51 protein-coding genes, 1 pseudogene and 1 riboswitch (2 of these 53 only partly in view) are annotated in these 57,671 nt (G+C 27.6%); of the genes and pseudogenes, 9 read left to right on the top strand and 43 right to left on the bottom strand.

Translation table 11 applies throughout. The annotated features are described in order from the left end of the window. The 10 genes from ACTG46_RS08935 to ACTG46_RS08890 all read right to left on the bottom strand — a co-directional run. Positions 1-762: the 5' portion of an HAD hydrolase family protein gene (locus tag ACTG46_RS08935; RefSeq protein WP_054270124.1), read on the bottom strand. It extends 30 nt beyond the left edge of the window; 762 of the gene's 792 nt are visible here — the first part of the coding sequence; it begins with the start codon at positions 760-762; its stop codon lies beyond the left edge, outside the window. A gap of 27 nt (positions 763-789) precedes the next feature. Next, positions 790-1,878: a cysteine protease StiP family protein gene (locus tag ACTG46_RS08930; protein ID WP_054270123.1), complete on the bottom strand. Its 1,089-nt coding sequence runs from the start codon at positions 1,876-1,878 to the stop codon at positions 790-792. A 53-nt stretch (positions 1,879-1,931) separates the two neighbouring features. Further along, complete coding sequence (locus ACTG46_RS08925) at positions 1,932-3,170, bottom strand: phosphoribosyltransferase family protein (RefSeq protein WP_054270122.1); 1,239 nt, start codon at positions 3,168-3,170, stop codon at positions 1,932-1,934. After that, positions 3,148-4,224, bottom strand: coding sequence for an HpcH/HpaI aldolase/citrate lyase family protein (locus ACTG46_RS08920; RefSeq protein WP_054276585.1), 1,077 nt, complete (start codon positions 4,222-4,224; stop codon positions 3,148-3,150). The genes ACTG46_RS08925 and ACTG46_RS08920 overlap by 23 nt, the downstream gene beginning before the upstream one ends. 60 nt (positions 4,225-4,284) lie before the next feature. Then, positions 4,285-5,421, bottom strand: coding sequence for a toxic anion resistance protein (locus ACTG46_RS08915; RefSeq protein ID WP_054270120.1), 1,137 nt, complete (start codon positions 5,419-5,421; stop codon positions 4,285-4,287). Further along, complete coding sequence (locus tag ACTG46_RS08910; protein ID WP_167640178.1) at positions 5,422-6,984, bottom strand: YceG family protein; 1,563 nt, start codon at positions 6,982-6,984, stop codon at positions 5,422-5,424. An 86-nt stretch (positions 6,985-7,070) separates the two neighbouring features. Continuing rightward, positions 7,071-9,830, bottom strand: a complete 2,760-nt coding sequence (locus ACTG46_RS08905) for a calcium-translocating P-type ATPase, PMCA-type (protein ID WP_074179803.1) — start codon at positions 9,828-9,830, stop codon at positions 7,071-7,073. Continuing rightward, positions 9,820-10,449 (bottom strand): TerD family protein, encoded by a 630-nt coding sequence (locus ACTG46_RS08900; protein WP_054270118.1) that lies wholly within the window; start codon positions 10,447-10,449, stop codon positions 9,820-9,822. The genes ACTG46_RS08905 and ACTG46_RS08900 overlap by 11 nt, the downstream gene beginning before the upstream one ends. 84 nt (positions 10,450-10,533) lie before the next feature. After that, the gene (locus ACTG46_RS08895; RefSeq protein WP_054270117.1) at positions 10,534-11,112 is read right to left on the bottom strand and encodes a TerD family protein; all 579 of its coding nucleotides are present in this window, start codon (positions 11,110-11,112) and stop codon (positions 10,534-10,536) included. 37 nt (positions 11,113-11,149) lie between these two features. Continuing rightward, complete coding sequence (locus ACTG46_RS08890) at positions 11,150-11,728, bottom strand: TerD family protein (protein ID WP_003420269.1); 579 nt, start codon at positions 11,726-11,728, stop codon at positions 11,150-11,152. Between the two features lie 330 nt (positions 11,729-12,058). On the opposite strand from ACTG46_RS08890, the gene ACTG46_RS08885 reads away from it, so the two are divergent. After that, a complete protein-coding gene (locus ACTG46_RS08885; protein ID WP_479923962.1) occupies positions 12,059-13,495 on the top strand; it encodes a trypsin-like peptidase domain-containing protein in 1,437 nt (478 codons plus the stop codon). 118 nt (positions 13,496-13,613) lie between these two features. Here ACTG46_RS08885 and asnB read toward each other — a convergent pair whose 3' ends face one another. Continuing rightward, complete coding sequence (gene asnB / locus ACTG46_RS08880) at positions 13,614-15,497, bottom strand: asparagine synthase (glutamine-hydrolyzing) (RefSeq protein ID WP_479923961.1); 1,884 nt, start codon at positions 15,495-15,497, stop codon at positions 13,614-13,616. A gap of 172 nt (positions 15,498-15,669) precedes the next feature. On the opposite strand from asnB, the gene ACTG46_RS08875 reads away from it, so the two are divergent. Together ACTG46_RS08875 and ACTG46_RS08870 are read left to right on the top strand one after the other, a co-directional pair. After that, positions 15,670-16,374 (top strand): superoxide dismutase, encoded by a 705-nt coding sequence (locus tag ACTG46_RS08875; RefSeq protein WP_054270114.1) that lies wholly within the window; start codon positions 15,670-15,672, stop codon positions 16,372-16,374. Between the two features lie 112 nt (positions 16,375-16,486). After that, positions 16,487-17,023, top strand: coding sequence for a metal-dependent hydrolase (locus ACTG46_RS08870; protein ID WP_054270113.1), 537 nt, complete (start codon positions 16,487-16,489; stop codon positions 17,021-17,023). Positions 17,024-17,157: 134 nt separating this feature from the next. Here ACTG46_RS08870 and ACTG46_RS08865 read toward each other — a convergent pair whose 3' ends face one another. From ACTG46_RS08865 to ACTG46_RS08805, 13 genes are all read right to left on the bottom strand, one after another. Further along, positions 17,158-17,778 (bottom strand): TVP38/TMEM64 family protein, encoded by a 621-nt coding sequence (locus ACTG46_RS08865; protein ID WP_054276579.1) that lies wholly within the window; start codon positions 17,776-17,778, stop codon positions 17,158-17,160. 209 nt (positions 17,779-17,987) lie between these two features. Beyond that, positions 17,988-20,519, bottom strand: coding sequence for an FAD-dependent oxidoreductase (locus ACTG46_RS08860; RefSeq protein ID WP_479923960.1), 2,532 nt, complete (start codon positions 20,517-20,519; stop codon positions 17,988-17,990). Between the two features lie 107 nt (positions 20,520-20,626). Then, positions 20,627-21,244, bottom strand: coding sequence for a PepSY domain-containing protein (locus tag ACTG46_RS08855; RefSeq protein ID WP_479923959.1), 618 nt, complete (start codon positions 21,242-21,244; stop codon positions 20,627-20,629). Positions 21,245-21,533: 289 nt separating this feature from the next. Further along, complete coding sequence (locus ACTG46_RS08850) at positions 21,534-22,979, bottom strand: cell wall-binding repeat-containing protein (protein ID WP_407812208.1); 1,446 nt, start codon at positions 22,977-22,979, stop codon at positions 21,534-21,536. 286 nt (positions 22,980-23,265) lie between these two features. Continuing rightward, complete coding sequence (locus ACTG46_RS08845; RefSeq protein ID WP_074179809.1) at positions 23,266-24,150, bottom strand: mechanosensitive ion channel family protein; 885 nt, start codon at positions 24,148-24,150, stop codon at positions 23,266-23,268. Between the two features lie 199 nt (positions 24,151-24,349). Then, positions 24,350-24,610, bottom strand: a complete 261-nt coding sequence (locus tag ACTG46_RS08840) for a hypothetical protein (protein WP_479923958.1) — start codon at positions 24,608-24,610, stop codon at positions 24,350-24,352. Positions 24,611-24,636: 26 nt separating this feature from the next. Continuing rightward, positions 24,637-25,599 carry an MFS transporter gene (locus tag ACTG46_RS08835; protein ID WP_479923957.1) on the bottom strand — a complete coding sequence of 321 codons (963 nt, stop codon included), beginning with the start codon at positions 25,597-25,599 and terminating at the stop codon, positions 24,637-24,639. A gap of 248 nt (positions 25,600-25,847) precedes the next feature. Beyond that, the gene (locus ACTG46_RS08830) at positions 25,848-26,612 is read right to left on the bottom strand and encodes an ABC transporter permease (RefSeq protein ID WP_479923956.1); all 765 of its coding nucleotides are present in this window, start codon (positions 26,610-26,612) and stop codon (positions 25,848-25,850) included. Next, complete coding sequence (locus tag ACTG46_RS08825; RefSeq protein WP_054270106.1) at positions 26,606-27,331, bottom strand: ABC transporter ATP-binding protein; 726 nt, start codon at positions 27,329-27,331, stop codon at positions 26,606-26,608. The genes ACTG46_RS08830 and ACTG46_RS08825 overlap by 7 nt, the downstream gene beginning before the upstream one ends. Before the next feature lies 1 nt (position 27,332). Then, a complete protein-coding gene (locus tag ACTG46_RS08820) occupies positions 27,333-27,701 on the bottom strand; it encodes a GntR family transcriptional regulator (protein WP_054270105.1) in 369 nt (122 codons plus the stop codon). Between the two features lie 301 nt (positions 27,702-28,002). Then, entirely contained in the window at positions 28,003-29,544 is a 1,542-nt protein-coding gene (locus tag ACTG46_RS08815) for a putative bifunctional diguanylate cyclase/phosphodiesterase (protein WP_054270104.1), read from the bottom strand. A gap of 700 nt (positions 29,545-30,244) precedes the next feature. After that, positions 30,245-32,311, bottom strand: a complete 2,067-nt coding sequence (locus ACTG46_RS08810) for an ABC transporter permease subunit/CPBP intramembrane protease (protein WP_054276572.1) — start codon at positions 32,309-32,311, stop codon at positions 30,245-30,247. Beyond that, complete coding sequence (locus tag ACTG46_RS08805; RefSeq protein WP_479923955.1) at positions 32,312-33,106, bottom strand: ABC transporter ATP-binding protein; 795 nt, start codon at positions 33,104-33,106, stop codon at positions 32,312-32,314. A 250-nt stretch (positions 33,107-33,356) separates the two neighbouring features. Here ACTG46_RS08805 and ACTG46_RS08800 point away from each other — a divergent pair, with 250 nt between their 5' ends. Then, positions 33,357-34,307, top strand: coding sequence for a CotA family spore coat protein (locus tag ACTG46_RS08800; RefSeq protein ID WP_479923954.1), 951 nt, complete (start codon positions 33,357-33,359; stop codon positions 34,305-34,307). Between the two features lie 137 nt (positions 34,308-34,444). Here ACTG46_RS08800 and ACTG46_RS08795 read toward each other — a convergent pair whose 3' ends face one another. The 8 genes and pseudogenes from ACTG46_RS08795 to ACTG46_RS08760 form a co-directional block, all read right to left on the bottom strand. Continuing rightward, on the bottom strand, positions 34,445-35,569 hold the full coding sequence (locus tag ACTG46_RS08795; protein WP_141668765.1) for a metal-dependent hydrolase family protein: 1,125 nt from the start codon (positions 35,567-35,569) through the stop codon (positions 34,445-34,447). 144 nt (positions 35,570-35,713) lie between these two features. Further along, positions 35,714-36,822 (bottom strand): annotated as a pseudogene (gene tnpB / locus ACTG46_RS08790) (IS200/IS605 family element RNA-guided endonuclease TnpB). Positions 36,823-37,756: 934 nt separating this feature from the next. Beyond that, complete coding sequence (locus ACTG46_RS08785; protein ID WP_479923953.1) at positions 37,757-39,025, bottom strand: hypothetical protein; 1,269 nt, start codon at positions 39,023-39,025, stop codon at positions 37,757-37,759. Positions 39,026-39,035: 10 nt separating this feature from the next. Continuing rightward, a complete protein-coding gene (locus ACTG46_RS08780; protein ID WP_479923952.1) occupies positions 39,036-39,848 on the bottom strand; it encodes a hypothetical protein in 813 nt (270 codons plus the stop codon). 8 nt (positions 39,849-39,856) lie between these two features. After that, positions 39,857-41,074: a hypothetical protein gene (locus tag ACTG46_RS08775; protein WP_479923951.1), complete on the bottom strand. Its 1,218-nt coding sequence runs from the start codon at positions 41,072-41,074 to the stop codon at positions 39,857-39,859. Positions 41,075-41,084: 10 nt separating this feature from the next. Further along, positions 41,085-41,909 carry a hypothetical protein gene (locus ACTG46_RS08770; protein WP_054270093.1) on the bottom strand — a complete coding sequence of 275 codons (825 nt, stop codon included), beginning with the start codon at positions 41,907-41,909 and terminating at the stop codon, positions 41,085-41,087. After that, positions 41,902-42,618, bottom strand: a complete 717-nt coding sequence (locus ACTG46_RS08765) for an ABC transporter ATP-binding protein (protein WP_054270092.1) — start codon at positions 42,616-42,618, stop codon at positions 41,902-41,904. The genes ACTG46_RS08770 and ACTG46_RS08765 overlap by 8 nt, the downstream gene beginning before the upstream one ends. A gap of 72 nt (positions 42,619-42,690) precedes the next feature. After that, positions 42,691-43,047: a GntR family transcriptional regulator gene (locus ACTG46_RS08760; RefSeq protein ID WP_054270091.1), complete on the bottom strand. Its 357-nt coding sequence runs from the start codon at positions 43,045-43,047 to the stop codon at positions 42,691-42,693. Between the two features lie 357 nt (positions 43,048-43,404). Between ACTG46_RS08760 and ACTG46_RS08755 the strand changes: the two genes are divergently transcribed. From ACTG46_RS08755 to ACTG46_RS08745, 3 genes are read left to right on the top strand one after another with little or no spacing between them, the layout of a single operon-like run. Further along, a complete protein-coding gene (locus ACTG46_RS08755; RefSeq protein ID WP_054270090.1) occupies positions 43,405-43,863 on the top strand; it encodes a GyrI-like domain-containing protein in 459 nt (152 codons plus the stop codon). A gap of 3 nt (positions 43,864-43,866) precedes the next feature. After that, positions 43,867-44,829 (top strand): ABC transporter ATP-binding protein, encoded by a 963-nt coding sequence (locus ACTG46_RS08750; protein WP_479923950.1) that lies wholly within the window; start codon positions 43,867-43,869, stop codon positions 44,827-44,829. Then, positions 44,823-45,572, top strand: a complete 750-nt coding sequence (locus ACTG46_RS08745; protein ID WP_479923949.1) for an ABC transporter permease — start codon at positions 44,823-44,825, stop codon at positions 45,570-45,572. The genes ACTG46_RS08750 and ACTG46_RS08745 overlap by 7 nt, the downstream gene beginning before the upstream one ends. Before the next feature lie 56 nt (positions 45,573-45,628). Here ACTG46_RS08745 and ACTG46_RS08740 read toward each other — a convergent pair whose 3' ends face one another. From ACTG46_RS08740 to ACTG46_RS08720, 5 genes are all read right to left on the bottom strand, one after another. Further along, a complete protein-coding gene (locus ACTG46_RS08740) occupies positions 45,629-45,931 on the bottom strand; it encodes a PTS sugar transporter subunit IIB (protein WP_074179039.1) in 303 nt (100 codons plus the stop codon). Positions 45,932-46,068: 137 nt separating this feature from the next. Then, complete coding sequence (gene thiE / locus ACTG46_RS08735; protein ID WP_054270086.1) at positions 46,069-46,701, bottom strand: thiamine phosphate synthase; 633 nt, start codon at positions 46,699-46,701, stop codon at positions 46,069-46,071. A 21-nt stretch (positions 46,702-46,722) separates the two neighbouring features. Further along, a complete protein-coding gene (gene thiM, locus ACTG46_RS08730; protein ID WP_479923948.1) occupies positions 46,723-47,514 on the bottom strand; it encodes a hydroxyethylthiazole kinase in 792 nt (263 codons plus the stop codon). Positions 47,515-47,537: 23 nt separating this feature from the next. Then, on the bottom strand, positions 47,538-48,332 hold the full coding sequence (thiD, locus tag ACTG46_RS08725) for a bifunctional hydroxymethylpyrimidine kinase/phosphomethylpyrimidine kinase (protein ID WP_479923947.1): 795 nt from the start codon (positions 48,330-48,332) through the stop codon (positions 47,538-47,540). A 101-nt stretch (positions 48,333-48,433) separates the two neighbouring features. Then, positions 48,434-48,526, bottom strand: a riboswitch (TPP riboswitch). A gap of 86 nt (positions 48,527-48,612) precedes the next feature. Next, positions 48,613-48,924: a GIY-YIG nuclease family protein gene (locus tag ACTG46_RS08720; protein ID WP_479923946.1), complete on the bottom strand. Its 312-nt coding sequence runs from the start codon at positions 48,922-48,924 to the stop codon at positions 48,613-48,615. A 293-nt stretch (positions 48,925-49,217) separates the two neighbouring features. On the opposite strand from ACTG46_RS08720, the gene ACTG46_RS08715 reads away from it, so the two are divergent. Both ACTG46_RS08715 and ACTG46_RS08710 read left to right on the top strand, forming a co-directional pair. After that, positions 49,218-50,462: an anthrax toxin lethal factor-related metalloendopeptidase gene (locus ACTG46_RS08715; protein WP_243193027.1), complete on the top strand. Its 1,245-nt coding sequence runs from the start codon at positions 49,218-49,220 to the stop codon at positions 50,460-50,462. Between the two features lie 197 nt (positions 50,463-50,659). Next, a complete protein-coding gene (locus ACTG46_RS08710) occupies positions 50,660-51,529 on the top strand; it encodes a methionyl aminopeptidase (RefSeq protein ID WP_479923945.1) in 870 nt (289 codons plus the stop codon). A 53-nt stretch (positions 51,530-51,582) separates the two neighbouring features. Here the strand turns inward: ACTG46_RS08710 and ACTG46_RS08705 are convergent, their stop codons facing one another. From ACTG46_RS08705 to kdpA, 6 genes are all read right to left on the bottom strand, one after another. After that, entirely contained in the window at positions 51,583-51,771 is a 189-nt protein-coding gene (locus ACTG46_RS08705; RefSeq protein WP_021384372.1) for a ferredoxin, read from the bottom strand. A 159-nt stretch (positions 51,772-51,930) separates the two neighbouring features. Next, on the bottom strand, positions 51,931-52,521 hold the full coding sequence (gene epsC, locus ACTG46_RS08700; RefSeq protein ID WP_074179035.1) for a serine O-acetyltransferase EpsC: 591 nt from the start codon (positions 52,519-52,521) through the stop codon (positions 51,931-51,933). Between the two features lie 26 nt (positions 52,522-52,547). Continuing rightward, the gene (gene cysK / locus ACTG46_RS08695) at positions 52,548-53,456 is read right to left on the bottom strand and encodes a cysteine synthase A (RefSeq protein ID WP_479923944.1); all 909 of its coding nucleotides are present in this window, start codon (positions 53,454-53,456) and stop codon (positions 52,548-52,550) included. A 237-nt stretch (positions 53,457-53,693) separates the two neighbouring features. Then, positions 53,694-54,320, bottom strand: a complete 627-nt coding sequence (locus ACTG46_RS08690; protein ID WP_479923943.1) for a K(+)-transporting ATPase subunit C — start codon at positions 54,318-54,320, stop codon at positions 53,694-53,696. An 18-nt stretch (positions 54,321-54,338) separates the two neighbouring features. Continuing rightward, positions 54,339-56,396, bottom strand: a complete 2,058-nt coding sequence (gene kdpB / locus ACTG46_RS08685; RefSeq protein WP_479923942.1) for a potassium-transporting ATPase subunit KdpB — start codon at positions 56,394-56,396, stop codon at positions 54,339-54,341. 24 nt (positions 56,397-56,420) lie between these two features. Beyond that, positions 56,421-57,671, bottom strand: the 3' portion of a protein-coding gene (kdpA, locus tag ACTG46_RS08680; RefSeq protein ID WP_479923941.1) for a potassium-transporting ATPase subunit KdpA. 426 nt of this gene lie beyond the right edge of the window; only the last 1,251 of its 1,677 coding nucleotides appear in the window; the start codon falls outside the window, past its right edge; its stop codon occupies positions 56,421-56,423.

Raw genomic sequence — 57,671 nt, 5'->3', positions numbered from 1 at the left:
AATATTAGATAGTATCTCTTCTGTTCCACTCATTCCATTAAAAGTACTCGATATAAATGAACTTTCTGTTTCATTTTTATTTATATCACCATGCTTTAATACATATGCTTTATTTGAAATATTGAGCATACCATAATCCATAACAGAATCTCCTATTGCATAAAAAGACTCTATTTTTAATTCCTTAGTCAAATACTTTATAGCATTTTCTTTTGAGATTTCTTTTGGTATAAAATAGATTTTTCTACCACTAACATAGAATTTCCAATTTTTTGATTCCAATATATCTAGATACTCCCTAATTGAATCCAAACTAAATTTTGCAAAATCAACAACTATATAAAAAAATGTATCTTCTGCAACTTTAAAGTTGGTTATTCCTTCTACATTCAGATAATCTTTAAATTTTACAATCATACTTTCAATGGGTTCATAGTTAGACTTTAATTTATCTATTTCTTTACTCCACGATTTTAATATTTCATTATTTTTAAGTATAATTGCTCCATTTGAAGTTATACTAAATGGAAAATGAATCCCATATTTATTAAATTCTATACGCTTAAATTGCTCTACTGTTCTAGTAGTTGTAGGTATAAACATACCATAATATTGTATTTGCTTTATTAAATTTATAGTATCTAAAGATATATAAGATATTTCTTTTTCTCTATAAATTTCTATATTAGTATATTTCTTATCAGTGTCTAAAAATTTATCAGAGTAAATAATACTCCTGTCTAAGTCTGAAAAAACAATCATTCAGTATTCTCCTGTCTAATATATTTTCTAAATATCTTTCATATTTTTTATTATTCCACAACATTTATATGCTTTTAAGTCCATTTGTTCAACTTCAACATTTTTCTCTTTAGCTAATATAAATATGTGCTCTAAAGATTTATCATTTAAGTCTTTAACTAGAATCTTATATGGAACTCTTCTAAGTAAAACTCTTGTTGTTTCTCCAACACCTGGTTTGATAAAGTTAATATCTGTTATGTTGTATTTTTGCTTTATATTTAAAACATCAAGATATCCATCTTTTGTTATAATATCACTTTCCCATTTATTAACTTCATCAGATATGTTCTTAAATTGATTTTTAAAACATGCTTCTATAGTTTCTATATAATTTATAGATTCGTCTTTATCTTTTAAATGTTTATAGAACTTAGCTCCATGAAAATCATCTTTACCAATTAAATCATCTCTTAATACAGTTCTACTTATTAATCCAGAAACAGTTGAATTTAAACATGCACTTGGTATTAAGAAATCTTCTCTAATTCCATAAAGACCTGAATATCCAGCAGGGTCAGCCAATACAGCAAGGGTTGAGTCAAAAGTTTTTTTAAATTTACTATTAAGCTCATCACATGCCTTTTCAAGTTCTTTTGATATAGTTCCTTTTCCAGTCCAACCATCTAAAAATTGAATCTCTGAATTTGGATGATTCTTTACTATATATTCAACTGCATTCATATCTATTCCTTTATCTCTTATTATAGAGATTGTATAATGAGGTAAATTTAGATTATACTTGTTTTTCAGATATCTCTTTGCCAAAATTCCAATAGGTGTACCTGCTCTAGCAAGTGAAACTAAAACCACATCATTCCCATTTTTTTTAATTATTTTTTCACACATAACCCCTATTGAAAATGCAAGCTTATCTTTATTTTGCTCTAGTTTATCATGATATAAATTCAGATAATCTTCACTAACTTCATACTCTATTGGTATCATTTCTGAATAATGACTACCACTTTGTATTTTTAATTCTCTCTCTTTATTTCCTTCTTCTTTAATTAAATTTGATATATCTTTTAATAAAAAGATAACATCATCCTTAGAATACGTGCTAAAATCTGCCATATGATTCAACTCCTATCTTAAAACTGTGATATATCTTACTCTCCTTAAAGCATTTAGCTACAACATACTATAGTAAGTTCTTTTATACTTGTATTTTTAATTATATCAATAAATTCCAGATAAGAATTTTTACTCTTATTTAACTCTACAAATAAATAACATTTAGAAAAATTATGTTTATCTATATTATAAATATAATTTTGAACATCTATATTATAAAAACTCTTTAATTTAAACTTACTTCTAATAGGATAATTATTTTTTTCAATATCAATAATTGGACTTCTTGTTGTTGAATGATAGTACACATCATATTGATTTTCTTTTTCTTTAGCAAACAACATTGGTATATACATAAATTCTTCAGTACCTAAAAATAGAATCTTTTCATTTTCATTTTTTAAAGATTCTTTATTATCCATAGTTATTTTTTTGCTTTCTCTCTTTACAATTTCTTTTAATCTAAACTGTTCTCTTCTATTGATTCCAAATCTACCTGTATATTTTACGTATTTCTTATTCCCAATATAATCTTCTAGGTCAACATTAATGTGATTTACTACTAAGTTTACTTTATCATTTGAAATAGATTGTGACTCAGCAGTATTATAATTATCATTGTAATTTGAAATAATATCTTCATTTATATCAAAATCAAAGTTTCCTTTAAATAAGTATACAAATTCTATCTTACAATCTAGTTCTTTTTCTAAATGAGTAACTTTTCTTAAGTTTTCATCACTCACCCAATTAAGTATGGAACATATTGTGTACTTCTTTTTAGGATAAATACTTTGAATCTTCCTAATTATATTCATACATGTATTAGCTGTGGTAATCTCATCATCAACTAATATCACCTCATCTCCAGTTTTGAAGTTGTTAAGCATTCCAAAGTATAGATTTTGGTCTGTTGCATGAGAATGTTCCTCTAAAAATTCTAGATTCTCTAACTCATCAAACTGTTCTCTAGTAGTGTGAATAAATTCGTATTCTCCACATAAGTAATCAAAAAAACTATGCCCAATAGCTGTGCCAGTTTCAGCAAAAGCTATAACAGTACCATTTGATGTTACTTTATTTTTTTCATTATAAATTGTGGCTATTAATTTTCCCAAATTATCCATCTCACTTGGTTTGCATGCTAGATGCTTACCAAGTGTCTTTGATATGAATAAAAAACGTCTCTTACTATTGTTTCTTATTCCTATATCTAAAAAATCATTTAATTCTAAATTTAATGGATTATCAATAATGTCAATTTCACAATTAAAATTTAAGCAATTCTTCATAGTCTACTCCTTTATTTAATACACCATATATTTTAGATAGAATCAATGTTTTTTTAGCCCATAAAAAATGTGGATTTGTCTCATTCATTCTCTCTCCTAGTACACCTTTGCTCACACCATATTTGCTATTTGTGCTATTCAATATCTCTAAAGCATCAGTAAAATCTTCATATGGCACTGCAGATAGTGCTTGTACAATCTGAATTTGCATTGGATGAATTACTGTTTTTCCAATTAACCCATGAAATTTATCCAACAATATTTCTTCTATATACTTACTTCTTATATCCTTATTTGTCATATCAAAGAACTCTGATACTCCTCCACTTATAGGTATATCTAACTCTGGTCTTTGAAGATACGTAATTATATCTAGTATAAATGAAGAGCAAATCAAATTGTCATATATAGAAAAGTTTTTGTCTCTTCTTATGCCATACATACCTAATATGTCAGTTATACCTACTCTAATACTGAGTATTCTTGACTTGTGTTTTAAAATAGAATTGTATAAATTATTAAAACTCAATTCTTTACTTTCCTTATATATAAATTCCCTTGTCTCTATTATTGGAATAACATACATATCTTGAAGATTCATAGAGCTCAAAGCTTCTATGCAATTTTCTATTAACTCTGAATTTGCTTTAGGAATTAATATGCCTGTTATAGTATGACTATTTTTAACTATAATATCTTTAATCCTCAACAATTGCTCCACATCTTTTATCCTTACAAAAATTAATGGTATTCCATCTTTGTTTGTTATACTTTCATCACTAATATCTTTCAAAATTAACCTAAGATTTTCTATAGCCTCTAACTCTCCATTTACCCCAACAGCATCTTCTAAGCAAATAGCCAATGGTCTAACTCCTTTAACATCTCCTATAATACTCTTATAAATCATATTATATTGAGTAGCTGGAACGTATAAAAAAGCACCTAGTGCATATTTCAATACATCTTTTTCAGTCTTAGCATTAAAGTCTTCTGGCTCTTTCAAAAAAATTTTTTTCAAATCATCTTTGCAGATATAATCGAAATATTTCAATGTATGGCCTCCTCATATACATAGAAAGGGCCAACTTTATACAAATTAGCCCCTAATATACTACTTATTATAAATTATAGCTGTATTTAATTCTTCCAACCTCTTTGTATTATCCTTAATTAAAACTCTATTGTTTTCTTCTATTCTCATAGTTTCATCTATACCAGACTTAATAGTAGTATACATTTTTTCTAATGTCTCTATTTGAACAGAGCTTGTTCCAGCCATTCTAGCTATTTGTGCACTTTGAGTACTTACATTTTGAGCATTTCTAAGCAATAATTCATTAGTCTTATCATCAAGTGCTTTTAGAGATTTTGCTTGCAATTCTTGCTTTTTAAGCAATATGGCTTGAGATAAACATTGTTTAAATACTGGTAAAGTTACAACAAATGCACTGTTTATTTTTCTAATTAAACCATAGTTATTATGTTGCATACCTCTAAGCATAGGTATTGTCTGTATGGCTATATTTTCTGCTATTCTTAAATCATATATTCTTTGATTTAACATATCATAAACTTTCAATAGCTCTTGATAATTAACAACATCCATTTGGTCTCCACTAGTTTCCGATTTTTGCTTAAAGAAAGGTAATATCTCGTTATCCATTTCTTCTATTGCCATTTCTCCAGCAACAATATATTTTTGAAGTTCATTATAAAACTCAAAGTTCTCATTTAACATAGAACCTATTTGCTTATTAGAAAGTGCTATATCTCTTTCATATTGTTCAAGTTCAATTTGGATTTTTTCAACTTCTCCTCCCAATGTTTCATATTTTTGAAACATCATTTCAATAGCATTATTAGCTTTTTTGAAAAGTTTTTGAACAAAATTTGGTTCCTTAGTTTCTTGAAAATCATCTAAATCAAACTTGTCCATTATTTTAGTCAAATGAACCAACATTTTAGAGTTTTCTTCATTTCTATTTAGTTTTATTGTATTTAAAAGACTATCAGAAACCCTTGCTACTCCTTCAGATGCTTTTCTACCAAATTGTAAAATTGTATCTGGGTTTTCTACCTCTATAAGAGACGTTAATGCCTCAACTTCCTTAGACTTTCTCAGTTCATTTTTTTTATTATTTGTATATTCCATTATATCAAAATTTTCTTCTTCAACAACTGTAGGTAAATTTTCAGTAACCTCTACAGAATTTTTATCTTTTGAAAAACTATTTATATTTATCCCCATCTAAAATCTTCTCCTCTTTCCAAAAATTTTTTTAAGTAAAGGTATATCATCTTCAAGTGAATTTAATCTAAGGTCATATACCATTTTATCCAATCTGTGTACATCAATCAATTGGTTATTTATAACATTCTCTATATTATTTTCTCCTCCTGGACACAATATAATAATATCAAATCCAATTTTACTTAGTAAAAGCATAAGGAAAACTATTTCTTTATCAAATACTATACTCTTGTACATATATATAATCAATTTTGGATTTATAAGAGAATAATCAAAATTATTCATCATATGAACAAACTTCTTATCCATATGAAGTATTGTAAACAGACCTTTTATCTTGTCCTCTCCACTTAAACCATTTAAGAACATATTTCCTTCTAATAACTCTTCAACCTTTTCTAAAATCATAATTTGTTGATTTAATGCCAATGTTGAAATAGAATAATCTTTATTATTTAAAACAGAATTTTTATCTATAACACCTTTTGAATTCAGTAAAAAAGACAAACTAAAAGCATCTCTTGTAAACTCTTTCGAAAATTTGTCTATATCCCCATTAAATTCAATAAATGTTGAACTTTCCGAATCTCTCAATAAATCTAAAAACTTAATATACTCATTTTTGTCATTATATATTCCATTAATCTTAGAGAGAAAATTTGGAACTTCTACAGTAACATCACTAAACTTAAATCCTGGTCTTAATTTTAATGGCTGATTCCAGTATATTGATATTTCATCAACAGTTGAACTTAAAAGTAAATTTTTTATTTTTCTATCTTGAAGCTGCCAAGGTTTTATAAATCCTGCATCATTTAATAACTCTTCGCTTATACGTTTTGATGCTTCTGCTCCCACAGTAAAAGCTTTTTTTACAGAACCTTTATCTATTTTTTCTCCTAAGATAACCCTTTCTTCAAAAGCAACTTTTTCTTCTATTATATTGGCTTCTTCAAACTCTACCTTGTATTTTTCTATGTTTAAAATATCTATATTACTCTTTGAATTTGGGTTAAGATATAAAACATCAAAGCCTGCCAAGTACAATATTAAGAGTAGATAAACTTCATGCTTTTTTATATCCCCATAAAATATTACTTTTGGAGCCTCATTTTTATTTATATCTAAAGCACCGATATAGATTTTTATCCATGCCATTATTTTCACTATAAAATTTTGTTTAACTCTATCATTAGTAAATTCTTTTTCTTCCTCTTTTAAAACTTTATCTATAGCTTTTTTTAGTTTATAATCAATCCCATCGAACCCTAAAATATTTATATCTACATCTTCCATACTGTTTCTATATTTTTTAAGTCCATTTTTAAAATAATTTATAATATCAAAATCACTAGGATTTGCTATAGCATCAGTAAATAAAACAATATCTTTTTTACTATCAATATTTTGTTTTGCCTTAAATATCTCAAGATTGTACAAAACCTCATCTTCTAAACCAATATATGAAATAAAATAACTTAGATATCCTTTTGAAGGAGTGTAATTTCCTCTGTCTGATTGGCTGGAGAATATTTTTTCAAATACCTTTGAGTCGCCCATAATTATCCTCCCAATTTAAATGTTTATTTAGAACTGACTCAAAATACATATTTTGAGTCAGTTTGTTATTTTTTAAAAAATTTATTTTAAGCGGCTTTTTTTGGTTTTACTAGTCTTATTATACATTTTACAACTTCATTAACTACAACTACACTTGCTGCTACACATAGAACTTTTCCCCATGTCATAACATCCATAGCTACAGAGTTAAAGAAATCTTGGAATAGCTGAGTAAATATTACTTGTGCAATTCCTGTTAAAACTATTATTTGTAATGCTAATTTGTTATGTGTAAAGTTTGGAAAAATACTATCTGCATTAAATTCTCTACAGTTAAATGCATTAAACAATGCACTAAAAGCAAACAATGCAAACATTACTGTTCCTTTGTGAGCTTCATCAACTCCTAAGAAGTTAAATGTAGATTGTAGCATTAGTATTGTTGTTATATAGATTGCATTTAATACTATCGTATATACCATTGATTTAGAAATTATATTAGCTTTTCTATCAACAGGCTTTCTATTTAATACATGGTTTCTAACAGGCTCTAGACCTAATGCTAGTGCTGGTGGACCATCCATAATTATGTTTACCCATAATAATTGTATTGTAGTAAATGGCATTTCTTGTCCCATTACCTGAGATATTATAGCCACTAAAAAGGCAATTACATTTACTGTTAATTGGAATTGAACGAATCTTTGGAAGTTATCATAAATTCCTCTACCCCATTTAATACCTTTTACAATAGTACTAAAACTATCATCAGTTAAAATTATATCTGCTGCATTTTTAGACACCTCTGTCCCTGAGATACCCATTGCTATACCAACATCTGCTTTTGAAAGTGCTGGAGCATCATTTATACCATCACCTGTTACTGCAACAACATCTCCACTCTTTTGTAAAGCTGAAACTATTCTCATTTTACTATCTGGCTTACTTCTTGCAACGATTGAGATAGTTTGTATCTCTTCTTTTAATTCTTCATCATCTAAAGTATCTATATATGAAGCTTCAACTGCTCTCATATTTCCTTTTAATAAGCCTAATTCTTCACCTATAGCTTTTGCTGTATTTATATTATCTCCTGTAAGCATTTTTACAGAAACACCAGCTTTGTTTGCTGTATTTACAGACTCTATAACATCTTTTCTAAGTGGGTCTCTTATACCAACAAAACCACTGAATACTAAATTACTTTCCATTGCACTAACATTCATAGCATCACTTTCAGCAGTTACTGCTGCTTCTTCTTCAGCTTGTGAGATTTCTTTATATGCAAAACCTAAAGTTCTCATTGATTTTATTTGTAATTTTTTTATTTCTTCTAAAATTTCATGTTTCACATTTTCAGTTATTGGAACTATGTCTTTTCCCCTTTGGATATGTGAACATAACTCAAGTAAAACTTCTGGTGCTCCTTTTGATAATAGTACATGATGATTATCTCTACCCATAACAGAAGTCATCCTTTTTGAGTCAGAAGTAAAAGGATTTTGAGCTACTATATTACAATCTTTTCTAAATTTTCTATAGTCTACGTTTTTATAGTATAAAAGTAATGCACATTCAGTAGCACTTCCCAAATACTTAACATCACCATCGTTATGCTCTATATCAGCTGTAGAGTTTATCATACAGTTTTCTTCAAAATAACTATTTATTTCTTCTTCTGAACTTTCAATATATCTTCCATCAATATATGCAACTTCTACAGTCATTCTATTTTCAGTTAATGTGCCAGTTTTATCTGAACATATTACAGAAACAGAACCTATAGTTTCACAAGCTTCTTTTTTAGTAACTAATGCATTTATTTTGGCCATTTTTTGCATTGTTATTGCAAGTGTCATATTTATCATAGTTGGAAGACCTTCTGGTACTGCTGCAACTATTAACGCAACACATACTGTAAATGCCGTTTTAACAGGGTCTATTGATTCTAAAAATGGTAATATTCCAGACATGTCTACATTTAATACATTCTTACTTACCATTTGGAAAACCATAAATATAAATAATAATCCTGCTACTGCACTAGAAACTTTAGCTATCAATCCACCTAAATTTCCAAGTTTTATCTGAAGTGGAGTTTGCTCATCTGTATCTGATAAGTTTTGAGCTATTTTACCCATCTCACTACTATCTCCAATTGAAGTTACAACTAGAGTTCCTCTACCATAAGCTACAAGTGTACCACCAAATACCATATTTATTTGTTTTGCAGGTATTGGCTCTTGTACTACTAATGCTCCTTTAGATTCTATTTCTTCCATAGAAACTACTACATCACACTTTTTAGATACATCATCAGATTCCCCAGTTAACATATCTTCTCTAACTTTAAGATTTATAGTCTCTATAAGTCTACCGTCAGCAGGTACCATGTCACCAGTTTCGATATATACTATATCTCCTGGTACCAATTCACTTTTAGAGATTTGATGTACTTCTCCGTCTCTCAATACTTTAACTTCTATGTTTTCAGTCAATTTAGAAAGAGCATCTGCTGCTTTCTTAGAGCGACCTTCTGTAATCATACCTATTGCTATACCTATTGCTATAGCTCCTACTATACCTATTGCATCATGAGTTTCTCCAATTACTGCACTTACTACTGCTGCAATAATCAAAATAACTATCATTGGTTCACTTAAACTGTCTTTTAAATCATCCCAAAAGCTTCCTTCTTCTTTTGGCGTAAACTCATTTAAACCATACTTTTCTCTTCTTTTCTTGACTTCTGGTTCTGATAAACCTTTTTCAGGGTTAACAGATAAGTCTTCTGTTACCTCTTCTTTATCTACATTATAATATTTGATATCATTATTAAATTCCATATGCACACTCAATCCTGTCTAAATTTTGCATTACTTCCTTAAGACCCGCATCCTTTGTTCCTTCACCTATTGCTTTAAATTGCCAACTTCCATCTTTTCTATATATAGCTCCTACTATAAGAGTAGTTTTTTCAGAATAATTATCAGATAGATTATATTTGGCTATCTCTTTCTTATTATTTTGGTCTTCAACTCTTATATAGGCATTTTCTATCATACCAAAATGTTGTTTTCTATCCACACAGTTGTATATGTTTACTACAAATAACAATTTGTGAATATTTGATGGAACCTTATCCAAATTAACTAGGATTTGTTCATCATCACCTGTACCTTCACCAGTTAAATTGTCTCCTGTATGCAATACTGACTTACAGGCACTTTTTAGATTTCCAAAATAAATTAAATCTTTTATTCCACTCAATTTTCCTTCTTGATTAAGCATAAATACAGATGCATCACAATCTATATCAGCTTGTCCTCCACCAAACAGAGATTTAAAAAATCCTCCACCTGCTTGTTGCACAGGGTCCCATCCCAAACCTACAAGTATATTACTCAGTCCAGGGTTCGATTTTTTTAAATCTATTTTATCACCTTTTGATAAATTAATCGACATACTAAACCTCCACAAAATTTTATATAATATAACCTATACATTTTTGTATAGGTTATTTATATTTAATATATTATATTACTCAAATTAAACATTTAATCCATAATTTCTACAAAGTGCTTCTAAGCCACCTTCAAAACCTGCTCCAACTGCATTAAACTTCCATTCTCCATTATACTTATATATCTCACATACTGTAATTGCAGTTTCTATACTAAATTCTTCACCCAAGTCATATCTTAATATTTCTTCGTCATTTTCAGAATTTAAGACTCTTATATATGAGTTACTTACTTGTCCAAAATTTTGTCTTCTTTCGGCAGCTTCATATATTGTAACTGTTACAGCTATCTTTTGAATATGCTTTGGCATTACATCTAAATTTACTAGTATTTCCTCGTCATCTCCATCACCTTCACCAGTTCTATTGTCACCCAAGTGTTCAACTGCTCCTGATGTATGTTTTAAGTTATTATAGAATATAAAATCTTCATCTTTTTCGACTCTTTGTGATTCTCCTACCATGAAAACACTTACATCTAAATCATAATCATATCCACTATCAAATGAATTTGTATCCCATCCTAATCCAAGTTTTATATTTTTAAGACCTGGATTTCCTTTAGTTAAATCAATTTTTTGTCCTTTTTTTAATACTATAGCCATGGAAAATACCCCCTCTAGTTTATTATTATATTTGAAATTATAAGTTTATTCCAAAGTTTCCACATAGTGCAGCGAGACCACCTTCAAAACCAGAGCCTAGTGCATTAAACTTCCATTCTCCATTATGCTTATATATTTCAGCTACTACTATAGCAGTTTCTATACTAAAATCTTCTCCTAATTCATACTTTATTAGCTCTTCATTCGTATCTTTATCTACTATTCTTATATAAGAATTACTTACTTGTCCAAAATTCTGTCTTCTCTCAGTTGCATCATGAATTGTAACTGTAAAAGAAATCTTGCTTATTTCTCCAGGAATCTTAGATAAATCAACAACTATTTGTTCATCATCTCCATCACCTTCACCAGTTCTGTTATCACCTAAATGTTCAACCGCTCCAGATGTATGTTTTAAATTATTGTAAAATACAAAATCTCCATCATTAGTAACACTTCCACTTGCTCCTGTTAAAAATGCTGCTGTATCTAAATCAAAGTCAAATCCACCATCATACTTGTTAGTGTCCCATCCTAAACCAACTAAAATATTTTTAAGGCCTGGATTTCCTTTAGTTAAATCAACCTTTTGGCCTTTTGATAATGTTATACCCATAATTTATCGCTCCCTTGTTAATTTTAGCTAAACAAATCTTGCTAATTATTTATCTTTTTCTTTAATCATATTATATCATTTTTTATTCATTTGTGAAGAAAACTTACTTGATATTTTTAAAATATAATTAAAAAAATGTTTATATTTCTTACTTTTTACATAGATTTTACATACTTTATTAAATATGTAAAATCTATGTTTAATATGTAATTATATATCATTTGTATGAACAAGTACATATTTTATTTTGAAACTACAAAATTCTTGTACTATATTGTTTTAAGTTGTTTTATAATAGATTATATCATCTTATTTTATAGGAGAAAAAATATGCTTTGTACTATTAAACCATTAAAGATTTTAATAAAAAAATCACATGAACCTCTAATTGAATTTATGTCTAGTATGTCATATACAAGTAAAAGTTCTTCATACATTAAGGAAGTCTACTTTACACGATATATAGGTGTTGAAGATTCAATTGATAAGTACATAGAAAAAATCAAAAATATAGACGATTATTTTTTTAATAATCCAAAAATTCCTTATATTAGATTAAGTAATTTAAATATGAGTTTTGACAAATCACAAACAGATAATATGCTTAAGGTTTTTAATACTTATGATAAAGTCAAATTTAACAGTTGGAACTTATATAGTATTGACTTTCCATGCAAGCTAGAAAATGATACTTTAGATTGGACTAAAAAAATTGCATTTAAAAATACCTTAGATTTATTTTGTACAAGTATGCCAAATTCAACACCTTCTATTGTTAAAAACTTTGCTGTTAAACTTTTGTGTTGGATAGAATACTTTCTACCTAAGTTATTTTATAATAAAACAAAAACTAATATCTCACCAAAAATAGTGTACTTTGGAAATATTAAGAGACAAGAACTTTTTTTCTTGTATTTTTTATCACAACTTGGGTGTGATATTTTATATATAAACCCATGTAAAGATATTATTGATTTATATCCTGAATGTTCAAATTTTTCTACTCTATTTGAGCTTTCTAAAAAGAGTACAGAGATATTAGAAATACCTTTTGAAAAATCTGTTTCGAATATAAACTATAAAGAAGATACCAATAAAATCTACACTTCTACAGATAGACCTCACTCTGAAAATACTTTTATTAACACAAAACATACAGCTAAAAAACCTATACAAAATAAAGAAATAGAACTTTCTTATGAAGAACTTGCAATGTTATCATCTTCTATCGTTATGATTGTTGTGTGTAATAGTGAGGAAAAACCATTCAAGAGTGGTTCTGGAGTAGTAATAAATAGCGAAGGTTATATACTTACAAATCTTCATGTAGTTAACGATGGGTACTCATTTTTAGTTAGATTTGAAAATGATGATAATGTTTATACATCTTACCAAATTATAAAGTATCATACAGATTATGATTTAGCTGTAATAAAGGTTGATAGAAAATGTAAACCAATACCTATCAATGTTAGTAAAAAGCCTGTAAGAGGTCAAAAAATAGTTGCAATCGGAAGCCCTTTAGGTCTTTTCAATACAGTTTCAGATGGAATTATCTCAGCTTTTCGTGATTTTGAAACAGTTCAAATGATACAATTTACAGCTCCAATCTCTAGTGGTAGTTCAGGTGGAGCACTTTTAGATATGTTTGGAAATTTACTAGGGTTGATTTCTGCTGGTTATGATGATGGTCAAAACCTAAATTTAGCAGTAGAAAGTAACCTTGTCAAAATGTTTGCCAACAATTTTATTGAAATAATAAAATAAATGTATCTGGATAAACTTTTAATAAAATAGCCAGAACTAAATTTCTGATATATATTATTATCAAAAACTTAGTTCTGGCTATTTCTAAAATACAATACAAGAAAAATCTAACACAAGATTAGTATTTAATATTTTTATCTTCCATAAATATTTGATACCACATACAAAAGATGAATATAGTCCATATTTTTCTTGAATTATCTTTATGTCCTTTAAAATGTTCCTCTAAAAGATTTATTGCATATTTTTTATCTATAAAATCATCTACATTTGAATTAGAAATAGTTTCTTTTACAACTTCTCCTAAAGAATCTTTTAACCAAATTCTTATTGGTGTTGGAAATCCTAATTTTTTTCTTTGGATAACATGTTCTGGGACTATATCTCTAAATGCTTCTCTAAGTAAAACTTTTGTATTACTCTTTGTTGTCTTTTGATCCATTCTCAAGTTCTTTGCTACATCAAATACATCTTTATATAAAAATGGAGCTCTAAGTTCAAGTTGCTCACATATAGAAATTTTACTCATTTTTTGAAGTATATCACCCTGAAGCCATGTATTCATATCTATATGTTGCATCTTGCTTATATAATCATAATTATGCTTCTGTGCATCTCTATACAAATTAGATAACAAGTACTCATATATATTTTTCTCTTTATATTTAGAAAAGAATCTTTTTACTTCACTATTTTCAAAAATCTTTGCATTTCCTATATATCTTTTTTCTAGTGGTGTTGTAGCTCTATAAAAGTAATTTTTTCCCTTCATGTTAGGCATAAGTTCTGAAACTCTTCCTAGTATACTTTTAACATAAGTAGGTGAGTTTACAATGGATTTCATATTATTATATTCCTTATATATATTATATCCTCCAAATAATTCATCTGCACCTTCTCCAGACAATGCTACTTCAACATGTTTACCTGCTTCTTTGATTAGAAAATAAAGTCCTACTTCTGAAGGGTCTGCTACAGGGTCATCCAAAGAATAAATTATTTTTGGTAATGCTTTTATATACTCATCTTGTGTTATATTAATTTGAATATTTTCTATACCTAACTTATCAGCTGTTTTCTTTGCTATTTCTAACTCACTATATCCTTTAACATTAAATCCTACAGAAAAGGATTTTATATTTGGATTAATTTGTGAAGCTAAAGTAGTTATAATAGATGAATCTATACCACTAGATAGAAATGTTCCAATTACTCTATTTCCTATCATATGACTTTTTACTGAATCCATTATCACATTTCTTACATCTTCCTCGCTTATATCTCTATTTCCTAAATGATTCTTAGTATAAAAAAATTTTGTACTACTTCTAAATTCAAGTTTGTTATATCTTTTTAAAGATAATATTCCATTTTCCACTCTAAAAAAATGACCTGCTGGTATCAACCTTATTCCTTGTATCATAGTATCTTCAGGAAGTACATATTGAAATGAAAAATAGCTTTGCAAACTTCTTTCATTTATATTTAGATTTTTTATATATTCAAGCATAAATTTATACTCTGAGGCAAAAATGATTGATTTTTCATTATTTATATAATAAAGTGGTTTTATTCCAAATAAATCTCTCGCTCCAAATATACTTTCACTTACTTTATCATATATTATAAAACTAAACATACCTTTTATCTTATGTACACAATTCTTACCAAACTCTATATAAGATGCCAATAAGATTTCAATATCATCATCAGTAGTAAAAGTATGCCCTTTTTCAATCAATTCTGCTTTTATTTCATGACAATTATATATACTTCCATTAAAAACAATAACTTTTCCATCCTTTTCAAATGGTTTATTCCCACAAATAACATCTATTACATCAAATCTCTCAAAATCAAAAGTTTTTTCATCATTTTTAAATTTTTCTCTACTATCGAGATTTACATTATTAATATTATTTATAGACTCTTTTTTTTTAAGTTTAATATCTTCTTTTTTAGATATATCTCCTTTATAATAAATTGAAATATTGCCATCCATACTATCAAAATTCCTTCCTATCTTTTAGTCTTGTTCTATATCTCATAGTTTTGTCTTTAGATTTAAAACTTATTCAATTTAAAAGAAAATTACTATCAAATTTTTATAAATTATTTGCTAATCTTTCATATTTTTTTTATTTCTAGAAATACTATATTAGGAGGTGATTTTTATGAAGAAAAAAATGTTAATACCAGTTATTATGTCTTTATTTATAATTTCACAGTGTATAACTTCATTTGCTTTTACACCTGAAAACAATAAATTTAAGGTTAAACCATTACCTTATGCATATGATGCACTTGAACCTTATATAGATAAAGAAACTATGAAATTGCATCATGATAAACACTATCAAGCTTATGTTGATAAATTAAATGCTGCTCTTGAAAAATATCCTGAGCTTTACAATTATTCTTTATGTGAATTATTGCAAAATTTAGACTCTTTGCCTAAAGATATTGTTACAGCAGTAAGAAACAATGCAGGAGGTGCTTACAATCATAAATTCTTTTTTGATATAATGACTCCTGAAAAAACTATCCCTTCTGAATCTTTAAAAGAAGCAATCGATAGAGACTTTGGTTCTTTTGAAAAATTTAAAGAAGAATTCAAAAAAGCTTCTTTAGATGTTTTCGGTTCTGGTTGGGCTTGGCTTGTAGCTACTAAGGATGGTAAATTATCCATTATAACTACTCCAAACCAAGATAGTCCTATAAGTAAAAACTTAACTCCTATAATAGGACTTGATGTTTGGGAACATGCTTACTATTTAAAATATCAAAATAGAAGAAATGAATACATTGACAACTGGTTTAATGTAATAAATTGGAATGGAGCTTTAGAAAACTATAAAAATTTAAAATCTCAAGATTAATTAAATATTAAAATCCTTTTGAAAAAAACTTATGTTTGCTATATAATAGAATAAAAGATAGTCTAAATTTACCAATATTATGTTTATAGTGACGATTCAGGAGGATTTTTATATGATAAAAGAAACACATGAAAGGGGAGGATATATATTTGCACTTTTGATACTCCCCTTTATAAACAATATATATCTAGTCAAATACGATATTACATATAAAATAGTATTAATTATGGTTTATATTTATTTTGCATATTTAGGGTCTTTGTTTCCAGATATAGATATGCGAGGTTCTCATATAAGTAAAAAATTTATATTGATATACAAATTATTTGGAAGCAGGTTTAGACATAGAGGATTTACCCATAGCCTAATTGCTTTATTGCTTCTTTATAGTTTTTTTAAATCTCTAACAATCTTTACTCACAATAATATAGTTTTCTCATGTTTGTCTAGTGGATTTATAATAGGATATCTATCTCACCTGTGCCTTGACCTTATTACTAAGGAAGGTATTGAACTGTTTTACCCCATTACCATAAACATTTCTTTACTCCCTATAAAAACTAACTCAAAAACAGAAAAATTCATATCTAAGCTCTTAAATTTCATAGTTATTTTTTTGATTGGATATCAATTTTATATTTTACTATAGTTACGTTTGTCAACTCATATTTTGTTTAATAGTTCTTAAAAGATATTGTACCTAATAAACAAAAAAATAAAAAGTATCTTAAAATAATGCTTTGTAAGTTAATTATTTTTTGATACTTTTTATTTTTTAGAAAACTAAATTTTTCTATTATCTCTATCATCATTGTGTTTTTTATGATGAAATTCATAATTATGATTTTCAAGGTTTTTATTGACTCTATTTCCAATCTTCCATGATAAAAACACCAGCAATATAAATGATGCTATCTTTAAAGGACTTGTTATAAATCCTTCTATGTCACTTGCCACATAACTTATTACTATAAACATTACAAATTTGCCTGCCAACATTGCTGGCACAAAATCTTTTATATCTTTTTTACCAAAAGCTGATGCAATAGTAACTAAACAACCAGGCATAAATGGACAGGCATATGCTATAAACAATAACTTAAATCCCTGTTTATCCATCCAACTTATTGCCCTTTCAGTTTTACTATTTCTCAACTTATTAAAAAGCTTACTGTCATTAAATCTGCTTATTAATAAAAATAATGAGGTTGTCCCAAGTCCTGAGCCAATCCATGATAACAAACATCCAAGAAATAACCCTTGTATTGCAGCATTTGCTGTAACTATGGCAACAAGTGGTAGGGCTGGTATAAAGCTTTCTATAAATGCACTTAACAAACCAATTATTGTAGCTAATACCCAATAGTTTTGAGTCAAATCAAGTAATTCTTGTATATACTGCATATTGCTTTTCCCCTTTTTTAACTTTAACTATTATTATATACTCTATATTGTTATTATATACCAATCTCAAAAAAGGAATCTAACATTAAAAAGTAAACAATCTATATAAATTTACAGTTAAGGTATGATTATTTTATTATATATTATAACAAAAAAGTCTTAAAATATGAATTGTCATATTTTAAGACTTTTTCGGTCTTATATTTAAACTATAGTATATCTGCTTTCATAATATCTTCAAAATCACCCTTTTCAGATATTAATCTTATCAATTTAACAGTACAACTTAAATCATTTATAAGTATAGCTCCAACTAATGAACCATCTTTAATAAATAATTTTTTGTATATTCTCTTTCCTTCATCTTTTGATGAAATTTCTTTATCAAAATTTTGTATATTACCAATACTAAATACTTTTACATTCATTGCATCTAATGAAACTGGATACACATCACTTTCAAATGTCAAATTATCTCCACTTGCATTTGCACCTGCTATTTTTCCCATTTCCACTGAGGATGGCCATATTGCTAAACTAGTATTTTCTACTTGTGCAACATCTCCACAAGCATATATATCTTTAACAGTTGTCTGTAATGTCTTATCTACAACAATACCCCTGTCAGTTTTTACAGATGTATCTTGAACTATTTGTGTATTTGCTCTTACACCAATAGAAAATACTACCATATCACATTCAACACTATCTCCATCTTTGAATATAACTTTTTGTGCTTTTCCATTTCCATCGATACCATCAACTGCTACACCTAATCTTACATCTATTCCTGTATCTCTTACACATTGCTCTAATATTTTACTACCTTCTTTATCAAGTTGTTTTGATAGTATACCATCCATCGCTTCAACTACTACTACTTCTAATCCTTTTAATCTAAATTCCCATGCAGCTTCAAGTCCTAATAGACCTCCACCAATTACCACAACTTTCTTAGATTTTTCTAAGGCTTCCTTTACACTGTATAAATCTTTTATATTTCTAAGAGTAAACACATTTTCTAAATCATGCCCTTTAATTGGTGGTATAAAGTTTCTACTTCCTGTAGCTATTACAAGTTTATCAAATTTAATGGCACCATCATTTACTATAATAGTTTTATTTACTTCATCTAACTTATCTACATTTGTTCCTAATATTACTACTATATTGTTTTCGTCATACCAAGCTTTATCTTCCATATAAAAATCTGAACCAAGCTCTTCATTTATGCCATCAGAAAGTGCAGGTCTATAGTAAGTTAATTCATCTTCATTAGAAATCATAGTTATCTTACAAGTTTTATTTCTTTTTCTTATAGCATCTGCTGCATAAAAACCAGCTGCTCCATTTCCTACTATTACAAAATATTCATCAGTATCTTTTCTAAAAGTAACTTCATCTTCTTCAACTTCTATAAATTGGTCTTCTTTCGCTCCACATACAGGACATACACTAGGAGCACTATCCCCTTCAAATACTTCATTACAAATTACACATTTAAATTTCTTAGTTTTCTTTTTACTTCCAAAAGTAGAATTTAATTTATCCAAGAATTTACCTGTATAAGAATGTAATTTTTCTAACTCTTCATTTGATGGTTTAAAGTTAACAGCAAATGGTTTTACAGCTTTCATTCTAAGCTGATTTATTCTCTCCATAGCATTTTCTATACCTTCTCCACTCCATCCATATGAACCAAATACTGAAGCAACCTTTCCACCATGAATAACTGGATTTAAGGATACTAAAATATCCCATATAGGCTTTAATGCGTCTCCTAATATTGTTGGTGTACCAAACAATACACCTTGTGATACTGCTATCTTTGCTAAAATATCTTCTTGTTTATTCTCTATTACATCAAATAAGTTTACTTTATAATTGCTGTTTTGTTCAATATATGCTTTTATAGCTTCTGCCATAATCTTTGTATATCCATGTGCAGAAACATAACAAATTGTAACTTCTTTTTCTAATTTTATTTGTTCATTTACACTCCAGTTATAATAAAGGTCTATAATTTTTCTAGGATTTTCAGTTAATACTGGTCCATGACCTGGACATACAGTATCTATATCTAAGTCTCTTATCTTTTCTATAGCAGTTACCATAGATGGCTTGAATGGTCCCATTATACAATCATAATAGTATCTTAAAGCATCTAAGTAATCCTTTTCTTCATCTTCATCAAGTGTGTTTACTATCTTATCATTACTATAATGACTACCAAATGAATCACATGTTACAAGAGTCTTGTCTTCTTTAATATATGTGTATATAGTATCTGGCCAATGAAGCATAGGAACAGAGAAGAATTCTAAAGTCTTGTCTCCAATTGATAATGCATCTCCATCTGCAACTGCAATATACTCAAAATCTTTGTTTACTATTTCCTTAAGATATTTAATTGCAGTTTCTGAAGCTACTACTTTTGCATTCTTAGCTAAATCCAAAAGTTTTTCAACACTTCCTGCATGGTCTGGTTCAGTATGACTTACAACAATATAGTCTATTTTTTCAAAATCTATATTTAAATCATTTAATCGTTCAATATAATTGTCAAAATGCTTATCTTTAACTGTCTCAAATAAAACTGTTTTTTCTGTCCCTTTTAATACATATGAATTATAAGTAGTTCCATAAGGTGTATACATAATTATGTCAAATACTCTTAAGTCAGGGTCAAGTGAACCTACCCAATATAAATTTTCTTTTATTTTTAATGATTTCAATGACATACCGTACTCCTCCTAAAATAGTTATTTAATCTTTTTATACCCTGCTTGTTATATTTTAAACAAATTTTATTTAAAAAAGAAATTATTACAAAAGTAATTTAAAGCTTCTAATCTTCTTTTTCTACCTCCAATATAGTTCCCTTTTTAGAATCTACCTTTATGTCATATTCATTTTTATCTTTATCTATTCTTATTTTATAAAAAGTAACATCTAAATCTTTATCTAAACTCCATTTTTTTACCCTTCCATTTTGTTCTTTTAATGTAATCTCCATAGCTTTTTGAGGTGTTATTATATCATTTAAGTCTAATTTTTCTTTTCTAGCTGCTCCATTTAAATCTTCTGAATCCAATTTTTCTGTTTTATCCTGTAGTACATCTTTTGTATTAGCGTCTATTTTCATCTTATACTCATTATTATCATCTACACCTTCAACAGTATAAACAAATTTATTTAAGTCTCTTTCAAGGCTTAAATCTACTATATCAGCATCTTTATACTTATCTTTAAATATGCTTACTGCATCTGTGTATGGTACTTTAAAATCTTGTTCATTCAAATTTTCATTATTTTTTTCATCTTTTAAATCCTTATTTGACGCATTTGTCTCTTTCTTCGTATTATCTTGTGCCTGTCCTGAATCTGTAGTTGGATTTCCACTACATGCAGTCAATAAACCTGCAACAAGTATACTTACTACTAATAAATATGTTTTTTTACACATAAAAAAACCTCCTTAAATACTTAATTTATTCTATATTATGCCCTCTAAACCCTTTATTTACCCTTTTATATTAAATTTACTTCCTACTTTGCTAGTTTTAAGACTATAAAATTTATATCTACTAAAATAAATTTACTAAAACAAAATATGTTGTTTGTATAAATAAAGCATTCTCCAGTATGAGAATGCTTTATTGTAATTATAAAATTATTCGATTAATACTTTTAATTATTGCTTTATTATCTTTTACAGAAGGAATATATTTGTAATTATTTTTAAAAATACTTTTTTAAATGTTATTCCAAATATCTTTATAAGCATATCCACTATAAACATCTATGAAATACCATCCATAAGTCTGTTTTGGTTGTGGCTTTGAATCTATTCTTACAGCATATACTTTTATATTATTAATATTATCAATATAAGCAGTATTTACTCTTAATAAATTAACACTAACCTTATGCTTTCTAGCACATTCTGCTAATGCTAATTCTTTTGCTTTATCTTCTGTTATCATTTTTCTATTTTCATAGTCAGCTGGGTTACATACTTCCATAATGCCACTAACATTGTATGTATATACTTTGCTCATATCATTTTTCTCTACACAATATCTAACATCACCTTCAGAATTCTCTGTGACATAACCAAATACGTAGAATTGTTTTCCTGAATATTCAAAGCTAGTATCTAATAAAAATATTAAGTCTTCATCTTCTGGATAATTTTCATTATAATAAAGTTTATCAACACCTAGCAATTTTTTCACAGCATTAGCAGCATCCTCTACTGTATATTGTTTTCCAGTATCTGAATTTCCTATATTTTTTGTTACATTTAAACACTGCTGTAATATACTATCATTTAGATTTCCTATTGCTGTTATTTTAGTTGCACTTTTTAATACAGTCTTATTGCTATTATCATCAACTAAAACTGTTGGAGTATTTTTAGCTATTGTAGAACCAGCAAGTGCATACACTAAATCTGTTCCGCTAGCTATATAAAACTCTTTTGCTCCATTATAGAACTTATTTATTATCTTCTTATTAGTATCATATCTATCTACTCCACCCAATCTAGTTGAATTAGTATCATTTACTAAGTTATCACTCATTGATGAAGTACCTCCTATTATATAACTTTCTGTTCCAGTAGTGTTAAATGGTACACTCTTTCCATCAGTTAATACTATAGGTGCTTTATCTCTAACAGCTACAGATGCAATACTCATAGCATCTGGTTCACCTTTAAAAGCATTAGTTAATATAACCTTACTAACCTTGTTAATAGCTCCTATTTCTTTTGCTACATTATAACTTGTCTTAATTCTATCACTACCTTGAAGTCTTTTAACTTCTATATTCTTACCTTTCAAAACGTTTTCAGTTGCTTTATCAATAGAACTTTCACCACCAATTATGTACACTTTATTAGCTTTTTCAACTCTTTTCATAGTTGCACTTGGTATATTATTCTTTTTAGTTAAAAGAATTGGTGCATTTGTTGCTCCTGCAAGACCACTCGCACTTAATCCATCAGCCATAGTACTATCTGCATTTACAAGTATTGCAGTAGTATAGTTTTCTCTATCTGCAATAAGTCCAGCAGTTTCATATTTATCTGCACCTTGAATTTTATCAATTTTATCAAGTGCATTTGCAGATATAGGACAACCAGCAACAAACATTGACATAGCTATCCCTAACGATAATAATTTCTTTGATTTCACAATATTTCCCCCCTTATTAATACTTCATAATTAAATTGTATAACAAGCACATATTATATGTTGTCGAAAACAAAAACTATTTCCAATCATTTAACGACATTAAATTGTAAAAAAACAAAATATTTTTTTAATAAAATATAAAAAACTCTTATATATAATATATAAGTAGTTAATTGTTTTAAGTCAAAACATAAGATTCTTATAGATATTAAATCAGCCCTCATAAGAAAAAAATGAAAAATAGGCACCCAAAGATTAAATCTAAAGGTGCCTTGACTTTATAATATTAAATTCTTTTTAGCTCTCTTAATGTTAAATCCATCTTAGGATAAGGAATTGTAATTCCTTCTTCATCAAATCTAACTTTAACCTCTTCCAATAAATCAAGATAAATTGTCCAATAATCTTCTGTATTACACCAAACTCTAACAGCAAATTTAATGGCATTATCTCCATGTTCCACTATTCCTATAAATGGTTCTGGTTCATTTATTATTAATTTATGGCTATTCACAATCTCTTTCAATACTCTTCTCACCTGTACTATATCATCTTCATATCCTACACTAAAAGTTAAGTCAACTCGTCTAGTATTCTTTGCTGAATAGTTTGTTAGGCTATCATTTGATACAGAGCCATTAGGTATAAGTATCTGCTTATTATCTGGAGTAACCAATTGTGTATAAAAAAGTCCTATTTGCTCAACTGTTCCTCCATGACCTGCTGCTTCTATGTAATCTCCTACTTTAAAAGGTCTAATCAAAAGTATGATAAATCCTCCAGCAAAATTTGATAAACTACCTTGTAATGCTAAACCTATAGCTACCCCTGCTGATGCTATCACAGCAGCAAAGCTAGATAAGCTCATTCCCCAATATTCTAAAACAATGATTACAACAGCAACTTTAAGCACACTTAAAAGAAGAGATTTCAAAAACCTTCTTAGGGTTAAATCAATATCCCTTTTTCCAAGTAATAACATTACATGGTTTACAAATTTCTTTATTATTTTAAATCCAATGGAAAGTATAAGTATACCTATTATAAGTTTTACTCCACTTGTAGTAGCCCATTCTAAAAAGCTTTCCATTATACCGCCCATATCCATTTTATTAATATCTAGATTGTTTAAATCCAACTTGCTTATATCATCTATTTTTGTCGTATCCATAAAAAACTCCTTACTTTATATTTTTAGAACCAATATTATAGTTTAAAGTTCTTATTTTCTATTTAATATAATACAATATCATTTCGACATAGTAAACAAGATTTATATTCCAATTATATCTTGGTATATATCCTTGTAATAAATATAAATTCTTTTTTATCTATAAAATATTGCATTAAATTGAATCAATAATAAGATTCTATTCAGTCTTAGAATTATCATTTTTTACACCTATATGAGATGCTATTATAGTTATAATACTGAGTACTATAAATATCACAAATCCTCTTTTATATCCATCAACTACATTATGTGAATTTACTTGCAAAGATACTGCTATAATTAAATTAATAATACCACTACCTATAAATTCGAAAGTATTAATGACACTAGTTGCCAATCCAGAATAAATTTCTTTATTTTTATACTTAGCATCATTGAAAACTTGTAAATGAGACATCACTATACATCCCATAATAAAAAATGCTATTGGAAAATCATTATTGGTGGTTTTACTTTATATACAACTACAATTAGAATCCATATAAATAAATCTATTATTGCTCCATATTTGATTATATTAAATTTACTAGAGCTTATTTTAGCAAATACAAAGTCCATAATTATTGAACCAAATATAAATCCATATGTAAAAAATGATACTATAAATGCAGAAAAACTCTTACTAACCCCATAAACATCCATTATGTATTTCACTCCCCATAGACTTGTAAATGCACTTGTCAGACCTACAAAAGAGAACATTATCATTGAGTTATACCATGTTGATTTATTTTTTATAACAGACTTAATTCCATCAACAATACCAATCTTCTCTGGCTCTTCATTAGGTTCCATATCTATATTGAATCCGTATTCTCTTGGAGTATCTCTAACAATAATATACATAAAACATCCGATTACAACACCAATTATGCCTATCAATAAAAATGAATTTCTCCAACCAACAAATTCAGATAGAAACACAAGTGGAAAAGTAGCAAGAACTCCCCCTAAATTCCCTACAAATGAAAATTTAGCTGTTGCAGAAGCAAATTCTGATTTATTAAACCATCTACCCTGAATTTTTAAAATACAAAGCAATATTACTGAGGTCCCTGCACCTACAACTATACGAGAAATATATGCTAACTCTATACTTTGAATCAATCCAAATAAAATAGAACCTAAACTTGCCATTATTATTCCAAGACTACTAAGTTTTCTTGCTCCATATTTATCAATTAAGATTCCTGCTGGTATTTGCATAAATGCATATGCATAGAGGCAAAAAGATGCTATATTTGAAATTTGTATAGAATTAAAACCTAACTCATTTGATAAATTATCTGAAACAACAGCAGTTGACATCCTTAAAAATAAGACTAAAATGAATGAAAATGTAATTATGCCCCAAACACTCCATTTAGCCTTTGTATAACTTTTCATATTTTCTCCCTCAAATCTACATAGCTTTAAATTTTCTTGATATACTCTATAAAATTCATGCTTTCTAAGTAATTATATCAAGTATACATCTATTTATTACAAATTTTAACATATAGTCTCATTATACTACATATATACATATTTAACTAGAAATAAAGTTTCATTCTTGTTATATATATAAATTAACTCCTTAAATATAAAAAGCCATCTTTGAACATTACTCAAAAGATGGCTCTCTATAAAAATATCTATTCTAAATTCAATTTTTTATCTAATATATATTTTGTAGCGAAAAATAATATTACTACAACTGCAATACTCCCAAGCATTGCAAGTGCAAAATGAGGACTTTGATAAAAATGGTATATCATATTTATATCTTTATGTGGTAAAATTCTTTCTATAGCATTTCCAACACTTGATATTACTATATTTATAGCTATAAAAGAAACAAATGCTACTATATTTCTATGCTTGTTAAATCTTGGCAATTGACCCATTGAAATTGATGTATATAATAACAAAATAAATGATGAATATGAAATAAGCATTGTTACTAAAAATAATACAACATCTAAAAAATATTCAGAACCTTTTGTAAAAACAGTATTAAAAAAATCTAAAAATTCAGGTAAGTGTATTCCAGAAGCACTAAAAAGCATAAGCATTCCAAATGTAAGCATTGCAACTATAAAACTAAGTACAGCATATATAAGTGCTGTTATACATTTAGATAAAATAAGTGAACTAGTACTAACAGGAAGAGTAAACATTAAATACCCTTCATCACCCAAAAGATTTTTTCTGAATCTTTGAATTGTAACTACAATAGTTAAAACACCTAATGCCATGAAAAGACTCGTCAATACCAGTATTCCTATTCCCTGTATTTGGAATATATCTGTGTTTATAAATATTCCATTGAATACAGCTACTACCAATATAGCTATATATAATGGTATAAATGTTCTTCCACTTGCCTTTAATTCATATTTTAATAATTTACCTAACATTTGAATTCCTCCCTAAATAATGCATCTATAGATTTTCCTTTTTCTTCTCTTATTGTTTCAACATCTCCTTGCAATACTATTTGTCCCTTAGATATAAATATTACTTCATCACATATATTCTCTATTTCACTTATTAAGTGAGTAGCGATTAGTAAAGTACTATCTTCAGAATAATTTTTTAATATAGTTTTAAGTATATATGACCTTGCAGCTGGGTCAACACCACCAATAGGTTCATCCAGGATATATATACTTGCTTTTCTTGACATAACTAAGATAAGTTGAACCTTTTCTTTGGTTCCTTTAGACATTGTTTTTAGTTTTTCATTCACATCAATATCTAAACTTTTAATCATCTCATTTGCTCTTCTAACATCGAAGTCACTATAAAAATCATAGAAAAATTTCAGTAAATCTGATACCTTCATCCAGTCATTTAAATAAGTTCTTTCTGGTAAATAAGATACTATTTTCTTAGTCTCTATTGATGGTTTCATTCCATTTATTACAATTTCACCATTATCAGGCTGTAATAATCCATTTATTAGCTTAATCATTGTACTTTTGCCACTTCCATTAGGACCTAACAATCCCACTATCTTTCCCTTTGGTATATTCAATTCAACATTTTTCAAAACCTTTTTAGTTCCATAACTTTTATTTACACCTTTAAATTCAACTATTCCATCTTGAGAAATATTATTTATATTTTTATCCATTTTATAATTCTCCTTTCAAATTTTCTGTAATAAGTTTTAACATTTCATCTTTATCATACCCAAGTTTTTCTAAAGTCTCTTTTAATGTATTTATCTCAACATTAGCTATTTCCGCTTTCATAGCTTTTATTTTTTCCTTATCATCTGTTACAAATCTTCCTTTAGTTCTTTGGCTATAAACTAATCCTTGTCTTTCAAGCTCTGTTAGAGCTTTTTGCATTGTATTTGGATTTACTTCAGCATCTTCTGCTAGTGCTCTTACTGTTTCTAGTTTAGATCCTATTTCAATCTCACCTGAAATTATTTTCAATTTTAAATGTTCTACTAATTGTATATATATAGGCTTATTATTATCAAGTTCCCATTCCATGTTTATACCTCCTTGTTTATATTATTGTATTAATAACTTAATACAATAATATAATAATACAGCTTATATGTCAATTACTTTTAAATAAAATTATAAAAATATTTCTGTATATTTTTTCATACTATGCTTTTATAAAAATTCCTACTATATATCTATAATCAAAGCTATAATTATTTCCTTTTAATCTTAAATAATTTTACTATCTTAAAAAGTATATAAAAAAGTTCACAAAAAAATGAACACTGTATTAGAGTTCATTTTTAACATAATTTATTAGATTTTTTATAATATAGATTAATTCCTATTTTATTGAGCTATACATAATCAATTTTTCAAATTCTTCAATTGGCATTGGCTTTCCAAACAGATATCCCTGTGCCATGTCACATTTTACTTCCTTTAAGAGCTGAAACTGCTCTTCTGTCTCAACACCCTCTGATACCACTTTCATTCCTAATTCTTTTGCCATTTCTACAACTTTAGTAACAATTATCTTACTTCTATTGCTATTATAAGTTTCCATAATAAATTTTTGGTCAAGCTTCAAAATATCCATAGGAATTTCTTTTAACATATTTAATGATGAGTACCCTGAACCAAAATCATCCATAGATATCAAAAATCCTATTTTTTTTAAATTATTCATTATATCAATTAAGATGTCAAAATTATCAAATATAATACTTTCTGTAAGTTCAAGTTCTATATACTTTGCAGGTATTTCATATTTATCAATTATATTTTTATATGTTTCTATAAAATTATTGCAATATAAATGTATCCTTGAGACATTAACCGAAATAGTAACTGGATTTATACCTGCATCAATCCATTTTCTAAGCTGTATACATATTTCTTCAAGTACATATAAATCTAAGTTTATTACAAAACCATTTTTCTCGAAAAATGGAATAAATTCATTTGGAGGTATTAAACCTTTATTAGAACTTTTCCATCGAACAAGAGCTTCTGAACCTTGTATTTCTCCTGTATCAAGTTCTATTTTTGGTTGCAAATGTACAATAAATTCTTTATTTTCCAAACTTGAAAACATCGTATTTTCCATCTCTTTTTCTTTTATTTCTTGGTCATGAATCTTATTATCATAAAATGCATAGGAACTTTTATGTCCTCCTTTTGCCATTTTATGAGGTATATTAGCCCTATCTATAATTGAATTAATATCTCTATCTTCTGAAAGTATAAAGTAGATTCCACAACTCAAAACCAGTTTATACTTTTCCTCTTGATTATTATTAAATAAATCTAGTTCTTCAAATATAATGTTCAATCTATTTGTTATATCTTTTTCTTCTATGTATTTCATAATTATAGTAAAATTATCAGCAGATATTCTTGCAAATATCTCATCTTCAAATATATTATTTTTAATAATCTTAGTTAAGTTACGTAAAATTTCATTTCCAACTTCATATCCAAATAGGTCATTTATATATTTAAATTTATCAATATCTATATACAATAAAGCATATTTCTCTTGAGTATTTTTGCATAATATCTTATTAGCATCAATCACAAACTTATCCATAGTACTTGCTCCTGTAAGACCATCTGTATAAGCTACCTTTTGCAATTTAATTCTAAACCTTAATTTATCATATATTATATATAGTATAAGCATTATACATATCATAGTCATAATACATATTATCTGTAATGAATATTTGCTAATAAATTGATTATTAAACATAATAGATTCAAAATTGCTTAGGGAGTTATTTTGATAAAATTCATTTAAAGAATAAACTGGTATTGTATGTATAATCTGTAAAATTATACATATAAATAAAAAAAACATTAATTTTTTTTGTAAATTCCTCATAAAAATTTCCTCCCATTAAAACACCTCTATTTTATTATAAACCATTAGCAAATAAGTATATCCCAAAAGTTTCCATTTCTTGTAAAATGGATAGCTTTGAAAAGAAAATAGTAAAATTATAATATAAAAATAAAATTTTTCAGATAATTTGAAGAAAAATAAGTATCTTTTATCAATAATTATATACCAAAATAATCCAATTTATTTTATATTATACCGATATGAAATGTATAAATCAATAGTTAAGACAACTAATATACTACATTCTATAATTATAGTAACTGAAAATTTCATGAAATTTAAAATAAATATAAACTATCCATTTTACAAGAAATGACTACTTTTTCCCAAAATATAGTATTTGCAACATATTCATACTTTATTTTTTCTGTTTTTTCTTTCTATATTTATTTCGACAAACTAATTTTTAAATTTTATCCCTAAGTAAATTAAAAAATATCTAATTTAAATTTTTTAATATATCTCCTCATAATTGATTTTTTAACTATAAATCTATAAAATTAAAACTCTTTATTGTTTCATTTATATAATGAAAATATTATATAAATGAAACAATAAAGAGTTTATATAATTAAAAGATAAAGAGAATATATAAAATAGCACTAAAGTATTTTATATATAAGATATATTTATATACTTTAGTGCTAATCAATATTTAATATGTATAGTAAATCTACATTTAACTTTTTAAAGATTTTCTATATAAAATTCTTACTCCCAATGCAACTAATATAAAACTTATTAAAAGAATTAAGACAAATTTAAGTATATTTAAATTGGCAAAATCGACCTCAATAAATTTGTACAGATTGGCTACATTTCCAGTTGTATAATGGCTTACTACAATTGCTATACCATTATTTAAAAAATGTAATAACATCGATACAAATATGGAACCAGATTTATATACACTATATGCAAATATAATACCCAGTATAGAGGTTGGAATTATTCTTATAAAATCCATATGCATAATACCAAATAATACTCCACTACATATTATAGCCAACTTAACAGACTTATTCTTATCTTTTGATTTACTAAATGAAGAAAATATAAATCCTCTAAAAAATATTTCTTCACATATAGCTGGCAATAAAGCTATTGTTAGTAAATTTAATAAAAACTTATCTTTCATAAACAGGGTTTCGTTTAAACTTTCAGCAACTTCCATGTTTTGAGGAAACAAGAATAAAATTAGTTGTGTTATAATCATAATAAGAATATATCCACCAATCCAAAGTACAATACTGCCAAGTATATGTTTTAACTTAGGAACTCTCAAGCTAAACACTTCTTTAAAATCAGCTTTAATATAGTATGCAAATATTAATGGTAATGAAATTATCATAAATTGTGTTATTATGATACCACCCATACCAAATTTAATTTGTACTAAAGAACCAACATAAATTAAAAGAACTAATCCCACTGCGTATAAAATAATACCATCACTTATAGTTGGTATAGAGCCTTTTTTTATATTGCATCTTTTCTCTAAAAAAGAAAAACTCTTACTATTACCAAAAAGTATTTCCTCTGAATTGAACATCTTAGATAGTAATATGATTGCCAATATAACAAAAGCTATATTTGATACCAAAACTAAAGCTATTAAATTTAAATCACTTTTAAAAGATAATACACTTTTTATAAGTAGTGATATGTTTACCACAGGTATTACAGATGTTACCCTATCCAACACTATATTTGGTATCATAGAGACGTATGATGGTATCATAATAATTAACATAAGAGGAGTTATGTAGTTTTGAGCATCTTTAAAACTTTTTGCAAGTGAACATACACACATACTTATTGCTGCTACTACCATTGAAAACAGACATATACAGATTAAAGTAGTTACAATTGGTAAAATTAAATCTCCATAATTGAAATTTCCAAAGCCAAGTTGACTGCTAAGACCTCCACTAATTAAAATAAATGCCATAGTCAATCCCATAGATAAAATATTTAAAATTGCTGTTACTATTGCACTAAGAGAAACAGCCATGTATTTTCCCATAACCAATTCTAAATTTGATATTGGAAGCGTAAATAGAGTTTCTAATGTACCTCTTTCCTTTTCCCCAGCCATAACATCTATTGCTGGATATATTGAACCAAGCAAGACTCCTATTATCAGTATGAATGGCAATATTTGTCCTAAAAAATATCCTGCTACTTCTTCTGTCTTTGCAACATCTACAGTGCTATATGTTAAAGGCTCTAATGTAGATTGTACATCTAAACCTTTATCAGATAATTTTTTTTCTACAGTAAGTCTTTTGTATTTATCTAAAACAGTTTCTATTCTCTTTACTGCATTAGAAGAGTTTTCTTGAGAAGAATTCATATATATTTTATAACTTGTAGATGCTTGTTTTTCTTCTATCTTTATATAAGCATCAATTTTATTTTCTTCTAATGACTTTTTATAATCATCAACATCAAGTATTCTTATTTTTCCTTTATCATTTACATTATCTTTGCTTTCAGTATCTTTACCTAAATTATTATCTTCAATCATCGATACTAATACTTTATTTGGTTTATTATCAAAGGCTATATTAATATCCTTGCTATTCATACTATTTGCAGACATATTCATTACCTGCATCATTAATAGCATAAGTAAAGGATACAAAAGAAGTGGTAAAACAATCATCATAAATAATGTCTTTTTATCTCTCAATATATCCAACATTTCTTTTTTAAATATGTATTTTACAATCTTACTTCTCATCTAAACTTCCTCCTTTCTAGCAAGTTTTATAAATACGTCTCTCAAGTTGTTTACTCCAGATTCCTCTTTCAAACTATTTGGTGTTCCTGATGCAATTATTTTTCCATTGTGAATCATAAAAATCTTATCACATAAAGCTTCTGCTTCTTCCATATAATGAGTTGAATAAAGAACTGTTTTACCTCTTAGTTTTTCATTCTTCATAAAGTCTATTATAGATGCACTACTTAAAACATCAAGCCCTAATGTTGGTTCATCAAAAATGTACACCTTTGGAGAATGTATTAAACAACGAGCTATAGACGTTCTTTGAGTCTGACCAGTTGATAGATTCTCAATTCTATTATCTATAAATTCACTCATATCCATTATTTTTATAACATTTTCAATCGATTCTTCTATATCTTCTTTTGTCATTTCATATAAGCTTCCAAAAGTTGTTAGAAGCTCTCTAGGAGAAAGTCTTCCATATAACTTTGTGTTTCCAGACAAATATCCTATTTCTTTTTTTGCTGAATTTCTATCTATTGAATAATCATATCCAGAAACACGTATATCTCCTGATGTTGGTGTTAATATTCCTCCTAACATTCTAAGCAAAGTCGTTTTTCCTGCACCATTTGGACCTAATATTCCCACAATCTCTCCTTCTGCAACTTTAAAAGAAACATTATTCACAGCAAGAAACTCTTCTTTTCTAGTTTTTATTTTCTTTAACTTTCTTATTGAATTTTTATTCTTATCATCTTTTACGACCCTTGTAAAAGACTTGCATAATTTATTAACCTCAATCATTTATTAAATTGCTCCCTTCTTGTTTATAGATATATTTATATAAATATAACATATAAACCTTTTTTATATAAAGTTTTTTGTTTTAAAATAGAGTATCCTAGAAATTCACACTATAATTTGACAAATTACCTTTTTTTATTCTTTTATAATATATTTTGTAACATTTTTTTACATATTAAATATAATATTACTATATAGATAAACTTAATCATCTATATATTCAAATCAAAATAAAAAAGGAGTTCATTTAATGGAAAATAATAAATGTAGAGAAAATTTTAGATTTTCTCAAGAATATGAAGAAGGTTATATAAATACAAATGATAGATACTATGACAACTATCAAATAGAGGATAGATATTATGACAATTATCAAACAGAGGATAGATACTATAATTATCCAAACAAATGTAAAGAACCTAAAGTAGTCGAACATTGCTGCTGCAAAAAAAGTATGAAAGATGCATTAGAACTTTTAAGATATGATGCTATAAGACCTTTTGTTAATTTTAATCAGTTTGCTTTTATTTCAGATTTCTTTATAGTTGGTGCTTATTTAGTAGGTATAGATTACTCTCTACCTCCAAAAGATAATCTATCTGGACTTAATGCTACTTTTAAAAGATTTTCAGCTTGTAACTGCGATTTAATAGATATATCTGGTCAAATATATTATCCTAAACCAATTCCATTGACACTTGGCGGATTAGTTAGTTCAATTGGCACTATTCCAGGTATAGCTGAATTAGTTGCTCTTATAGAGGCAGCAGTACCTGCTAATATAGACCTAGGAGGTATATTAAATTCAATACTTGATGATATAATTGATTATATAATTGCTACAATCAATCCACTAACAACTGTAGATTTAGCATCATTATGTTCTCTTAAAGCTGTTGCTTTTAATGTTGCACCTGGAGATTATAATGATTTTGTGGCAGCTTTAGGATATTATCTTGATAAAAAACAATATAAAGATTGTAATTGCAACTGTGATTGTGATGATTGTTGTTGTAATAAAGGTATACTTGACAACCTTTATACTTCTAAAATAAATAATCAAGTTACTGTAGTAGCTGGTAGTTTAGTTCTAACTGGTGTTGAAGTTTTAGGTAAGAAAAATGATGTTTTAGTACTTGGAAACTCTAATGACTCAAGAATATACTTTGTATGTGTAGATTCTATAGATTATATTGCATAAAACAATTTTAAAGTACTATATTTAAATATAAAATAGCATATAGTTTTTAAAATATAAAATATTTGATTATTGTTAATAAAAAAGAGTGCCTATGTAAAAATAACTTTAGACGCTCTTTTTTATTTTTATATTGACTTCTATCTAACTTTTTTACCAAGCTTAAATACTGCTAATACATCAGCTAATACATCTATATTATCTATAGGATTTCCATTTACAACTATAACATCTGCTTTCTTTCCTTTTTCTAAAGTTCCATAATTTTTATCAATTCTTAAAAGTTCAGATGCAGTTTTTGTAGCAGCCACTATTACATCCATATTATCCATACCATAATCTGACATTAGTTTCATTTCATAATATGTCTTCCCATGTTCATTGTAAGAAGTTCCTGCATCAGAGCCAACTGCAATTTTAATTCCTTTTTTATACGCTTTTAAGAATGATTCTTTATGTGGAATAGCGACAATTTCACACTTTCTAAGAGTCGCCTCAGTTATTCCACTTTCTTTTCCTGCATTTAGAATAAAATATGGAGCAGCCACAGTTGGAACTAAGTATGTTTCTCTTTCTAGCATCAAATCAATTATCTCATCATCTAAATAAACACCATGTTCTATAGAAGTTATTCCTGCAAGTACTGCATTTTTTATACCAGTTCTACCTTGTGCATGCGTAGCAGTTATTTTTCCTGCTTTTACAGCCTCCTCTACAGCAACCTTCATTTCTTCCAAAGTCAATTGTGGTGAACCTGGCTCAACACCATCAGTCGTTACACCTCCAGTTGCCATTATCTTTACACAGTCTACTCCATTCTTTAAGACTGTTCTAGCTGATTTTCTACATTCATCTATACCATCACTCTCAATCCCAAAGTAATATCCATGTCCTCCTGTCATACATATAACTGGACCTGAAGCAACTATACCAGGACCATCTATAGACCCTTTATCTACAAGTTTTTTAAGTTGTACATCCACATATTTAGGACAACCTAAACTTCTAATATATGTTACTCCTGAATCCAAGTAAGCATCAAGTTGTTTTATTGTATTTACCACAAGCTCTACATCTGATACATTCTCATAATAAACTTTTGGATTTCCAACTGGCTCCATTGTCAAATGAACATGACAATTCATAATTCCTGGCATAACAGTTTTATCTAAGTAATCATATACATCATATCCATCCAAATCTTCTCTTATGTCTTCAATTTCAACTATAGTATCTCCCTCAATAATTACCCCCTTATTTTTCATAATGCTATTTCCTGTTCCCTGAACCTCCCATGACTAAAGTCACAGGATTCCTGCTTCATAGAATTTTGCATACTGAAATATGTCTTACCAATTCTCCACAGGCTATCCCCATAGTTCCTACGGTTCTTACATAAGTTATTTATTTTAAACTCTTATTAGTCTTAGTCCTTCTTTTAGTATATTTATACTTGCATTTATATCTCTATCATGAGTTACATTACAACAAGGACAAATCCATTCTCTTATACTTAAATTCTTCATTTCCTCGTTTTTGTACCCACATTTATTGCATATTTGTGAACTTGCAAAGAATTTACCTACCCTTACAATTTGTCTACCATACCAATTAGCCTTATATCTAATTGACGAACAAATTCTGACCATGACACATCAGAAATTAAGCGAGATAGTTTACTATTTCTAGTCATATTCTTTACTTGTAAATCCTCTATGCAAATAATATCATTCTCTCGTATTAATTTAGTAGATAGTTTTTGTAGAAAATCCTTCCTTTGATTAGCTATATGTTCTTGAAGTCTTGCAACTTTTAATCTTGCTTTATTTCTATTTAAACTACCAATTGTTTTTCTCGATAGTTTTCTTTGTAATTTAGCAAGTCTATTTAATGACTTTAGAAGATACTTAGGATTTTCTATAAATTGTCCACAACTTGAGATACAAAATTCTTTAATTCCTAAATCTAAACCTATCTGATTATTAGTATTTTCAAATGCTTCAATATCTATATCAGTACAACATAATGATACATAATATTTACCACTTGGTTCTTTGGATATAGTAGCATTAAGTATTCTTCCTTGAGGTACTTGTTTATCCCTTACTTTAACCATACCAAGTTTAGGTAATTTTATATATTGACCAAGGTGCATAATATTTCCATTTGTAAAGTTAGTTCTATATGAAAATCTATTAGTTTTCTTTGATTTAAATTTAGGAAACCCTGTATTTTCCTTAAAGAATTTTTTATATGCGTTTTCTAAATCTTTTAAGGTATTTTGTAGTGAAAATTTATCAGGTTCTTTAAGCCACTCTAATTCTCTTTTTAAGTTGGTCAAATCAGAACTACACTGTTTATAAGTAAAAGTTTCTTTATTATTTTCATAAACTTCTATTTTTTTAGCAAGATATTTATTATATACAAATCTACAACATCCAAAAGTTTTGTTAATTAACTCTTGCTGTTTTTTATTTGGATACATTCTAAACTTATATGCTTTTTCCACTACTATCACCTCACTTTAATTGTTTTTTATGATTATTAATATACATATCCGAGTAACTTCTATTTTTCATCACTCATTATAATATTAACAAACGTAATTATCTAAAACAATTATTTCGAAGGTTTTATATTTATTTCTAAATAACATATTTAAGAACCGTAAGTCCTAACTTTTATCATTTTTGAGGTTGTCGTTCACATAAGTTCGCTACTACCTATGCAGTTCTCTTATGAACTTCTTACACTTTCATGTAAGCACAGACTATATCTTATCCTTCAGCATTATCTGTTAAGGCCTACCCACTTCCACTACCAATAGCTTGTAGTGTACTTCCCTCAAGAGGAATAGTCGTTGAAGTTTCTCCTATTCGGAGCTTACCTGCTGATTGTCCATTTTAAAGTACTTAGGGTTTAACCTTATACTATCTAACCAATTTTTTCTACTTTCGTAACTTTCACACTTAGGTTTATTTCATCCTTATGTTTTAGTTTGGTTAGCTTTAGGGGTTTCCAGCAATTCAGGTAGTATTGGATAGGTTCTATCCTATCTCTACATATAAGTTTCCCTATATGCTGACTATTTTAGCTACTAACTCACGACTAAAGTCACAAGTGTGCGTAGCTATTTTTTAATCAATTAGATTTCCTGCTTTAATATATTTTTTGTTCATTTTAAAGTGCTCCCCCTTTTTAAGTATAATGTATTATTTATTTATTATTTTTAATATTCTAATAATTAATTTTACCACTATACTCATCCTATTTCAAATCTAAGTAAATTAAATACAAGTTAAATGATGATATACAATATAAAAAAATATTAAAAAGCACCTTTATATTAAATTTAAAAATAAGACGAAATAATCAAAGATTATCCCATCTTATTTCCATTTAATATATAGCAAATATATATCAATCTAAAGAAATGCAATTAATAATATCATCTAATTTGCAACAAAAAATAACTTATCGTGTATATTTACATCTCCATTTATTAGCTCAGCTTCATATAATGTCTTTTTAAGTTTCTTATCGAATACCTGAAATTTTACTGGTTTCGTTCCAATTACATCAAAAACCTCTTTACTTCCCTTTCTTCCTCCTGATAGAGTATCTTTTATGCTTGAAATAGAATATATCTTATCATCTAATAACTTAACTTTCCTAATTCCAGATGATGTATCACTATAATCTACTTTAAAATCAAGTATCTCATAATCCTCTAGCTTAATATCATTTGAGTTGATATCATAAACAAGATTAATTACAAAATTACTCCTATCTGTAGCTATAAGATTTAACTTATTGTTCTTAACAATATAATCTAACTTCGTTTTGCTTAATAAACCCATTTCTTTTGAATTGGCATTTTTTTCTTGATTTAGATTATCCATAAATTTATTACTAATATTAAAAGTATCATCTTCTATATCATATATAATAAGGTTAGAATAATTATCATGCCCTTCAATATCTCCGTTTGTACTCTTATTACTTACCATTTCCAAATAGATTTTGCTTCCTATAGAAAATTTAATTTCATGTATACTTTGTTTATAGTCATTATGTAAGTTTAAATCAAATCTATTTAATAATTTATAAGACTTATCTTTTATATCTATCTTTAATATGCAAATATTATTGACTTTAGAGCCTGAAAGATTAGTTTCACTAACTACCATATATAAGTTTCCTTTATATATTTTATTAAACACAGTTTGCCAACTATTTTTTTTAAAATCAGATTGTTTTAAACTAATATCAAAACTTTCTTCTACACCATTTTTTAAATTTTTATTTGAAATCTTTATACAATCATTTAAATTATTATTCTCTTGTCCCAAAGTAGGCTTAATATAGGTATATGCTTCTCCTATATTTAAATCATCTTTATATACAAATTCATATCCTTTATTATTAATAAAATCACTGTATTTTTTATCGATATTCAAATAATCATTTCCAATTCTTGATTTAGGACTTGTATCATTTTTTATTCCATTCTTACTTACAATTACCTCTTCATAAGAAAATTTATTTATATTAGGTGTATATACTAAACTTACTTTTCCTATATCTTTTATATTACCATTTAAAGTATTTACAGATAGTTTGTCCTTATTAAAATAACTCAATATTGAAGTCATTATAATCATCAATAAACACACTATTATAAAACATATTGTATATTTTCCTATATTTTTTTCTTTCATAATACACCCCCTAAAAATCAATCTTCTGTTTCAAAAGTTTATTGGATATAAAACTACACATAAATATGTTTATACTTGAATACAAGACAATAAATATATTACTATATTCATAAGGTATAACAAATTCCACAGAGATTATAAATACTAAAATCTCCAAAGCTAAAAACATGAAACTTATTAAAGTTCTTAGTTTATAAATAGATTTATTTATAAGAATTGATGTAAACACTACAGACACAAATCCTATCAGTAAAAATATATACTCCACAAATAGTATTTTAAAACTATATGGAAGTAACATTTTTAACTTATATATTGTATCTTGCACAAAACCGTAGCTTGCAATATTTCCAAGCATATAATTAGGTAATAATTTATTTAAAACAAATAAAATTATTGTAAATATTATTGTGTAACTATACACTAGAAATAATATATTTAATAACTTAGATGTATAAATATTAATTCTATTTTTGGGAAGCATTATAAGTGTATATATAGATTTACTTTTCCCATCAAAATCCCTATACCAAATAAAAAAAGCATAGCAAATACATGCAATTATACCAAACATAAACCATGCTTCTGTAGAACTCATTATATTTCTAAAGCTTGAGAAACCTGTAAAATTTATTGTTTCTATTGTATTTCCTACTTTCGTTAATTGCTCATCTTTAACTGCATTTTCTATTATATAATTATAGTCATTTAAATTCTTTACTATATTTAAAATTACAAAAGAACAGCAACAAATAATTATAAGTATATAATTTTTTATATTTCTTTTTAATTCAAATTCGAATAATTTCATTAAATCTTTCATTAATTCACCTACTTTATTTCAAATTCTAAATTACTATTTGAAGTGTTAAACTGTAATTTTCCTTCGTATACTATTTCCTTAGAGTTTTTATTTATTATATACAACATAAATTTATCATCCCAAGGTAACACAGGGTCTAGTTTTGATGTATATACAATGATTTTATTTGAGTCAATTTCAACATTTTTAATACCTCTTTTTTCTTTGTCCTCTAAAACATACTTATCTTCATCCATGCTGTTATCAAGCACATTATAGGTAAATAAACTTAACTTTGTGCCTGGACTGTCATCATAATCATTTGACATTACCATATATAATTTACTATCTTTTAGACTTGCTTTTACTAAATTATTCATTCTATCATCAGTTTTTAATTCTATTATTTTATCTTTATTTTCTTCAACATTATACTCAAGTAAATGCTCAAGTAAAGTAATTTCAGAGTTACTATTACCATCCATATCTGCCTTTAATACTTCTATTAAAATATACATTTTATCTTGTCCTTTACTAGCATAACCTACACGAATAGTATCAACATCTGAGTATTTTTCAAAAAAATAATTACTTAAATTTATACTTTTTACCGTCTGTATTTTTTTATTTTTTGGGTTAATTTTTATTATATCTATGGTGCTTAAGCCTTTTTTATTGATTTCTGACGAATCGCCTATCGCACCATAAAATACAGACACATATAAGTCTTTTTTATATCTTTTTGATGATAATACCTTTGTATAATAATCATCAGTACTTTTATCTACCTTATATTTTGTTCTTTTAAAATTATTCATATCTAATTTTTCATATTCAATGTCTTTATCACTTCCTTCAGATGCAAATACTCCTTTATCCAAATCTTCTTTTTTCTCATCTATAACAAAATTTATATCTTTTGAATTATCATTCATTTCAAAACCAACATGAGTAATTAAATCGGAACCACTAGATACATCAATTAAATTATTTATATTCTCACTCTCTTTTTGTGGTTTTACTAATTCAGTCTTTTTAATTTTATTACTTCCATTTATTGTATAATATGAATTTATATATCCATTAAAATCATATCCAAACTTTATGTTTATATAGTCTAATTCATCTGGGTCACCTTTTATAGTTTTTATCTTCAAATTGTCTTCATTATTTAATAAACCTATACTAAAATATATTACTACGGTCAAAAATATAATAAGTATAGGTGCTTTAGATTTTAATTTCATACCACCCCTCCTAAAGAGATACTTTCTTTTTAATTAGTAAATAAGATATTCCATTTAGAATAAACATTATAATTAAAAAACTTAGCACACCAGCTACTAAAGTATTAAATTGTGTTCCAATGAACACATAATATTTCCTAAATAAATTGATTATATTTATATATACTGTTGAAAAATATAGACCTATTAGAACTACAAAAGTAACTAAAAGCACATAAAACTTATTTATATAAGAAAATATAAATAATATGCAACAATTTACAAGAGAAATGGCTATAAGTAATAAAAATACATAAATCACCATGAAAGATATAAAATCAACAGGTATACTCCTCAAAGTTGAATAATATAAATCTTGCGCAAAAGGCACCTTTATTATTGGCACATTTTTAAAGATAAAATTAAATATACACTTACATACAAACAATGTCGCTATCTGACTTATCAAAAAACCATATATCATTGTTATCAAAGCAATTGACTTAGATATGCAAATCTTAAACTTATTCTGAGGTAGCATCATAAGAGTGTAAATACTTTGATTTTTGGAAAAAAACTCTCTTTTCCACATAAAAACATAGTATACAAACATTCCCAACATCCCAAAGAGTAGAATATGTTGGATAAATCTAATATTACTAAGTATCCCTATTCCATAAAATATACCACCAAAATTCTCTACTGCTAAGTTTAGAATAAATTTAGAATTCTTAAGTTTATTCATTTCATATAAATTTAAACTAAGCGTAATTAATGAAAAAAATGATATATAAGCTATGTAAAATTTATTACTTCTTCTTAAATCTACATTTATTAGATATAGAAGTTTATTCATTCTTATATACCTCCCTCATCTTATCTAATATAGATTTACCTTCTATTTCTCTTAATTCCTCTGCATTAAATGAAGTTATAACATTACCTTCATCAAGAATTACAACCTCATCAACTAAACTTTCTATTTCTACTATTTCATGAGTAGTAATGATAATAGCCTGATTTTCCTCCATATATTGTGCTATTACTCCTATAAATTCTTCCCTCTTAAATAAATCAATTCCTGTAAATGGTTCGTCAAGTAGTATATATTCTGGGTCTTGGCAAAATCCAAGAATTAATTTTACTCTTGCAATATTTCCTTTTGATAAATTATCTATTATTTCATCTTCATCTAATTTGAATATGTTCATCATTTCTTTTGACTTCTCTTTATTCCATTTTGGATAAAAAATCTCCATAAATTCAAAGGTTTCTTTTATTGTCGTATTACTAAAGTGAGATTCTACATCTGGAACAAATGCTAATTTATTATATATCTTTTCATTTATTTTTTCTCCATCTATACGAATCTCTCCACTATCAATATTTATAAGACCTGCTATTGCTTTTAACATTGTTGATTTACCAACACCATTTATCCCAAGTAATGCAGTTATTTTACCTTTTTCTATATTGAAACTTACATTCTTTAAAGCATCTATCTTTCTTATTTTAAGACCTTGCATCCTTTTATATGTTTTACTGACATTTTTTACTTCTATCATAATTAGTACCCTCCATATTTAATATGCTTGTACAATAAATTTTTTTAATTAAGTTTTATAATTGTTAAAAGACTAGTATTCTTCTTCTATTATCTTTAAAACTTCCTCTTTAGTAACCTTTATTGCTTTCATATTTTCTATAAAAATAGATAAAGATTCATTTATCAACTCTAATTTTAAGTTTTTTAGTATATCTTCATCAACTGTTACACTACTTTGATAGTTTTTAAAAGTATTTATTATATTCATATCACCCATCTCCTTATATGCTCTTTGAACAGTATTTAGATTTACTTTTAGATTAAGTGCCATTTCTCTTCTCGATGGTATCGTCTCTCCTGGTCTCAAAGCTCCAATTACTATTTGTCTTTTTATATATTTTATTATCTGCAAATAAATGGGTGTTGTATTATCTAGTTCAAAATTCATGCTTCCTCCTATTCTAGTGTATTAATACGTTAGTACACTTGCTTTAAAAAAATACACCTTTAGCTCGTATTTTATTTAATATTCTATTAAGTGTATTATACGATTAATACACTTAGTTTGTAAACACCTTTTTATAATTTACATTTTATTTTAATTTATTAAGACATTAAAAGTAAAGCTTGAATTATAACTTTACAAAATGGAGCATCAAATGAGAGGATATATATTTTATGTTATGTTAGACTTGAAAACAAGTGAATGAGATAAGATTATATGTTATCAATCATTTAAAAGTTTTATATGTATTAACAATTAAAAATCTAATAAGAATATTGGTATATATTAGGAGGTAAACAAATGAGTTATAAAATTGAAATTAAAAATATTGAACCAGTCACAGTAGCTACTATGCGTTATAATGGCCCTATGACTGAAGCAACAAAATACTTTCCAAATGTATTTAAATCTATAAAAGGAAAATCTAATGGAGCTCCTTTCTTTTGCTACTATAATGTTGACCAAAAAACTGGTATTGGAGAAATGGAACTATGTGTTCCGACTTCAGAAACTCCAAATCGTATTGGTGTAACCATAAAAGAATTTCCTAAAACAAAAGCTTTGTTTTTTACTCACATAGGAGCCTATAGTAATTTGCCAAAAACGTATGAAATGATATTTAAATATATTCATGAAAATAATATAGAAATACAAACTCCTTGGAGAGAAGTATTCATTAAAGGACCAGGTATGCTGATAAAAGGAAATCCAGATAAATATATTACAGAAATCATATTTCCACTTAAAGAGGAGGAATAACATATGCTAGCGATTAAAATAGACAATTTAGTAAAAGAGTATAAAAATGGTGTAAAAGCTTTAAATAGTCTAAGTTTTAATGTAAATGCTGGAGAGATTTTTTCTTTACTTGGTCCTAATGGAGCTGGTAAATCTTCTCTTATTAACATTTTGACCACCTTTTATAAACCTACATCTGGAAATGTAACAGTCTTTGGAAAAGATTTAGTAGATAATCCTTCTTGGATACGTACTCAAATTGCTTGTGTAGCACAACAAGTCTCTATTGATGAACACCTGTCTCTTATGGAAAATATGGTATTTCAAAGCAAGATGTATAAAGTAGAACCACAAATTGCAAAACAAAGAATAGAATCTTTAATTGATAAATTTGAGTTATCTAACTACTTAAAATATCCCACTTCATCATATTCTGGTGGAGTAAAGCGTAGATTAGATATAGCTATGAATATGGTATCATCTCCTAAGATTCTATTTCTGGATGAACCAACTGTTGGTATGGATGTAGACTCAAGAAAAGCTATGTGGGATATGTTATTAAAAATTAGAGATGAATATGGCACAACTATATTTCTAACTACTCATTATCTTGAAGAAGCTGAACAATTGAGTGATAGCATTTGTATTATGAAAAATGGAAAAGATTTGGCACATGGAACGCCATCCAGTTTACGTAGTTACATTAGACAAAATATACTGCGTATAGTTTTTCATGATATAAAAGATATAAAAAAATATAAAGATAAAATTAAAAATACTGGATTGGTCAAGTTTATGAGTATAAGAGAAAATTCGATTTTTATAAGTGTACAGGATAGTAGAGTTGCTTTTACTTCAATAAATAAGTGGCTTTTAGAACATGACATAAAATTTGATGCAATAGAAATTGTAGAACCAAGTCTTGAAGATGTTTTTTTAGCATTAACAAGTTCTAAAAAAGGCTTAAAGGAGGAATGGGAATGTTAAATATCTTATGGCGTAGTATGAAATGGCGTTTTAAAAATCCAATATCATTTATAGTTACTATATTACAACCTTTTCTTTGGCTTGTACTTTATAGCTCTATTGCAAATCAAACTATGAATAATATGAATATTAGTAATTATACCGCTTTTATACTACCAGGTATTATTATACTAGTTGTATTTTCTTCATGTAGTAGTGGTGGTATCATCAACTTCATAATGAAGAACAGTGGAAGTTTCTATAGGGTTTTGATTGCACCGATTAGTAGATATTCAATTGTTTTGGGTCAATTACTAGAAGCTATCTTAGTTTCTTTCTTAGAAGTAACTATTTTATGTGTAGTAAGTATATTCTTCTCAGTAAAGATAGAATCTGGTATTGGAGGAATTATGCTTATGATAGTACTAATATTTATGACTGCATTTTTTTTATCAAGTCTAGCATATTCCATAAGTCTATTGTTACCAAATGAAATAATTTATGAAACAATTATGACTGCAATTGTACTTCCTATTTTCTTTTTAAGCTCAGCTCTTTTCCCTATAGAAAACTTATCTGGAGGATTAAAAATAGCCGTTATGCTCAATCCATTTACTCATGTTATTAATGCTTTACGTAGTTTAATATTTGGTGAGACTATTCTTATTGGAGATATATTACCTGTTATTCTACTATTCTTAATATTATGCTGTGCAAGTTTCTCACTTGCTATGTGGAGGCTAAAAAAGGAAATGGTAAGTTAATTTACTAATCTATAATAAAAAGTGAACTCTATTATATAGAGTTCACTTTAGATGCTTTATTTTAATATTTCTAAAACTGAATTTAACACAGCATGTCCATTACAAGTTCCATAGTTCACCATATCTATTACAGATACTGGAGCTCTATCTCCTACTATAGATTTTACATCATCAAACATAAATCTAAGCTGTGGTCCAAGAAGTAAAATATCAAAATTATCAAGTTCTGATTTTATATTTCCCTCTCCAATTGCCCATATTCTACAATCTATATTTCTTTTTTTTGCATCTTTCTCCATTTTATTTACCAATAGAGTAGAAGACATACCTCCAACACATACTAACAATATCCTAATCATTCATAACTCCTTTTAATCAAATCTACATATATCTTGATTAAAAAGTATATGTAGAAAAGTTTATCATTTATAACTTTTTAAATTTCACTCTTAAATTATATCAAATTTTTCCATTTTTTACACTATTAGAACTAATTTTATATTTTTAATGTCCATTTTTCCACTTCTTTAGATATATCCTTAGCCTTTAATATTGCAGAGATTATAGCATATCCATCACTGTCTAAGCTCTTAAGTTTATCTACATTGTCTAGTTTTATGCCTCCAATTAGTACAAATGGTATATCTACCTTTTCTTTAATTTCTTTGACAGTTTCAAATGAAGCTGATTTTGCATCCAATTTAGTAGATGTTGTAAATATAGACCCTATACCTAAATAATCCGCTCCATCATTTTTTGCACATATAGCTTCTTCTAAAGTTCTTGCTGATACTCCTAGTATCTTATCATCTCCTATAAGCTTTCTAACTTCTCTCGCATCAATATCACTTTGACCTACATGTACTCCATCTGCATCACAGATAAGTGCTATGTCAACTCTGTCATTTATTATAAACTTAACTCCATATCTTTTAGTTATTTCTCTAAGTTTCATAGCTTTTTTTAAAAACTCTCTCCCAGGAGCATTTTTTTCTCTAAGTTGTACGGTTGTGATTCCAGAAGCTATTGCATCTTCGATACACTTATAGAAATCTCTACCTTCAAGCATTTCAGAATCAGTTACTAAATATAATTTTAAGTCTTTTTTTAAGTTTTCTTTATCTATCATTTTAAGTCTCCTCTTAAAGCCTTATTCGTTTAAAAATTCAATATTAGAATTTTTGCTTAAAGTATCTATATTCATTTTGTAAATAGTATTCATAAGATTTTCTTTAAATGTTCCTATTGGTGGATTGTCTAAATTTGCCAACTCTCCACTTAAAGACATCGTAAGAACACCCATTGTAGCTGCTTCTAATGTATTCTCAGTAACAGCCATAAAACTCGCAATTAAACTAGCAGTCATACATCCAGTTCCTGTAATGCCTTTTAATTTATCAGTTCCATTGTTTATTTTATATGTATCTTTACCATTTGTTATTATATCTATTTTTCCAGTTGCTACTACGATACATTCAAGTTTTTCAGAAACTTTTCTTATTATATCAGTGGAGTCTTCTTCTTCATCAAATGAATCTACACCTTTTCCCCTTACATCAAAACCACCTATAAACTTTATTTCTGCCATATTACCCTTAACTACATTAAATTTGACTTCATTCAAGAGTTTGCTTGTAAGTTTTGCCCTAGCTTTACTTGCAAATACTCCAACTGGGTCTAATATAACAGGTTTATTGTACTTATTTGCCGCTTTTCCTGCTAATAAAAATAAATCTAACATATTTGAATTCATTGTTCCTATATTTATTACTACAGAGTTTGCTATACTCACCATTTCTTCTACTTCTTCATATGAAAAACTCATAAGAGGACTTGCTCCTATGGCTAAGGTTACATTAGCACAATCATTTATGGTTACATTATTAGTGTAATGAATTACCAGTGGATTTGATTCTTTTACATCTTCAATTAAATTATACATAGTCTACCTCCAACAATTTTTTATTATTCAAATTTATAAAAATGATGCACTGGTCCTACTCCATGACCTATATCAAAACTATTTTTTATTGCCTCTGTTATATAGATTTTGCCTAAATTTACTGCTTCTGTTATTTCATAACCTAAAGCTAAATAAGAGGTTATTGCAGAAGATAATGTACATCCTGTTCCATGTGTATTTTTTTTATCAATTCTTTCACTTTTATAAACTTTAAACATATTTTTACCAACTAAAATATCAACTGCTTCTCCATCTAAATGTCCTCCTTTCATAAGGACAAACTTAGGACCAAGCTTTAGTATTTCTTTTCCTACTCTATTCATATTATCTATATTATTTATTTTTATTCCTGTGATTTCTTCTGCCTCTGGGATGTTTGGTGTAATTATGTATGCAAGTGGCATCAAGTATTTAATTAAATTTTCTTTTGCTTCTGGCTTTAATAAATAATATCCACTTTTAGATATCATTACTGGGTCTACTACCAAATATTTTGGATTGTATTTCTTTATATTTTCAACTATTTCAAGTATAATCCCAGGACTTGAAACCATTCCTATTTTTACAGCTTTTGGAGGTATATCTTCAAATACTGCCTCTATCTGCTTTTTTATTATGTCCTTACTTAAATCTTCTACTGCAAGAACCCCTTGAGTGTTTTGTGCTGTTATAGCTGTTATTACACTCATACCATAAGTACCAATTGCACTAAAAGTCTTCAAATCAGCTTGAATTCCAGCTCCTCCAGATGAATCTGACCCAGCTATTGTAAGTGTTGGTATTTTATAATTACTCATTTATTCCCTCCTAAAGTTTAATTTAAATAACTTAATTAAAAAAGCTATACCTACAATAGGTATAGCTTAGAAATCGCATATATAGTAAATAATATACACTTAAGTTTTATACTAAGCTTTCCTACGCTGGTATTATCCAGATCAGGTGTAAGGGTCGGTATACCTCTCAGCTCTTGGCTCCCCTAGCTACTTTAATTTATTATATTTATAACTTCATTATAGTACAATAGTATTTATTGTCAAGTTTTTACATAATATACACTTATTATAATATTAATGTTTACATTAATTGTTCTATTTCTTTTCCAACAAGATAAGCATCTTTATTATCAATTAAATCTATAAACGTTTCTGGATTTTTTATTATATATAATTTTTTACTTCTAGTTAATTTCTTTATATAACATTCCAATTTCATTGCATTACTTTTCGTATTGGTTACAAAATAAACTTCTAGTTTTTTAAATCCTTTTGCTCTTGTATATTTTGAATTAATTCCCGACTTATGTTCATTCATTCTTCTGATTATATTACTGGTATATCCAGTATATAGAGAGTCATCTTTACATCTTATAATATATGTAAAATACATTTCAAATCACATCCTTATTAAATATATAAACATTATATTATAAAATTGATGAAATGGCATGTATTTTGCATATGCAATCTTCTTAGGACTAATTTTATCTAATACATGTGTATAAAATCTATTTTATATAAATCTAACGCTAAATTTTGACATAATAATAACGTATTTATTTTTGTAACAAAAAATTCACAAATTATAAAAAATAAAATTTTCAAAAAAATTATAATTTTCAAAAAAATAAATTGACACATATAAAAAAATTATGATACCCTAATAAAAAGGGGGCAATGATTATGGAAAACAATTTAATTATAGCTAAAAGCAATAATACTAAATTAACTCAAAAGGAATTAATTAAAGTTAATCTACAGATAGGTGTGGATTTTACACTTTTGTCAAAATCACTTAAAGCCTTTTACAAAAAAGAAAAAGATTTTTATTGCATTGCTCTTGCGCCATGCAATGTATCTAATGAAAAAGCAAATAGAAAAATAAGTATTTCTGATATGATAAAAGAAATTAACACTTTAATTGAAAGTATAACTGATAAAAATGAACTTTTAAGTGAAGAACTCTTCAGAAAAAATTTATCAGAATTTTATGACGAATCTTTAGATGACATTTATATAGAATTAAAACAAGCATATTTATACATTAAAAAGAATACAGATGTTCTTAGTATAGAAGACTGTATTGAATATGTATTTGATGTTGATATAAGTAATGAGACAAAACTAAAAGAAAATCCTTTGATTGACTTTAATTCACTTTCTTTAGTATTTTGGAGTGGTGAAACAAAAAATATTTTACATCAAATGAATATTTTAGATTTAGAAAATATCCACTCTTATACTATGGAAAACAGTACAAACATAACTATATATGAAAATGATACTCTTCAATCTGAATTTGGTGAAAAAGATGAAGATATAAAAGAAAATAACCTAGGCATAATTGAACAAATGCTTATACTTCCAAACGATTTAGACTATGATAAAGATGAAGTCGAAAATATGAAAAATAGACTTGCAAATATAAATATTAAGTATTTGCAAACACTTAAAGAAAAGGATATAAAAATAAAATTGATAAATTCAAACTTAACTGATGAGCCAGAATTTAAAGATTTAAAACATCAATTACCACCATGCTGGGTAAAATCAGGTAAAACTTGGAAAGATGTGCCTGGCATATATAGAAACAATTCTATAGTAGTTAAAATAGGCTACAGTAATCCTAGTTATGCAAATGTACATTCAGCTAAAAATTTAGAACTACATGAGACTGCACATGCTATAGATAAAAATGTTTTAAACAAAAAATCTAGTTCAGAGGAATTTATGGAAATATTTGCTCAAGAAAGATATAAACTTTACGACCCAAAACAAGTTGCACATGCCTACATTAGTAAGTTTATAGAAGAATTTTTTGCAGAATCATTTGTACACTACTATCTCGATGATGTTTCAAGAAATACTTTAAAAGAAAATTGTCCTTTAACATATGATTTTCTTGAACAGCTTGAATTAGAATATTAAATACTCTAACTTCCAATAATACATTTAACTATATTCTCTTTATCAATAATGACACAATGATACAATTTATATTTTTAATAAAGTGCTATCATTAAAAGATTCTTATTATTTATGTTATAATATTTATGGTGGCTATGTTTTAAAATAGTTTATGTGACCCATAATTTAAATAAATAATAGAAAAAGGATGAAGAACTATGAAGTTGAATAGAAATGATAGTTGTTGGTGTGGAAGTACTAAAAAATATAAAAAATGCCATATGGATATGGATAATAAAATAGATTCATTTGCAAGGTTAGGCCATATTGTGCCAACCCATGACATTATAAAAAATCCAACACAAATTGAAGAAATAAAAAAAAGTGCAGTAATAAATACAAAAATTTTAGATTATATTTCAGATAAAATTGAAATTGGAATGTCTACAGAAGATATAAATAAATTAGTCCATGACTTTACACTACAAAATGGAGCTATTCCTGCTCCTTTAGACTATAATGGATTTCCTAAGAGTGTATGTACATCTATAAACAATGAAGTTTGTCATGGTATTCCTAGTAAAGATATTATTTTAAAAGATGGAGATATTATCAATGTAGATGTTTCTACTATTTTTAATGGATACTACTCAGATGCTTCAAGAATGTTTATGATAGGAAATGTTAAAGAAAATGCAAGAAAATTAGTAGAGGTCACTAAAGAATGTGTTCAAAAAGGTCTTGATGCTACTAAACCATGGGGATTCTTAGGTGATATAGGTGATGCTATTAACTCCTATGCTCAAGAAAATGGATACTCTGTTGTCAGAGAAATTGGTGGTCATGGAGTTGGATTAAGCTTCCATGAAGACCCATTTGTAAGTTATGTATCTAAAAAAGGAACTGAAATGTTATTAGTTCCTGGAATGATATTTACAATAGAGCCAATGGTAAATGAGGGTACTCATGAAATTTTTGTTGATGAAGAAAATAATTGGACTATCTATACAGAAGATGGTAAATTATCTGCTCAATGGGAATGTATGGTTTTAATTACAGAAACAGGATTTGAAATTTTAACCCAATAAAAGAAAAATGCCTATAAAAATCGAAAATTCAATTTTTATAGGCATTTATTTTATTAATGCACATCTATTGCATCAACTGGACAGCTTTCTCTAGCTTCTTTTGCTGATTCTTCAGCATCACTTGGTATTTCATCAACTATAACATGTGATTTACCATCATCATTCATATCAAATACTTCTGGACATATTGATGGACATAATCCACAACCTATACAAGTATCTTGATTAACATCTGCTTTCATAATAAAATCCTCCTAAACGCTACAAATTTAAAATCTTATTTGTCAAAGATTTATGAACCAAAACTTTAACATTTAGTTCTTTTTTATTATGTCCTCAGATTTGAAAAAAATACCTTTTAAAATAATTTTCATAAAATTTATTTTATAGTCATATCAAATCTATATATAATACACATTATCTAACTCATCATACTCATAGGACACTTCTTTTTTATTCTTTTTTACAGGTTCTAAATTTCTTATTTTTACTATTTTTGCAGGTATTCCAACAACGGTTGCTCCATTAGGTACATCCTTGACAACAACTGAATTTGCACCAATTTTTGAATTAGAACCAACATTTAAAGGTCCTAGTATTTTTGTTCCAGCTCCAATCAATACATCATCACCAACAGTTGGATGTCTCTTTCCAGTATCCTTTCCTGTGCCTCCTAAAGTAGCTCCTTGATATATTGTTACTCTGTTACCTACTTCTGCTGTTTCTCCAATTACAACACCCATTCCATGGTCTATTAATATACCTTCTCCCATTTTAGCTCCAGGATGTATTTCTATACCAGTCATAAATCTGGATATCTGAGATATTAATCTTGCTGTAAAAAGCATCTTTTTCTTATAAAGAGCATGAGCCATCCTATGCATTATCATTGCATGTACTGATGGATAAAGTAAAAAGACTTCTACTTTAGATCTAGCTGCTGGGTCATTTTTCATTATATATTCAATATCTTTATTTATTTTCTTAAACAAAGTATTCACTCCCTAAAATAAAATTTTTAAAATAGTCCCATGGACATATACTTATCTACTCCATCTGGAGCTACTGTTACTATCTTTTTATCTGGATATTTTTTCGCCATTTCCATAGCACCAAATATATTAGCTCCAGAAGATATACCTACCAGAATTCCCTCTTTTGCTGCAAGTAATTTGACTGTGTCAAATGCATCTTCATCATCTACTAATATTATTTCATCAACTACACTGGAATCATAATTTTCAGGAACAAAATTAGCTCCTATTCCTTGTATTTTATGAGGTCCAGTTTTGTTTTCTGATATAGCTGGAGATTTTTTTGGTTCAAGCGCGATTATTTTTATATTTGGATTTTGCTCCTTTAAATATCTCGCAGTTCCTATTAAAGTGCCCCCAGTTCCAACTCCACATACAAATATATCTAAATCTTTAACATCATTCATAATTTCAACTGCTGTTGTTTTATAATGTGCGTTTGGATTATCTTTATTTTCAAATTGCTTTAAACTCTTATAGTTTGGATTTTCTCTTAAAAGCTCATTTGCTTTTTCTATGGAACCTGCCATACCAGCTTTTCCATCTGTAAGTACCAAGTTTGATCCATAAGCCTTCATCAAATCTCGTCTCTCAACACTCATAGTCTCAGGCATTACTATTACTACTTCATATCCTTTTAATTTTCCTATCATAGATAATGCAATACCAGTATTTCCACTAGTTGCTTCTACTAATACATCTCCTTTTTTTAATTCTCCTCTTTTCTCTAATCCTTCTAGCATTTCATACACTGCTCTATCTTTTATACTTCCTGCTGGATTTACTTTTTCTAATTTTACATATATGTTAGAACACCCGTTAGTACATCCTAAATTGTTCAACCTTACTACAGGTGTGTTTCCTATCAACTCTAATGCGTTATTATATAACATACTACTTCCTCCTATATGTCTAAATCTATTATCAAATTGATAACGATAAATATATTATAGTATTATCATTTTGATAATGCAACCTTTTTTTGGATTTTATACTTACAATCGTTTTATTCCAAATATTAGTAATGTTCAAACAAAAAAAGTGAAAATCATTATCGATTTTCACCTTTTAAATATAAAGCTTTAAACTGAGCCATATGCAGTACTTTGCTACAAAACCCCTACAAAATACTATATAAGACCTAATATCTTTGCAACCTCTACATTAACCTTTAATACATTTACCCTATCTTCACCTAATACTCCAAAAAGTTTTTTAGAAGTATTATCATCTACAATTTTTTGTAATTTACTCTCTGATATTCCTGATGCTTTTGCTACAGCAGGTATCTGAACTTTTGCAGAAGCTGGACTTACATTAGGGTCAAGTCCTGAACCTGATGCTGTAAGCAAGTCTGTTGGTATATCTTCTTTTTTAATAGTTGGATTATCCTTTAAAAATTTTTCTATATCTTTTTGTACTCTATCATGAAGTTCTGGATTTGTTGCTCCATAGTTAAAAGAACCTGATGAAACACCTCCATAAGATGTATTTCCATCTTTATCTGGTATTAAATCTTCTTTTGTATAAGTATTATAGTTTATTGATGATACTCTTCCCTTAAAGAACCTTGCATCTGTAAAGTTTTGACCAATAAGTTCTGAACCTACTTTTACACCATTTACTTCTATCATACTTCCATTAGCTTTATCTCTAAATGCAACTTGACTTACACCTGTTAAAGCAAGTGGATATACAAGTCCACAAACAACTAACAATACAAGACTTACAAGCAATGCTGGTTTTAATGTTTTCATTTTTATATCCTCCATTTATTAACCTAAATTAAGAACCATTACTAAAGGTGTAATTAATAAATCAATTAATTTTATTCCTAAAAATGGTACTATAACCCCACCAAGACCAAATATAATCATGTTTCTCATTAACATAGCTTGTGACTTCATAGGTCTATATTTTACACCTTTCATTGCAAGAGGTATTAAACAAGGGATTATTATAGCATTAAATATTAAAGCTGATAATATCGCACTAAATGATGTAGAAAGTTTCATTATATTTAATATCTCCATTTGAGGTATCGCAAGAGTAAATATAGCTGGTATAATTGCAAAATATTTTGCAACATCATTTGCTATACTAAAAGTTGTCAAAGCTCCACGAGTTATCAAAAGTTGTTTTCCTATTTCAACAACTTCTAATATCTTAGTTGGGTCTGAATCTAAATCTACCATATTTGCTGCTTCTTTTGCAGATGTTGTACCACTGTTCATAGCAAGACCTACATCTGCCTGAGCAAGTGCAGGAGCATCATTTGTTCCATCACCTGTCATAGCTACTATTTTACCTTCTAATTGTTCTTTCTTTATAGCATCTATTTTATCTTCTGGTTTACATTCTGCAATAAATCCATCTACTCCAGCTTCTCTTGCAATTGTAGCTGCTGTCAAAGGATTATCCCCTGTGCACATTATTGTCTTTATTCCTATCTCACGAAGTCTAGCAAACCTTTCTACAAGCCCTGATTTTACAGTATCCTTTAAGTAGATAATCCCATATATCTCATTATCCACACACACTACTAAAGGTGTTCCTCCTAATTTAGCCACTCTGTTTACATTTTCTTCTAAATCTTCTGGTACTACCCCACCATATTCTTTTACTCGTTTTATTATACTATCATAAGCACCTTTTCTTATAGCTCTACCATCAGCTAAATTAATTCCACTCATTCTAGTCTGTGCAGAAAACTCTATGAATTCAGCTTCAGCTGCCTCTTTTGTTTTACCTGTTGAACCTAATTTCACACCTAAATCAACTATAGACTTTCCTTCTGGTGTATCATCTTTTAATGAACACATAACAGAATAATTTATTAAATCTTTTGAATCTGCATTTCCAACTGCTATAAATTCTGACGCAAGTCTATTTCCATAAGTAATGGTACCTGTCTTATCTAAAATCATAGTATCAACATCACCACAAGCTTCTACTGCTTTTCCTGACATTGCAATTACATTGAATCTAGTTACTCTATCCATACCTGCAATACCAATGGCTGACAATAAGCCTCCTATAGTAGTTGGTATTAAGCAAACCAAAAGTGCTACCATAGTAGAAATTGGAATCTTTACACCTGCATAATTTGCCATTGGATAAAGAGAGATTAAAACAACCATAAATATAAGTGTTAACCCTACTAACAAGGTATTTAAGGCAATCTCATTTGGTGTTTTTTGTCTTGAAGCACCTTCCACAAGAGCTATCATTTTATCTAAGAACGATTCTCCTGGTTTTGTTGTTATTTTTATTTTTAACCAGTCACTTACAACTGTAGTACCTCCTGTAACAGAAGCAAAATCTCCACCAGATTCCCTCATAACAGGTGCGGATTCTCCAGTTATTGCTGATTCATCCACAGAAGCTATTCCTTCTATAACTTCTCCATCATTTGGAATAACTTCTCCTGCATTTACCAAAACAATATCGCCAAGTTTTAATTCACTTGCACTTATCATTTTTTCATTTCCTAGCTTATCGAAAACCCTTGCTACTGTGTCTTTTCTAGTTTTCTTCAATGTATCTGCTTGGGCTTTTCCTCTACCTTCAGCTACAGCTTCAGCAAAATTCGCAAAAAGAACTGTTATAAATAATATTATTGTCACAATCCCATTATATGCTCTTAAATTATTACCTTCATCACCAAACAAGCTAGGTATTATTGTAAGTATCAATGTTACTATAAATCCAATCTCTACAACAAACATAACTGGATTTTTCATCATATATTTAGGATTTAACTTTTTAAAAGCTTCTATAATGGAAGTTTTGAATATATCTTTTGTAATAAACTTTGTTTTTTTAGTTTCCATAAAACTTTACTCCCTCCCAATTTTTTAGTGCCATAACACTAGATGCTCTGAAATAGGTCCAAGCGCTAAGGCTGGGAAAAATGTTAAAGCACCAACAATTAAAACAACCAGTACTAAAATTATTGTAAATGTGAAATTATCTGTTCTAAGTGTTCCTATACTTTCACTTACAGCTTTTTTAGATGCCAATAAACTTGATATCGCAAGTAGTATTATAATAGATACATATCTTCCAAAGAACATAACTATGCCTGTTGTTATATTCCAAAACATAGTATTATCTCCTAGACCTTCAAATCCTGAACCATTATTAGCTGCTGAAGATGCAAATTCATATAATACTTGTGATAATCCATGGAATCCAGGATTTGAAATTCCTTCAAGCCCTGCTGGTACTGCAACTGAAAGACCAGAAAACATAAGTATCAAAAGTGGATGTAATATAATAAGTAAAGCAATAAGCTTCATTTCTTTTCCTTCTATTTTCTTAGTCAAAAATTCTGGCGTTCTTCCTACCATCAATCCACATAAAAATACTGCTATTATAGCGTACATCAACATATTCATAAGACCTACACCTTTACCACCAAACACGACATTTAACATCATATTCAAAAGTGGTACTAAACCTCCTAAAGGAGTTAAGGTATCATGCATATTATTAACTGTACCTGTTGTAAACGAAGTAGTTACTGTTGTAAATAATGCAGACTGTGCTATACCAAATCTAACTTCCTTACCTTCCATACTTCCCATACTTTGACTAAGTCCTAATTGTGATAAAATAGGATTTCCTGCACTCTCTGCTTTAAAACAAACTACTAGACCTATTAAAAATATGATTGACATTGCACCAAACACAACCCAACCTTGTTTTTTATTCTTTATCATATGCCCAAATGCAACAACACAAGCTCCTGGTAATATCATCATAGACAACATTTCCACTATATTTGATATAATAGTTGGATTTTCAAATGGGTGTGATGAATTTGAACCAAAGAATCCACCACCATTTGTTCCTAAATGTTTGATTGATTCAAGAGCTGCTACAGGCCCTCTAGCTATATCTTGAAGCTTTCCTTCTATAGTAGTCACTGTTTCTGTTCCAGCAAAAGTTTGTGGTACTCCTTGTGTAACTAATATAATTCCAACAATTAAAGCTCCTGGTAAAAGTACTCTTGTTGTTATTCTAATTAAATCTACATAAAAATTTCCCAATGTTTTCTTTTTGCCAACCAAACCTCTTACAAATGCCATAGCTGCTGAATATCC

The sequence above is a fragment of the Clostridioides sp. LIBA-7678 genome, from assembly GCF_056716065.1.
The sequence above is the reverse complement of the archived record's forward strand: the minus strand, read 5'-3'. Positions and strand labels throughout refer to the sequence as shown.

What these genes read in the sequence shown, in the direction of transcription:
- ACTG46_RS08915 (WP_054270120.1), bottom strand. Translation starts at nt 5,421, where the DNA reads ATGGGGATAAATATAAATAGTTTTTCAAAAGATAAAAATTCTGTAGAG.
- ACTG46_RS08750 (WP_479923950.1), top strand. Translation starts at nt 43,867, where the DNA reads ATGCTAGCGATTAAAATAGACAATTTAGTAAAAGAGTATAAAAATGGT.
- ACTG46_RS08845 (WP_074179809.1), bottom strand. Translation starts at nt 24,150, where the DNA reads ATGGATACGACAAAAATAGATGATATAAGCAAGTTGGATTTAAACAAT.
- ACTG46_RS08885 (WP_479923962.1), top strand. Translation starts at nt 12,059, where the DNA reads ATGCTTTGTACTATTAAACCATTAAAGATTTTAATAAAAAAATCACAT.
- ACTG46_RS08890 (WP_003420269.1), bottom strand. Translation starts at nt 11,728, where the DNA reads ATGGGTATAACATTATCAAAAGGCCAAAAGGTTGATTTAACTAAAGGA.
- ACTG46_RS08720 (WP_479923946.1), bottom strand. Translation starts at nt 48,924, where the DNA reads ATGTATTTTACATATATTATAAGATGTAAAGATGACTCTCTATATACT.
- ACTG46_RS08770 (WP_054270093.1), bottom strand. Translation starts at nt 41,909, where the DNA reads ATGAATAAACTTCTATATCTAATAAATGTAGATTTAAGAAGAAGTAAT.
- ACTG46_RS08855 (WP_479923959.1), bottom strand. Translation starts at nt 21,244, where the DNA reads ATGTGTAAAAAAACATATTTATTAGTAGTAAGTATACTTGTTGCAGGT.
- ACTG46_RS08910 (WP_167640178.1), bottom strand. Translation starts at nt 6,984, where the DNA reads ATGGGCGACTCAAAGGTATTTGAAAAAATATTCTCCAGCCAATCAGAC.
- ACTG46_RS08760 (WP_054270091.1), bottom strand. Translation starts at nt 43,047, where the DNA reads ATGAATTTTGAACTAGATAATACAACACCCATTTATTTGCAGATAATA.
- ACTG46_RS08815 (WP_054270104.1), bottom strand. Translation starts at nt 29,544, where the DNA reads ATGAGGAATTTACAAAAAAAATTAATGTTTTTTTTATTTATATGTATA.
- ACTG46_RS08930 (WP_054270123.1), bottom strand. Translation starts at nt 1,878, where the DNA reads ATGGCAGATTTTAGCACGTATTCTAAGGATGATGTTATCTTTTTATTA.
- ACTG46_RS08795 (WP_141668765.1), bottom strand. Translation starts at nt 35,569, where the DNA reads ATGAAAAATAAGGGGGTAATTATTGAGGGAGATACTATAGTTGAAATT.
- ACTG46_RS08835 (WP_479923957.1), bottom strand. Translation starts at nt 25,599, where the DNA reads ATGAAAAGTTATACAAAGGCTAAATGGAGTGTTTGGGGCATAATTACA.
- ACTG46_RS08775 (WP_479923951.1), bottom strand. Translation starts at nt 41,074, where the DNA reads ATGAAATTAAAATCTAAAGCACCTATACTTATTATATTTTTGACCGTA.
- asnB (WP_479923961.1), bottom strand. Translation starts at nt 15,497, where the DNA reads ATGGATGGCAATATTTCAATTTATTATAAAGGAGATATATCTAAAAAA.
- ACTG46_RS08755 (WP_054270090.1), top strand. Translation starts at nt 43,405, where the DNA reads ATGAGTTATAAAATTGAAATTAAAAATATTGAACCAGTCACAGTAGCT.
- ACTG46_RS08780 (WP_479923952.1), bottom strand. Translation starts at nt 39,848, where the DNA reads ATGAAAGATTTAATGAAATTATTCGAATTTGAATTAAAAAGAAATATA.
- ACTG46_RS08840 (WP_479923958.1), bottom strand. Translation starts at nt 24,610, where the DNA reads ATGTCTCATTTACAAGTTTTCAATGATGCTAAGTATAAAAATAAAGAA.
- kdpB (WP_479923942.1), bottom strand. Translation starts at nt 56,396, where the DNA reads ATGGAAACTAAAAAAACAAAGTTTATTACAAAAGATATATTCAAAACT.
- ACTG46_RS08785 (WP_479923953.1), bottom strand. Translation starts at nt 39,025, where the DNA reads ATGAAAGAAAAAAATATAGGAAAATATACAATATGTTTTATAATAGTG.
- ACTG46_RS08765 (WP_054270092.1), bottom strand. Translation starts at nt 42,618, where the DNA reads ATGATAGAAGTAAAAAATGTCAGTAAAACATATAAAAGGATGCAAGGT.
- ACTG46_RS08745 (WP_479923949.1), top strand. Translation starts at nt 44,823, where the DNA reads ATGTTAAATATCTTATGGCGTAGTATGAAATGGCGTTTTAAAAATCCA.
- ACTG46_RS08865 (WP_054276579.1), bottom strand. Translation starts at nt 17,778, where the DNA reads ATGCAGTATATACAAGAATTACTTGATTTGACTCAAAACTATTGGGTA.
- ACTG46_RS08825 (WP_054270106.1), bottom strand. Translation starts at nt 27,331, where the DNA reads ATGGATAAAAATATAAATAATATTTCTCAAGATGGAATAGTTGAATTT.
- ACTG46_RS08710 (WP_479923945.1), top strand. Translation starts at nt 50,660, where the DNA reads ATGAAGTTGAATAGAAATGATAGTTGTTGGTGTGGAAGTACTAAAAAA.
- ACTG46_RS08830 (WP_479923956.1), bottom strand. Translation starts at nt 26,612, where the DNA reads ATGTTAGGTAAATTATTAAAATATGAATTAAAGGCAAGTGGAAGAACA.
- ACTG46_RS08895 (WP_054270117.1), bottom strand. Translation starts at nt 11,112, where the DNA reads ATGGCTATAGTATTAAAAAAAGGACAAAAAATTGATTTAACTAAAGGA.
- thiE (WP_054270086.1), bottom strand. Translation starts at nt 46,701, where the DNA reads ATGATAGATAAAGAAAACTTAAAAAAAGACTTAAAATTATATTTAGTA.
- ACTG46_RS08740 (WP_074179039.1), bottom strand. Translation starts at nt 45,931, where the DNA reads ATGATTAGGATATTGTTAGTATGTGTTGGAGGTATGTCTTCTACTCTA.
- thiM (WP_479923948.1), bottom strand. Translation starts at nt 47,514, where the DNA reads ATGTATAATTTAATTGAAGATGTAAAAGAATCAAATCCACTGGTAATT.
- thiD (WP_479923947.1), bottom strand. Translation starts at nt 48,332, where the DNA reads ATGAGTAATTATAAAATACCAACACTTACAATAGCTGGGTCAGATTCA.
- ACTG46_RS08805 (WP_479923955.1), bottom strand. Translation starts at nt 33,106, where the DNA reads ATGATTGAGGTTAATAAATTATGCAAGTCTTTTACAAGGGTCGTAAAA.
- cysK (WP_479923944.1), bottom strand. Translation starts at nt 53,456, where the DNA reads ATGTTATATAATAACGCATTAGAGTTGATAGGAAACACACCTGTAGTA.
- ACTG46_RS08905 (WP_074179803.1), bottom strand. Translation starts at nt 9,830, where the DNA reads ATGGAATTTAATAATGATATCAAATATTATAATGTAGATAAAGAAGAG.
- ACTG46_RS08800 (WP_479923954.1), top strand. Translation starts at nt 33,357, where the DNA reads ATGGAAAATAATAAATGTAGAGAAAATTTTAGATTTTCTCAAGAATAT.
- ACTG46_RS08900 (WP_054270118.1), bottom strand. Translation starts at nt 10,449, where the DNA reads ATGTCGATTAATTTATCAAAAGGTGATAAAATAGATTTAAAAAAATCG.
- ACTG46_RS08925 (WP_054270122.1), bottom strand. Translation starts at nt 3,170, where the DNA reads ATGAAGAATTGCTTAAATTTTAATTGTGAAATTGACATTATTGATAAT.
- ACTG46_RS08690 (WP_479923943.1), bottom strand. Translation starts at nt 54,320, where the DNA reads ATGAAAACATTAAAACCAGCATTGCTTGTAAGTCTTGTATTGTTAGTT.
- ACTG46_RS08705 (WP_021384372.1), bottom strand. Translation starts at nt 51,771, where the DNA reads ATGAAAGCAGATGTTAATCAAGATACTTGTATAGGTTGTGGATTATGT.
- ACTG46_RS08875 (WP_054270114.1), top strand. Translation starts at nt 15,670, where the DNA reads ATGAAGAAAAAAATGTTAATACCAGTTATTATGTCTTTATTTATAATT.
- ACTG46_RS08715 (WP_243193027.1), top strand. Translation starts at nt 49,218, where the DNA reads ATGGAAAACAATTTAATTATAGCTAAAAGCAATAATACTAAATTAACT.
- ACTG46_RS08870 (WP_054270113.1), top strand. Translation starts at nt 16,487, where the DNA reads ATGATAAAAGAAACACATGAAAGGGGAGGATATATATTTGCACTTTTG.
- ACTG46_RS08820 (WP_054270105.1), bottom strand. Translation starts at nt 27,701, where the DNA reads ATGGAATGGGAACTTGATAATAATAAGCCTATATATATACAATTAGTA.
- ACTG46_RS08860 (WP_479923960.1), bottom strand. Translation starts at nt 20,519, where the DNA reads ATGTCATTGAAATCATTAAAAATAAAAGAAAATTTATATTGGGTAGGT.
- ACTG46_RS08810 (WP_054276572.1), bottom strand. Translation starts at nt 32,311, where the DNA reads ATGAGAAGTAAGATTGTAAAATACATATTTAAAAAAGAAATGTTGGAT.